Annotated in this window: 33 protein-coding genes (1 of these 33 running past the window's edge); 10 read left to right on the top strand and 23 right to left on the bottom strand. The window is 56.4% G+C overall.

Going from position 1 to position 40,947, the window contains the following annotated elements; all coding sequences use genetic code 11:
• From FHT77_RS20505 to FHT77_RS20485, 5 genes are all read right to left on the bottom strand, one after another.
• Positions 1-531 (bottom strand): ArdC family protein (locus FHT77_RS20505; protein ID WP_183756735.1); only part of this gene is annotated, 531 nt, incomplete at its 3' end.
• Positions 532-956: 425 nt separating this feature from the next.
• The gene (locus FHT77_RS20500) at positions 957-1,214 is read right to left on the bottom strand and encodes a DUF982 domain-containing protein (protein WP_183756734.1); all 258 of its coding nucleotides are present in this window, start codon (positions 1,212-1,214) and stop codon (positions 957-959) included.
• A gap of 448 nt (positions 1,215-1,662) precedes the next feature.
• Positions 1,663-2,898: a DUF763 domain-containing protein gene (locus FHT77_RS20495; protein ID WP_183756733.1), complete on the bottom strand. Its 1,236-nt coding sequence runs from the start codon at positions 2,896-2,898 to the stop codon at positions 1,663-1,665.
• Positions 2,899-3,162: 264 nt separating this feature from the next.
• The gene (locus FHT77_RS20490) at positions 3,163-4,131 is read right to left on the bottom strand and encodes a DUF72 domain-containing protein (protein WP_183756732.1); all 969 of its coding nucleotides are present in this window, start codon (positions 4,129-4,131) and stop codon (positions 3,163-3,165) included.
• A gap of 571 nt (positions 4,132-4,702) precedes the next feature.
• A complete protein-coding gene (locus FHT77_RS20485; RefSeq protein ID WP_183756760.1) occupies positions 4,703-5,416 on the bottom strand; it encodes a Crp/Fnr family transcriptional regulator in 714 nt (237 codons plus the stop codon).
• Positions 5,417-7,466: 2,050 nt separating this feature from the next.
• Between FHT77_RS20485 and FHT77_RS20480 the strand changes: the two genes are divergently transcribed.
• On the top strand, positions 7,467-9,299 hold the full coding sequence (locus FHT77_RS20480) for a potassium transporter Kup (protein ID WP_246719996.1): 1,833 nt from the start codon (positions 7,467-7,469) through the stop codon (positions 9,297-9,299).
• Between the two features lie 492 nt (positions 9,300-9,791).
• Here the strand turns inward: FHT77_RS20480 and FHT77_RS20475 are convergent, their stop codons facing one another.
• The 8 genes from FHT77_RS20475 to FHT77_RS20440 form a co-directional block, all read right to left on the bottom strand.
• Complete coding sequence (locus FHT77_RS20475) at positions 9,792-10,793, bottom strand: DUF3618 domain-containing protein (RefSeq protein ID WP_183756730.1); 1,002 nt, start codon at positions 10,791-10,793, stop codon at positions 9,792-9,794.
• Positions 10,793-11,209, bottom strand: coding sequence for a phage holin family protein (locus FHT77_RS20470; protein WP_183756729.1), 417 nt, complete (start codon positions 11,207-11,209; stop codon positions 10,793-10,795). Before FHT77_RS20470 ends, FHT77_RS20475 begins: the two co-directional genes overlap by 1 nt.
• Entirely contained in the window at positions 11,202-11,771 is a 570-nt protein-coding gene (locus tag FHT77_RS20465) for a nutrient deprivation-induced protein (RefSeq protein WP_405049303.1), read from the bottom strand. Before FHT77_RS20465 ends, FHT77_RS20470 begins: the two co-directional genes overlap by 8 nt.
• A 175-nt stretch (positions 11,772-11,946) precedes the next feature.
• Positions 11,947-12,990: an ATP-dependent DNA ligase gene (locus FHT77_RS20460; protein ID WP_183756728.1), complete on the bottom strand. Its 1,044-nt coding sequence runs from the start codon at positions 12,988-12,990 to the stop codon at positions 11,947-11,949.
• An 11-nt stretch (positions 12,991-13,001) separates the two neighbouring features.
• The gene (locus tag FHT77_RS20455) at positions 13,002-13,592 is read right to left on the bottom strand and encodes a cysteine hydrolase family protein (RefSeq protein ID WP_183756758.1); all 591 of its coding nucleotides are present in this window, start codon (positions 13,590-13,592) and stop codon (positions 13,002-13,004) included.
• Positions 13,593-13,869: 277 nt separating this feature from the next.
• Entirely contained in the window at positions 13,870-14,031 is a 162-nt protein-coding gene (locus FHT77_RS20450) for a DUF2934 domain-containing protein (RefSeq protein ID WP_183756727.1), read from the bottom strand.
• A gap of 88 nt (positions 14,032-14,119) precedes the next feature.
• Positions 14,120-14,980, bottom strand: coding sequence for an alpha/beta fold hydrolase (locus FHT77_RS20445; RefSeq protein ID WP_183756726.1), 861 nt, complete (start codon positions 14,978-14,980; stop codon positions 14,120-14,122).
• 116 nt (positions 14,981-15,096) lie between these two features.
• Positions 15,097-15,429, bottom strand: coding sequence for a hypothetical protein (locus FHT77_RS20440; RefSeq protein ID WP_183756725.1), 333 nt, complete (start codon positions 15,427-15,429; stop codon positions 15,097-15,099).
• 190 nt (positions 15,430-15,619) lie between these two features.
• Here FHT77_RS20440 and FHT77_RS20435 point away from each other — a divergent pair, with 190 nt between their 5' ends.
• Entirely contained in the window at positions 15,620-16,426 is an 807-nt protein-coding gene (locus tag FHT77_RS20435; protein WP_183756724.1) for a DUF1206 domain-containing protein, read from the top strand.
• 266 nt (positions 16,427-16,692) lie between these two features.
• Here the strand turns inward: FHT77_RS20435 and FHT77_RS20430 are convergent, their stop codons facing one another.
• From FHT77_RS20430 to FHT77_RS20410, 5 genes are all read right to left on the bottom strand, one after another.
• Entirely contained in the window at positions 16,693-17,775 is a 1,083-nt protein-coding gene (locus tag FHT77_RS20430) for an acyltransferase family protein (RefSeq protein WP_183756757.1), read from the bottom strand.
• A gap of 44 nt (positions 17,776-17,819) precedes the next feature.
• Positions 17,820-18,824, bottom strand: coding sequence for a glycosyltransferase (locus tag FHT77_RS20425; RefSeq protein ID WP_183756723.1), 1,005 nt, complete (start codon positions 18,822-18,824; stop codon positions 17,820-17,822).
• A gap of 190 nt (positions 18,825-19,014) precedes the next feature.
• Positions 19,015-20,043, bottom strand: coding sequence for a glycosyltransferase family 2 protein (locus FHT77_RS20420; RefSeq protein ID WP_183756722.1), 1,029 nt, complete (start codon positions 20,041-20,043; stop codon positions 19,015-19,017).
• Positions 20,044-20,175: 132 nt separating this feature from the next.
• Positions 20,176-21,276 carry a glycosyltransferase family 4 protein gene (locus tag FHT77_RS20415; protein WP_183756721.1) on the bottom strand — a complete coding sequence of 367 codons (1,101 nt, stop codon included), beginning with the start codon at positions 21,274-21,276 and terminating at the stop codon, positions 20,176-20,178.
• 63 nt (positions 21,277-21,339) lie between these two features.
• The gene (locus tag FHT77_RS20410) at positions 21,340-22,671 is read right to left on the bottom strand and encodes an FAD-dependent oxidoreductase (RefSeq protein WP_183756720.1); all 1,332 of its coding nucleotides are present in this window, start codon (positions 22,669-22,671) and stop codon (positions 21,340-21,342) included.
• A gap of 276 nt (positions 22,672-22,947) precedes the next feature.
• Here FHT77_RS20410 and FHT77_RS20405 point away from each other — a divergent pair, with 276 nt between their 5' ends.
• Both FHT77_RS20405 and FHT77_RS20400 read left to right on the top strand, forming a co-directional pair.
• The gene (locus FHT77_RS20405; protein ID WP_183756719.1) at positions 22,948-24,915 is read left to right on the top strand and encodes a hydrolase; all 1,968 of its coding nucleotides are present in this window, start codon (positions 22,948-22,950) and stop codon (positions 24,913-24,915) included.
• A gap of 112 nt (positions 24,916-25,027) precedes the next feature.
• Positions 25,028-26,467: a lipopolysaccharide biosynthesis protein gene (locus tag FHT77_RS20400; RefSeq protein WP_183756718.1), complete on the top strand. Its 1,440-nt coding sequence runs from the start codon at positions 25,028-25,030 to the stop codon at positions 26,465-26,467.
• A gap of 12 nt (positions 26,468-26,479) precedes the next feature.
• On the opposite strand, the gene FHT77_RS20395 is transcribed toward FHT77_RS20400, so the two are convergent.
• From FHT77_RS20395 to FHT77_RS20380, 4 genes are all read right to left on the bottom strand, one after another.
• Positions 26,480-27,514 carry a glycosyltransferase family 2 protein gene (locus FHT77_RS20395; protein WP_183756717.1) on the bottom strand — a complete coding sequence of 345 codons (1,035 nt, stop codon included), beginning with the start codon at positions 27,512-27,514 and terminating at the stop codon, positions 26,480-26,482.
• The gene (locus FHT77_RS20390; protein ID WP_183756756.1) at positions 27,511-29,166 is read right to left on the bottom strand and encodes a Wzz/FepE/Etk N-terminal domain-containing protein; all 1,656 of its coding nucleotides are present in this window, start codon (positions 29,164-29,166) and stop codon (positions 27,511-27,513) included. The genes FHT77_RS20395 and FHT77_RS20390 overlap by 4 nt, the downstream gene beginning before the upstream one ends.
• The gene (locus tag FHT77_RS20385; RefSeq protein ID WP_183756716.1) at positions 29,166-31,187 is read right to left on the bottom strand and encodes a glycosyltransferase; all 2,022 of its coding nucleotides are present in this window, start codon (positions 31,185-31,187) and stop codon (positions 29,166-29,168) included. The genes FHT77_RS20390 and FHT77_RS20385 overlap by 1 nt, the downstream gene beginning before the upstream one ends.
• Before the next feature lie 219 nt (positions 31,188-31,406).
• On the bottom strand, positions 31,407-32,129 hold the full coding sequence (locus tag FHT77_RS20380; RefSeq protein ID WP_183756715.1) for a sugar transferase: 723 nt from the start codon (positions 32,127-32,129) through the stop codon (positions 31,407-31,409).
• A 326-nt stretch (positions 32,130-32,455) separates the two neighbouring features.
• On the opposite strand from FHT77_RS20380, the gene FHT77_RS20375 reads away from it, so the two are divergent.
• The 5 genes from FHT77_RS20375 to FHT77_RS20355 all read left to right on the top strand — a co-directional run bounded on the left by FHT77_RS20375 (position 32,456) and on the right by FHT77_RS20355 (position 37,632).
• Complete coding sequence (locus FHT77_RS20375) at positions 32,456-33,526, top strand: glycosyltransferase (protein WP_183756755.1); 1,071 nt, start codon at positions 32,456-32,458, stop codon at positions 33,524-33,526.
• A 35-nt stretch (positions 33,527-33,561) separates the two neighbouring features.
• Entirely contained in the window at positions 33,562-34,881 is a 1,320-nt protein-coding gene (locus tag FHT77_RS20370; RefSeq protein WP_183756714.1) for a polysaccharide biosynthesis/export family protein, read from the top strand.
• Between the two features lie 184 nt (positions 34,882-35,065).
• Complete coding sequence (locus FHT77_RS20365) at positions 35,066-35,299, top strand: hypothetical protein (RefSeq protein WP_246712731.1); 234 nt, start codon at positions 35,066-35,068, stop codon at positions 35,297-35,299.
• A 242-nt stretch (positions 35,300-35,541) separates the two neighbouring features.
• Positions 35,542-36,681 carry a glycosyltransferase gene (locus tag FHT77_RS20360; RefSeq protein WP_183756713.1) on the top strand — a complete coding sequence of 380 codons (1,140 nt, stop codon included), beginning with the start codon at positions 35,542-35,544 and terminating at the stop codon, positions 36,679-36,681.
• 27 nt (positions 36,682-36,708) lie between these two features.
• Positions 36,709-37,632 (top strand): family 16 glycosylhydrolase, encoded by a 924-nt coding sequence (locus FHT77_RS20355; protein ID WP_246719962.1) that lies wholly within the window; start codon positions 36,709-36,711, stop codon positions 37,630-37,632.
• Here the strand turns inward: FHT77_RS20355 and FHT77_RS20350 are convergent.
• A complete protein-coding gene (locus FHT77_RS20350; protein WP_183756712.1) occupies positions 37,623-39,086 on the bottom strand; it encodes a hypothetical protein in 1,464 nt (487 codons plus the stop codon). The two genes, FHT77_RS20355 and FHT77_RS20350, sit on opposite strands and share 10 nt — an antisense overlap.
• Positions 39,087-39,788: 702 nt before the next feature.
• Here FHT77_RS20350 and FHT77_RS20345 point away from each other — a divergent pair.
• Positions 39,789-40,947, top strand: partial view of a phosphomannomutase gene (locus tag FHT77_RS20345; protein ID WP_183756711.1) — the 5' portion only. Its footprint extends 266 nt past the window's final position; the window shows 1,159 of its 1,425 coding nt (coding positions 1-1,159); it begins with the start codon at positions 39,789-39,791; its stop codon lies beyond the right edge, outside the window.

Here is a 40,947-nt window from a genome sequence, read left to right as displayed (position 1 = left end):
ATAGGCCGAGCACCCGCCATGGCGGATCAGGGCGCCAGTGTTGGCGAAGAACCGGTCGGCATGGGCAATGCGGGTGATCGGCTCGTCGGTCGTGGCGATCCGGTGGAAGCGTGGGTCCAGTCCGGTGATCTGGTCGGCGTTGAAGACGGTGTAGGCCTTGAGGAAGGGAATGTCGTGTTCGATCTCCTGGCCGGTGTCATTGGTTTCGGTGCGGATGAAGGAGCTGGCAAAGACGACGGTAGTGCCGGTCTCGCCCTTGCGGACGGCGGCACCAAATTCCAGCGCCTGGCGAAATGTCATCCAGGTCGGAGAGGCAAAGCCGCGAGCAATCGCCTCGGACCAGAGGAGCAGGACGTTGATGCCAGAATAGGGCTCGCCGTTGTGGCGCAGTGGCCGGGTGATCCGGTCGGCGGCATTGGTTGTGGTCCAGGGCTGGATCCAGGGTCGCACGCCCTGTTCGAGCTCGGCGATGATCTTGTCGGTGATGCGGCTGTATAGATCGGATCGTTGGTGAATGGGCTGCCTGCTCATGTTGGAACCTCCGTTTGAAGTCGCGACCATCGCGACCTGCTACGGCGGTCCGACAGCCGGGCTCGCAAGCGCTGATCCGCACCCGAAGGGCCGAAACGAAGGTGGAGGACGGCAAAGCTGTTGCGGGACTGCGCGGGCCTGGCAGGACCAACAGCCGGGGCAGGACGCGAGGCGCGACTGGCAGCCGAGACAATCATATGACCGCTGGGCCAGGAACAAAATCAGGCATCGTAGCGCGTGATCCGGCTCCGAAGAGGGGGCGATGACTATGCTGGTAAAGGCCCGGTGGTAGGATCGACACTGTCGTTCTGGATCTTCGTCAGGGCCATTGGCTCTTGACGGCATTTCTTCGGCATCGTTTACATTCGCGGAATGAGAATGCGTTCAGCTTTGGCTGGAAAGGCCCCGCTTGCCGGCCGGTCCTGTTATTTCTCCTTGACGAAGATGTGCGCCTCGACTGCAGCCGCAATAAAAGCCCTGCGGGCCTCAGCGGGAGGCCGCTTCCCGTCAATCACTTCGACGCAGATCTTCTTGGCTTCACGCAGCTGCTTGCCAGTCTGGACGGGCCAGCCTGCGCCGCGCAATACGGCAATGGCATCGCTTGCGCTCTCGATCGTTCGGTAGTTGCCTGTTTGCGGTGAAACGAAGGAAATAGGCTTCGCCCACTTTTTAATGTCTGGCATTCTGACCTCCCCGGCAATCGCAAGCGCTACCGGGGCTTCGAATTGCTTCCCGGGCGGCTAGAAATCAGAACCGTCTTCGGTGCGGTTTGTTCCGGTTCGGCGCGTCGAGGACAATTGCAAAGACGTAAATGCCAAATGGATGGCGAACGAGCAGACACTCGCTCGGTCTAAAGAGCAGCGAGCCTTCGTTTTAGTGGTGGGGCTTCCATCCAGTTAATCCCATTGCACGCGCGGGATTTCGACACCCGCGCATTTGTGGCACGGTTGAAACCGTGGCGTTGAAGGTAATTTTCAGACAGGGAATGGTACCGTGCCCGCGTGAGGTCGACGGAACCAGTTCGATCGCTAGCAACCTCGATTGTTGGCGAATAGTAAGGCGGAAATGTTCAAGCGCCTGTGAGCTGAACTACAACATTTTCCAGAATTTGGGCTTGGCCGTGAACGCTCTTTATTCTCGCTCCCATCCGAACACACTTCGTCCACCGAACTGGGCAGACATGCCCATTTCCTCCGCGATGATCTCGCTGAATTGGGGACCCGAGGCGTGATGTTCGAGTTTCCGGGCCTGAGCGTCGAGACGCCTCAAGGCCGCGAGTTCCTCATCTCGTCCAAGTCTTCCCTTGGAGACTGCCGATTTCAATACGCGTATGGTTTCGTCATACACCTTCACAGGCACCGGAAAGGGATGCCGGTCCTTGCCACCGTGGGCGAGTGAAAACCGTGCCGGATCGGAAAACCGGTAGGGTGCGCCGTGGACCACTTCGGCGACCATCGCAAGTGCTCTTACGGTCCGTGGCCCTACGCCCGGTGTCAGCAGCAACTCCTGATAGTCCGCCGGACCGCGATCAGCGGCGGCTGCCAGATTTGCATGGAGTCGCTTCATGTTCACATCGTTCTCGCGGACGTCGTGATGAGACGGCATGATAAGATGTGGCAGCTCTGGTTGTTCCACCTTGGAAGGAGAAGGAGCGACAACCACTGTCGCAGCGTGGACTTCCCGCGCAATCTGATCCGGCCCAAGCGTGGATAACAGATGGAGCTGGTCACGTCTTGATTTTTCCGCCTTACGGTCAGCGAGATTAATAATGTTTCCCTGGACGCGCCCCTCTATCGCGCAATGCGGAGAATTGAGGAAGCTTTCGAGCCCCTCTGACAGCCAATGATAACGCCTGGCTTGGCGCCGCTCCTGGTTCATCCCCTGCTGCACCACCACCCAATGACCGTCATCGGTCACTATGAACCCGTGCAGGTAAAGATCAAAGCCATCCTGAACGGCTGCGCTGTCGACCTTTGCAACAAGCCGACTGACGTTTGCCAGGGCTGCGCCGTCGAGCCCTGTACGACTGCCGATATCGATGAGCTCCTGGGGTGTCTTGCGCGACTGCGCACCCCGTCCACCACACACATGCAGACCTAACTCGCCCGAGATTGGCCTCAAGCCACGCTTCATTGCACCCAGCACGCTGGTTGTTATGCCGGACGAGTGCCAGTCCATTCCCATCACAGCACCAAACGATTGGAACCAGAACGGATGCGACATGCGGCGAAGAAACTCATCGCGGCCATAGTGATGGACAACTGCCTCGGCGATCAATGCGCCAAGCTTGGCCATGCGGTCACTCAGCCAGTGAGGAACGCGCCCGCCATGGAGTGGAAGGTCAGCACTGCCCGATCGCTTAGACATTTTTCTGTTGAGGCCTATTCCTGGTCGAGGAGGGTGGCGTCTTGCGCCGTGAATGAATGTCTCTACCTTTTTTCATAGTGATGCTGAGCTCAAGGTACAAGGCTGAAAAGACGATGGGGCCATGCGTCAGCCGGCGAAAAATTTCCGCTATTGAGGACGCCACGCAACAGCACTGACGCAACTGATGCTCAACCGGAGGCTTTAACGAGGCGCTATTGCGTGTCGGCAGATCGCCCCGGAATATGCGCGCAACCATCGTCGCATTCACTGCCGACGCCTAACCGGCGGCCAGTGCGGACGCGCTTGCTCGGCAATGTCTTTCCCAGCCTTTTCAAGCGCCTGATCGTCATCGGGACAAACCACGTCGAGCCTCGTAGCCAGCGATCGTGCGTCGGCGGGCGCACGAACCTTAACGTCATTGTCGAAGTAGACGTACACATCGCGGCCCGCCTTCGACCGCGGCAAGCGAGACGTCAGCCGCTCGACATTGTCGGGTTCCCCGCCATGCGCCCAAGCATGAATGCGACCGGCCCATGTTTCAAGGGCGTCGTCATCATATCCACTGACGTAAAGCTCGTCCGAACCATGAAGGCGGCAGTAAATGAAATCCGCGGTAACGTCCATCAACAGAGGCCATTCGCGCGAGTCTGCGCAAACGAGGGCAACTCCATGCTTTCTCAAGAGTTCGATAAATCGCTCGCTCCGAAAGCTGTCGTGACGGATCTCCACCGCATGGCGCAATGGCTGCCTGTCTTCGCATTCAAGCCAACATCGACTACGGAGCCTTTCGTCATGTCGCTTCGCGAGAGCGGCCGCATCTTCCGTATTCTTCGGCAGGATACGCAGAAAGTGATCGAAGAGGTTTTCATCGAATTTAAAGCTCGGCGGAAATTGCCACAGGATCGGTCCGAGCTTCGACCCAAGGCGCAACGGACCAGACGCTACAAAGTTGGCAAGGGGTGTTTCGATGTTCTTGAGCCGCAGCATGTGCGTGATGTAGCGGGAGCCCTTGATTGAGAAAACAAAATTCTCCGGCGTGGTATCTCTCCAATGCTGGAACGCCTCCGGCTTTTGCAATCCGTAGAAAGTCCCATTGACCTCGATTGTTTGAAATCGCCGCGATGCGTAGGCCAGCTCCTGACTTTGTGGCAGCTTATCTGGGTAAAATGTGCCCCGCCAAGGCTTGTAGGTCCAGCCCGAGATGCCGATACGAATTCTTCCAGTTCGTCCCATGTCGGACAAACCTGGAAGTCGTGCAACTTGTTCCGTGAGCCAGCATTTGAGAATAACGGCGCCTGATCCGCGCAGCCGAAACCTCGTCATCGACTACGAGCTTCATTTCGCCCGGTGATCGCGCCGAAGAGGCGAAAGGTGTTGTCGGTTAGCGTCGTCTCGGTTGAAAGGGCTTTCCCGACGAGCCTTGGGCCCATTACCTCGTTTTGTTAGCAAACGGGTCGACGCAACAGAATGGCGGAGGGCCGTCGGGGTGCGGTCATCGTGTATTCGAGCACGAGCACGCACAATCCCTCGTGGTTGACGGAGTAACCATCATGGTCGCGCGCGCGCCTCGATCTTGCTGGATTGTCCGAATATGTCCGACGATACCAGTAATCACGGGCCGCAGGACCGCTGCAGAGGATGAGCATCGAGGTGGCATACTTCGCCAAAAAGCACCGCATCAGCAAGGAGCAGGCAGAAACGATAATAGCTGAGTACGGGCCAGTCGGAAGGCGATGCGGCTCGCGACGAGGAGCTGGGAACCGGACCGCAATTCTCGGACGAAACACCTTCCGCGGGCGCGGCGCTAAAATTCGCCGATTAACCGCCGATATTCTTCTTCGGGCTTTCCATAGGAATCACCTGCGAACTCTTCCATGCCTCTTCGATCGCGAATGGTTATTCGCCCGCGTTCCGAACGGACAAGCTTCATTCCCTCCAGCACATGCAGCGCGGTCGTCACGCTTGGGCGCCGGACACCCAGCATTAGCGATATAAAGTCATGTGTGAGCCCGATCTCGTCCCCGTCCACCCGATCGTGTGACATGAGCAACCAACGTGCAAGTCGGGCATCAATCTGATAGTTCACGTTCGACAGGGCAGTGTAGGAGATCTGAGACGCGAAAGTTTGAATGAATCGTGCGAGAAGGTTGGCGAACGTCGGATTTTCGGAGATGGCCACAAGTGCCGAATCAAGGGGCATCCTGTACCCGTCCCCTTCGACCTGCATAAGAACTTCATGCACAGAAATTGTGCCTCCAACACCCGCCGATGTTGGTGAAAATCCTTCTCGACCTAACATTCCAGCCTCCGCCCGATGTTTGCCAGCCGAAACCGTGATGACCGAACCGATGCCGCTGGTCAGGAAATATACGTAGTCTATTGGCCTGTCGGCTTTCACAATGACAAAACCGTGCCTAAGCTGGATTTTCTCCATCCTGCTCACGATCTTTTGGTATTCTTCCCCAGGCAGGCGAGCCAGAAGACGATTTTGCATGGTCGATTGATCAGGAACAGACATGGAACTCTTCAAGCATCGGAAAATAGCCGCCCACGGTGAGCCGCCAGCGCGTGTCTGCTGTATAACATCTTGTTGTTGCCCATGTTTTTCGGTACGCTGGCGAACAGTTGCTCGGCTAAGACCGCCCTGAAAGCCGTCAGCCCTGGTGATCACCACCGGCCGTCTATCCAGCAGAGGAATGCCAGTCGAGCTCTGAGCTCCTAACACGCATCATTCAGGAGATGATCCTATCTGATCGGTTATGCCACCACAGGCGGCCACTCGTCAGGCGGACACAGCATCGGTGTGCTTTTCGCCCAGGAAGCGGAGCTGCTCACTTCCTGACACGGTTGAGAATCAACAGCGGACTCTGGAGGTTAGTTTCTGTACGGCGACGCGCGATTGCGTCATGCAAGGACCTCGCAATAGACTTGGCCGCAAACGGCAAGCGACTTCTTCATTGCAGCTACGCGCGCTTCCGCGTCTTGGTGGGAGTAAGCCCAGATATCCGCAGCCCAAAGAGTTCCGTCCAGCCGGTATTCGACAGCGAACTTGAACAAACACACCCCCTGCCCATCGCGCCGGACGAATGCTTCTTCTGGCTGTGGGTCAGCAAAGATGTCGGGGCGAATAACCGTCACGACGAGCTCCCGTTGATGATTTGGTCGGCATACCAACCGATAAGGCGGGTCAACTGTTCCAAGAAAAATACACGACGCGGCGTCCGGGCGCTTCGATGCAGCGCTTAGCAGATGCGGCCGAGCAGGCGACCGATGTCGGTCGGCCCCCTGGCCGAATGTGCGCCCGCTCGCGCAAAGCTTAAAAGAGGACATGGAAGTAACGCGGCGAGTAATAGATCACGGGCGCGATTTTTGGTCTTCGGAGCCGCATTTGACTGGTTGAGTAGTTCCCTCGTACGACGAGTGATACTTTTCATCCTTTGTCTTTCAGGATACCTTCATATTAGAATGCTATCAGGTGCTGCCGCCCTTTCCGTCGTGCACGGTTAAACGGCCATTCATCAAGGGCCTTTCTGTGAGAGCGTGTCCCGAGTTGCGAGCGTTAGAGATGGATCTGAAGGCCGTTGACCTGTTTAGACATGGCTATGCTACGTTCATGATGCGTAGACCAAGCTTCCGGCGACACTCTGCCAAAGCCCCTAGGTTGCGAGATCTGTTCGAGCTCTACGCCGAGGCTATCTTGGCGCGCGACCGGCTACTTCTCGACAATGCTGCTCCAGGCCTCGTTGAGGCGAAGAGTGAAGCCTGCGTCGGGTTGGAGCACGAGATCAGCTTTTTCCTGGAACATACGGCAGGATCCCACCTCAGTCGCGCCAATCAAGACGGTTGGTTGCCTTAAGCATGATTGTGGCTCCTTGAGATCATAGCGCGAAGCTGACGTGAACCCGAGGCTAAAGGTACCGACAGCAGCGACAACAGGTGTCGATACGGTCGCCGTAGGGCACGGCACAATGTGAGCGATGAGGCGGACGGCCCAATTGGCCGTATAATACTGGTTTTCCTATCTTTCTTGGACAAATGCCGCAATTTTCAGTTGGGCTGCCAGAGCATTTGATGCGGAACCTTCTCGGTGACAACTATATATAATTGGCTGAAGAATAAGGGGGAGGAGAGGGAACGCGAGGGATTTGAGGTCGACGGGGTCGTCTTTGACCAACAGGCGGAAATACTGCGTGCGCAGGCTCAGGCCGAAGGATACGACGTCGGTGATCACGAGGCTCTCTGCAATAGCGATATCGCGGCCATTTGCGAGACCGGCGGGAGGCAATCGCGTTTGCGTCGGCAGCCGGAAACATACTGCCCGATGATGTCTGACCTAGCAGGGTAGTCGCGAAGGTAGGCCCGAACCGTCGAACCGCATGCGGTGCCCGCCACGCGGAGGAACGATCATCTGGAATCATTGGCCGTCAACAGGGTCGTTGCAATAGCCCCGCTGTAATGGCAACGTCACGGTAAGGCACCAGTGCCTCAGGAACGACAACGTGACCTATCGCCAACTGCGGAATAACGATCCGGAACTGGAACACGAATCCAGGACCGGTCTCCCATTTATGGTGATAGCAGCGCTGGGTGTCGTCTATGGGGATATCGGCACAAGTCCGCTCTATGCCTTTCGAGAAGCGCTGCATGCGACGGGCAGAGTTGGTGAAAGCCGACCAGACGTTCTTGGGGTTCTATCGCTCATTGTCTGGGCGCTTACGGTCGTTGTCACCCTCAAATATGTCTGCTTTGTGCTTAGGGCAGACAACCGCGGTGAAGGCGGCACGTTGTCGCTAATGAGCTTGGCCCGTGAGAGCTTTGCAGACCGCCCCAAATGGGTTCTGGTCCTAGGCGTCGCGGGGGCTTCCCTTTTCCTCGGCGATGCCATTATCACGCCGGCGATATCCGTCCTTTCGGCGGTTGAAGGCATACAGGTTGTCGCCCCTGCCCTATCCGATTGGGTCGTACCTATCACTCTCACGATTATTGCCGCCCTGTTCTTTGTCCAGCGCTTTGGCACGGGCGGTGTCGCGTCGGTTTTCGGACCAATTACCGCGCTTTGGTTCGTCGTGCTTGGCATCAGCGGAGCAGTCCATATTTTGGACGATCCGACAGTGCTAAGCGCGGTCAACCCGGCTCACGCTGTCCGATACATAGAGCACAACCTTTCGTCGACAGTTGCTGTGCTCGGTGCTGTATTCCTTGCTGTGACCGGCGCAGAGGCTCTTTATGTGGATCTTGGTCACTTTGGACGGCGGCCCATCGTTGTCGCCTGGTTTGTGCTCGTGTTCCCAAGCTTGCTACTTAACTATTTCGGACAAGGCGCATTCGTTCTTGCTCATCCAGAAATGGCTTCTCATCCTTTCTTCTCCATGCATCCGGAGTGGGCAAGATTGCCGATCGTTTGCCTCGCAACGGCTGCTACCGTCATCGCTAGCCAAGCAGTAATTTCCGGGGCGTATTCGCTGGTCCGCCAGGCAATGCACCTTAACCTGCTTCCGCGCCTTGAGATCCGGCATACCTCCGAGACCCATTTAGGGCAGATCTTTATGCCACAGGTTAACAGCCTCCTGTTTGTCTTCGTAGCTGCTCTCGTAATCTTCTTTCAGAGCTCGAGCGGATTATCCGCGGCTTATGGCATAGCCGTCACTGGTGAGATGTTGATAACATCGTTGCTGCTCTTCGTGGTGATGCGACGCTCCTGGAACTGGACCATCGCAACGACGCTGGCTGTCATCGTCCCCCTGATGGTGATCGACACCGGATTTCTTTTCGCGAATGTGGTGAAGTTTGCTGACGGCGGATGGGTCCCGGTTGCTGTGGCATCGACAATGGCACTCCTCATGCAGACCTGGACCGCCGGTCGGCGGATCTTGGCAAACCGGACCAAAGCCGACGAAATCCCCCTTGCCTCCATCATTGACAGTCTTCACCGCAGGAAACCGCCGACGGTGCCCGGAACAGCAGTTTTCTTGACGAGTGACATCGAAGGCGCTCCGACCGCATTGCTGCATAGTCTGAAGCACTACAAGGTCATCCATGAGCACAACGTAATTTTGAGCGTGGTGACGGCTGCCAAGCCCTTTGTTGCTGATGATGACAAGATTTCCCTTGAAAGCTTCAATCCGCTCTTCAGCAGGCTGATCATCACATTTGGCTATATGGAGACACCAAATATACCGAGCGCCCTCGTTCTGGCACGCAAGCTCGGATTGACGTTCGATATAATGTCCACGTCATTTTTCCTTTCCCGCCGAACAATCCTCCCTTCGAAGAAAGGCGGCATGCCACTGTGGCAGGATAGGCTGTTTATCGCACTTTCCAGAAACGCGGGCAACGCAACGGATTACTTCAGCTTGCCGACGGGCCGTGTGGTCGAGCTTGGTCTTCAGACGGTCATCTGACTCCGCTTCTTAGAGCCTTCAATTGCAGGGTGGTTAAAGACGCTGGAACAGAGGCTGCGGAGGTGCCATTTCACGGATTTCGCGCACATGGCCTAAGGCGCAGGTGGACAGCTTCGCCCTGGTGGGAGCGCGAGTGTTTGTTGTCGCATGGCGCCGCACCAGCCCGGCCCTGTGCACTCGTCCTCGGCTCCCAGTGTAATTCAGAACCTGATCGAAACTCGTAAGACCGGTGTGCCATGACGGCGGCAACGCGTTTGCGGGCGATGCGCTTTTCAAGGCCTTGCGAGGGATATTCTCATCAACGGCGCCGACAGCTCGTGACAGCACACACGAACCCAGGTCACCGTTCCAATGACAGCCAACCGGTCGCGAACCGGTTGAAGTGATACCACACCGACCGTATCAGCGCCGCGCCGGTCACGGTCAGATGCTGTCAGGTTTTGCGCCAACCCTCAACTCGGCAAGGATTGGCTGGACCAGGTCAAAAGTATCCTAGCGCGGTTTGGGTTCGGTAGCGCCGTTCCCGGCTTTGAAGGCATCAACCTCCTCCAGAATCCGATCTTTGACCACATCGTGTGCCTCGGCGGCCACCGAAACAGCTTGCTCGTAGACACCCGACGCAATATCCATGCCTTGTTCGGCCATGTTCGCCGCCTCGTCGGCAATCTTGGTCTTGGCGAGGTCTGCGGTATCGCCTAGCATTTCATCCTCCATCTCGCTATGCGGAAGCGCCGCACCGATCGCGGCTCCGACGGCGAAAGCCAAGGCTCCACCAACGAGAGGTTGGTCTCTGAAATGGGTGAGAATAGCATCATTTAGCTTAGTGGTCTGTTCCTGGATGCTTGCCCCGGCCGAGGCCGATCGATCGGACAACGACGACATCGCTTGCGATGCTTTTGATCCTACGCTGCTCGTTGCATCCTTGACCTGGGCCCAGGTTTTTGCGGTCCAACCGGATGCTGCATCGAACATGGCGCCCGTTTCATCGGCAATCTGTTCGATCTGCTTTCCGCCTGCGTCGACAAATCCGCGATACGTCTTTCCCGCCTCGTCAATGAAATGACCGGCGCGTGCACCAGCCTCATCCGTCAACGCTTTCAAGCGCTTCCCGGTGTTGTCTGTGAAATAGCTATATCTGCTGCCGAATTCGATTTCAGGAGGCCCCAAACGGCGGATCGCACCATCGGCCGAGTAGAGTGGGTACTCAGGATCGGATGCTGTTGTCAATTGCGCATCGCCATTCTGTTTTGCCATCAGCCAAGCAAGACTGATCCCCATCAGAGCGACCGGCATCGGGTTCATTTTTAGCGCCCGACCAAGATTGCTTACATATTCGGCGCCACCGCTTTGTTTTGCATAGTTCAGAACTTCATCTATCAGTTCGCCGGGCGACATCTTTTCCTGGATAGCGTCGATCCGATTTTCGATCCGCTTCCGATCCACTTCGATTTCCCGTTGCAAATCCAGAGAGGTTTTTTCGGCTGAGTTGCTCATTAAAATTTCTCCTTTACAGCACCGACATCACGGCGAAGCGACGTTGCCGTCCGGTCAAGCCGAAGATTGCTTCCGCGCAAAGCCGAGAGACCCTTGGCGACCATGGCCCAGGCGATACCCGCTATAACCACTCCGATGATCAAAGCTGCCAAGGCATTCGCGCTCGCCGGGGAGATACCTTGTGTAACGAGAAACGCCGCAAGTCCTGCCACCGCGGCCGTCAACAGCACGCCCACCGCACCGATTGCCAGGACCAGTCCAAATATCAGAACTTCAACGCCTGTGAGTGCCTGCGAGAATTTTTCGGATGCTTCCGTTTTCGCGAGGTCGATTTCCTTGCGCAACAGACTCGTCACGTCAGTGACAAGACCACCCACCAGTTCCGACAGCGATAAGTTATCGGGTACTTTAGACATCTGTGTTACCCTCGCTCTTGTAATCCGTCTTTCGAGACTGGTTAGTCACAGAACCGGGCGAACGTTTTGCAGAAGCGGTGAGAAAACGGCTTGCGGCCAGACCAGCAAGGGCCGCCACGCTCAGGAATGCCACCGGTTGCCTGCGACCGAAATCTTCCGCGGCCGTTGCCAGTTCGCCAAGATCCCGGTTTTCTATCTGCCGGGCAACGGCCTGCACGCTCCGTCCAATTTGGCTGGCATAGCGTCCGGTTTCAGGCTGATCCGAATTTTCAAGTTCCGAACCCACTTTTTGGAGTGCAGTTGCGATGCCGCCGACTTGGCGGGCGAGAAAATTTTTCTGGCTGGCGGCTGCGTCCCTTGCTTTTTCAACTGCGGTATCAGCGCCCGCTTTCAGGCTGTCTTGGACCGAACTCAGATCGTCGGCCACCTTTTCTTTCAGGTCACTGGCTTTCGCCATCGCGTCGGGTGTCGTTGAGGTGCCGGACGTCGTTGACCTTTCCTCCTGCTGCGCCGTCAGGGCCGGCGCGAAGGGGGCATCCCCTCTCGGGAATTCGTTGGACATCTAAATCTCCCATGCTTGCGGTAGAGAACGTCCAACCCTGACAGCAAAGCTTTGTTCCACTTTGCGTGACAGGCTGTTCGATCGGGCGAAATTTGCACCGGATGAATAGAGCCATCGGCTCCCGACGCGATCTGTTGATTTGGTAGGCGCTGCAGCTTGGCGCCCACCCGGCCCGTCAGAAAGTGGGGTCCACCATGATCGCCTGGTCGATTTGCTCGTAGTCGCATTGACGTGGCTTCTTGTCAGGCCGCCACCTGACCAGCGTCGTCCCATGGCGAAAACGACGACCTGTTACGTGATCGAACCGGACCTCAACGACAAGGTCCGGCTTCAGCGGCTCCCACTCACCGGTTCGCTCAGTACTCCACCGGCTGGGACCTCCGGGCTTCTTGCCAGTGAACCCGGGAGGCTCGCGAAGTGCCTCCAACTTTTCAGTGAGCTCCGCTCGTTCGCGGTCTCTGATGCTCGACGTGAAGCCAACATGATCAAGCTTACCCTCCTTGTTGTATAGACCAAGCAGAAGCGAGCCGACTTTATCCGAGCGGCTCCCGTACCGAAATCCGCCAATCACGCAATCGGCAGTTCGCAATCGTTTCACCTTGATCATGGCGCGCTCGCCAGTTTCATAGGCTCCATCAAGACGTTTGCAAACGACCCCGTCGAAACCATCAGCTCCCGCTTTAGAGAGCCACTCTTCGGCAGTCTGTGCAGATTTGGTATAGGGCGAGAGCGCCAGCCGATTCTTTAATACGAAGGGTCCTAGTAAATCCTCGAGGAGCTCTCGTCGTCGTTCGAAAGGTTCCTTGAGCTGAGAACGCCCATTGTTATCTGCAAGAATATCGAAAAGAACAAGTTTGGCCGGGTGAGTGGTCGACAGCTTTCGTATCCGCCTTTCAGCAGGATGGAGGCGCATTTGCAGCGTTTCAAACGATAGATGTCCACCAGCTTCAATTACAAGCTCGCCGTCGACCACAAACCGTGTAACGGGCAGGTCCTTCAGCAGCGACAGCATTTCGGGGAAATATCGCCCCAGAGGTTTTCCGGACTTCGCCCGAAGGTCAACAACTGATCCTTCCTTGAAAGCGAGGCACCGAAATCCATCCCATTTCGGCTCGAACTGCCACCCCTTCTGGTCTGGGAGGCTGTTGACCAGCTTCGCTTCCATTGGTTCGATATCGAGGGGCAGCGCGTAGGAACGGTTCTTTGCGGCATTGGTCATGGCTTTTTGCCCTAATCCAGGTGCAAACCTGATGGCAGACTGCTTAGGAATTGATCCGCTGTGATAAGACGAAGCTGCACGGAAAAGCGGTCGCCGAGGAGTTCCAGAGACGCGTCGTGCGTATCATCGGCGCCACTACAAACAGCATCCTTCAATAGGACGACGCGGTAACCGAGATCGATTGCGCCGAGAGCCGCGGCAAGCACGCAAACATCAGTTTCTCCACCGGTCAGAACGACGGTATCGACACCCTCTTTCAGAATGGAATGCAGCTCGCCGCTGACCCATGGTGAGTAGGTCATCTTGTCAAAGATGCGCGCCGGTGGCGTCAGGGCGCGCAAGGCCGGAACGAGATCAATAAGAGCCGTGTCAAGATTGTCTCGGGTCATCATCCCCCATTTTTCGTAATAGGCACGCCACATCCCAGTCATGTCTTCAGCCTTCCGCGGCGGAACAAAACGGGTGAATATCGTAGCCTCCGGATGGCGCTCCGCGAGTGCGACAACCTGTGGCGAAACCTCTTTCATCCACGCCACGTGCCAGGGCGTGTCCTCCGCAAACAGCCTCTGCATGTCGATACAAAGATGCACCCAGTTTGACATTTTTCGCCTTTCAAATTCGATTGGCCGGCACGGTTCTTTTCTGCAAAACATGATGGCCAGGTGCAACCAACCCCTCTCCAGTTATGTGCTCCATCCCTGGCTTCGGTAGAGCTCAGTCCCATGGCGGACGGGTACGGTCAAACGTTCCGGCCGCCGTCGATGATGCCGAGCGTTACTCACTTATTCTCGGACGCCAGTTCGCCCGGGCTGAACGGCGTCGTTGCCTTCTGCGAGGGAACTGCATCCGAGCCGGTATCCTCTGGATCGTCAGATGGGACTATGTGCCACCTGCTTGGTCAGACGACCTTGCTTTCGGTAAGCCCTCGGTCTTGGTAATCTCCTTTTCAGCGACGAGCCAGTGTCGTTCGGCCTGTCCATCGGGACGGCCCTCGGCCTCCCATTTTCTGTCGGCCTCGGCCCGAATCCTGTCCTCGGTCATAGCAAGCGCTCCTAGGCTCTGGGTAACGTTTACTAACCTCGTGCTTTCAACAGAGTTCCAGCGGGAAGTTTGATTATCGCGGAGACTGTCACTCCAGAAGGAAGTCTGTGATTGCTGAGGCCAAAGCCTCCGGGTTTTCTTCAGCGACGTGATGCCCACTGTCGATACCGAAACCTTCGACATCGCGGGCCCAGCAGTTCCAAATTGCAGCCGGATTTCCGTAGATCTTCTGGAGATCATCTCGGAGAGACCAAAGACACAACATCTTGCATTGAACCTGTCGCCCAGCGTCACGATCTTCCCGATCATGCAGATGGTCAATTCGTGTGCTGGCTCGATAATCCTCGATCATCCCATGAACTACGGCAGGGTCGTGAATGGCCCTCAACACGTCATCGTAAGCTTCCTGCCCCATCAGCTCTGCCGACAGATTGTTGTACCAGGCGTCGGGATCAGAGGAAATTGCCCGTTCGGGTTTTTCGGGTTGGGCAAAGAAGAACCAGTGGTACCAATCTCTGGCGAATTTCCAGTCGGCGCGCTCCAGATGCTCGATCACAGGCAATCCATCGATGGTGATTAGCCGCCGGACCGATTGGGGATAGTCCATCGCCAACCGAAATGCCGTGAGGCTTCCACGATCATGACCCACAACGTTGAAACTAAAAAAACCGAGGTTCTCCATAAGTTCCTTGAGAACGGCAGCCTTTGCTCGTTTCGAAGATTTTTCGCTGTTGCAACTGTCGGCTGGAATGAAGGACCCGCCAAACCCCGGAAGATCCGGGCAAATAACCGTAAAGTGGTCTGCCAGCGCGTCAGCAACCTTCCCCCAGGTCATATGAGTTCGCGGGTGTCCATGAAGGAGCATCGTCGCTGGCCCTTTACCGCCAATCCGAAGACGAATTTGGCCTTCGGTCGTCGCAGCAATCTTCAATTCAAAATTGTCAAACATGAACGTCTCCGGCGGTGAGTGTGACGCGAGGCGTGTTGCGCAGGGGAACCGCAAACTCGATGATAGCCAGCCGGCTTGATAGAAGCAGCGGCCACCTCATGACTTGCTGCAGACGATCATCGTAGGTGTGCGTGGCCACCCCGCGCCCGGTAATGGCGCCGACTGAATATCGTTCCGAGCGCAAGAGCCGTCGCGGCGGCTGCCGTGACCTTCAGCCAGGATCGCGATGCTTCCTTGGTGACTTCCTCCGTTGATCCTCTCATGATGGCCAGTTGAGTCCGCAAATCCCCCACCTCTTTGCGAAGCCAAGCAACTTCCCTGAGAGCGTCTTCAAGTTCCAGCAAGTTTTCGTCGTCATCGGGCGGTTCACGCTGGCCTTCTTCGATCTCTTCGAAATACTGCTCGAGCGCGGCCTTTGCGCCTGATCCCTTGGTACGAGTATCAACCATAATCGCTCCTCCTCGCAGGGACTTGGGATAGCGTTTCCCTCATCCTCTCTCTTACCGATGTAACGCAAAGACATGCCAGTCCGTTCGGTCGCCGCAGACACATTCCATCTGCGTGGGACAAGGACAACAGCGCAATGGAACTCAACGCCTTTCGTCTCGTTCCTGATTTTCTCGGAGGTTCGAAGTTGCCATGGTTTCCAAATTTGAATTGCTCGCACGCGCAGGATACGTAGCTCGGGGTATCGTTTTTGTTCTCGTTGCAGGTCTTGCGCTCTTTTCGAGTTTTGGTAGCCGGCCAGAGACCAGATCCGCGCTCGATACTCTTCTCTCGCAGCCCCTCGGACGAGTATGGCTCACATTGATTGGTATGGGGCTGCTGGGTTTTGTGGCCTGGCGGCTGGCCCAGTCTGTAGCGAATGCAGACAATCACGAAAACGACGCGAAAGGTCTTGCAATCCGAGCGACCCTTTTCGCGAGCGCGGTGATTTATATAGGACTTGCGGCCTATGCTTTCTCGCGGACCTTGAATCTTGACTACGGCGGCCACGGCAGTGGAGAGAAGGGACTGGCGGCCTGGGCTCTGGCGCAACCTTTCGGGATCTATCTGGCCGGCGCGATCGGGCTCGCTTTCCTGCTCGGCGGCGGGATTACAGTCCACAAGGGGTTGTCCCGTCACTTCGAACGCTATCTTTCCGTATCAGGTCGCAGGCCGCTGCTTTTGTTATGTATTTATGGGCTGGTATCTCGCGGAATCATCTTTCTGATCATCGGGGTACTGTTTTGCTACGCAGCTCTTACGGTTGATCCCGATAAGGCAGGGAGCATGGCAGATGCGCTGAACTGGATCCGTCGTCTACCTTTTGGCGCGATCATCTATTTGGCCGTCGCTCTCGGCTTGGCATCCTTCGGCCTCTACAACTTCGTAGAGGCGCGCTACCGCATTATTCGCTCCCCTGATGTGGGTGCTATACGATCAAAGATGCCAGCAGGACTATGAAAAGCATAACTGAGGCGGCTCGACAATCCGGGGCTTCTTTTAAAAAGGGAAGATTCGTGAGTGATGCATGTTCGAAGCATCATATGCGGATGAGGTAGAATGTTCCGAGACGACAGCTCTTTCCCCGGTCCTGGAGCGGGCCTGCCAAAGACATCAAGGCCGGTCGATGCAAGCGAGAAGGTTTGGTTTCTTTGCTCGTCGCCATGTTCGCAACATCACTGCTCGGCTATATTCTCATCGTGGTACTCGCAATCGCGCGTATGTGATTAACCCGGGGTGGCCGCGTGAACGCCTGATCTTGCAAAAATATGCCGCGATAGAAAAAGACGTACCGGTCTGTCGAAAAGCCGCAAGGCCACATCGCTGGCAATGATCACCGTCACCACGACGAGCGGCACCTCAACAATCGGCTCCTTAACGCCTGTGGCGGCTTGCAGAGTGCCGTTGACCCAACAAAAGAGCGGATAGTGCAAGGCGTAGATGGGATAGGATAAATCGCCAAGGTACCTTGCGACCCCTTCCTGCGTTTTATTCAACGTTACATACGCCCCGGCCCACACCAACGCAGGTGCGAGAACGAATTTCCAGAACAGCTTCAATGTAAACGTGGCTTCCACGGGCACGTAGAACACCAGCAGCATGAGTGCGGTCAGGCACCAGAATAGACTTCCGACCAGCCGCGTCCGCCTGCGTGTGATCATCCGGTCGAGATGAAAGATCAGCACCCCAAGCGCGAATGACGAACCAACATGCGCAAACCCGAGCCAAAACGTCTCTGTGGTATCGCCTCCGATACCGAAGACGATCACGCAGATGGCCGATACGACGAAGGTAAGGACTGCGATGGCGATCTGTGGACCGAAGCGGACAGCCCACCACGCGACATTGGCCACGACCTCCAGGAATAGAGAAAATTGTGGGCCGTTGAGCGGAAACAACTGGGGGCCGCCGATGTTGAAAGGGGCATGGAAGTAGGGAATGTTGAGGGCACCGGTGAAGAGGGCGATGGCCACCGTCGAAAGGACAATATCGTTGGCTTGCCAGACGGCCCTTAGCAGAACGTACGAACAGCTTATGATGGTTGCGAGCATGATCAAAGGCATGAGCCTGACCGCACGCATGACGAAGAAGTCCCAGAGGTTCATCTTATGAACCCTCTCGGAATAGGCAACTGCAAGAACAAACCCGCTCAAGGTGAAAAACATGTCGACCGCGAGATTTCCGTTCGCGGCAAGCCCCGGGACATTGAGCCACCGTTCGAGGTGAAAGAGCAGCACTGATATTGCCGCGATACCTCGCACGCCATCGAGTGCTACGTAGTGGGAAGTCGATCTCTGACTACTCGCCATGCGCAAAGCCCCTCCTCTACCGCCATTACTACTGGCCGGATACGTCAGCAACGTTCGTTCCACATCCCAAAGCAAAACGCCAGATCGCGCGCGAGCGAACGCCACCTCAATCTGCCGTCCTGTGCACCTCGATAACAGCCCGACGAGACGAGGCGCATGAATTCGGCAAAAGCCAGGTGGCCGGCCAGCTCGTAGATATTTCCGCGGGCCTCGACCTGCCTTAATGCGGACGCGTAAACCTTCAGCGCAGCCTGCCGCCGGAAGCCGGGAAAGCGAGTTTCTGCAGTAGCGGGCATTCCCTCGACGCAGGCCAACATCCCTCGTGTCGCATCGATGTAACCCTTGTTCTTCAATCGAATATCGCCGTCGACCTGCTTGCGACCGCTCTTGCCAAACAGATTGGAGGAATGCTGCCTGTAATAAACCAGCGGCTCGGCAATCTCCGCTGTTTTTCCAAGAGTCTGTGCGAGAAAGAATCCCCATCGATCATGGGCAATGAGATGGTTTGGTTCGATATAGTCAACAAATCGTCTGCTTGACGGAAGGATATCCAGCACGTCGCGCCGGACGATCATCGAGAAACCCAGAAAGGTGTCCCACACGTCGTAAGAGAGCGGTGGCCTGATGCGGGTTGTCTCTATGCCCTGACTGAAGAGGCCAATCTTCGTCCCAGCATTGTCGATGAGTTCAGCCTGGTGGACAACCTGGGTGACACCATCTTCGAAAAGTCTCTGACACACCTCAAGTTTGTCCCGTCGCCAAATGTCATCCTGGTCGCAAAAGGCAATCCAGTCACCCGTCGCCTTCGATGCTGCACGAAGGAAGTTCTCCCTAAACCCCAGGCCGGGTGTGTTTTTCCAGCGTAGGATGGGAAATGGCGCCGATTTTTCGAATGCTGCAAGCAGTTCGGGTGTCGTATCAGTGGAATCGTCGTCACTTATGATGATTTCGAACGGCCTCACCGTCTGTGCCGTCAGGCTCTCCAGTTGCTGCGAAAGATAGCGTTCCCCGTTGTACGTTGCCAAAACGACGGATATTCTGTGGTTCACAACAGGCTTCCTTTGCACGCACCTGAATTGAATTTCAACCTTTCAGCCTCGTTCGCGCGGGAGATCGGCTGAATGCAATGACTACTGTCCTATGCCACGGCGTTTAGATTTGAGCTGTTCCTTCCTGCATGGGAGATCCCATCGGCAATCCCCCTGCACATCAATCGGCCAAAGTATCGATGTGTCATCGTCAAGTTCCTACGGAGACTGCGTTCTTGAGCCGCGACCTTAATCGCCATAACCGCGACGGATCCAATCGAAACGAGGCGAGCTGCCGTCTTCCGACGTCTGGAAGTACAAACAGGCCGAGTGCGAAAACAAGAGATATGCATGTTCTCAAGATTGAACCATGCTCTCGACGGACGGCCGATACATAGGACGTCAGAAGAGGAAAAGACGGCCTCTTGCCGGAAGCAACGGTGCTGAGGATCATCATCTCCCTGACATAGGCATAGTCTTGGCGGAGGCGTATCTTCCCCTTGAGGCCGCGCTCGTCGATGAGTTGCGATAGATGGCGGAGCCGAGCCAGAAATCGGTCCATATAGCCATTCAGTCGTTCGCTGGTCAGCGTCGAAAAAGATGACAGATTGGCGTTGTGAATTCGGTATTTTCCGAGCGGTAGATCCAGAGATACCACCTTTCCGACGAAAGGCGCCAACAAGTAGGGTACGCCGTCGATCGCTCTTTCGTAGCTCAGATCGCCCAGATTTTCATAGATATCACGGCGATAAATATTCCCCGAGGTTGGCGGAGTATTGTAATAGCCTCGCTGGTTTATCGAATGAATGAGCGGTCCAGATTCCTTGGAATGTGCGAGTTTTGGGAATGGATCTCCAATAACCTTCCCCTCCTTGTCGATTGGGCGTAGCATGAATTGCACCTTCGATACGTCAGGCTGAAGGTAAGGTGCGACCTGCTGGAGGGCTCCGAATTCGAGGAGATCGTCGGCATCGAGAAAATGGACAAAATCGCCGTTGGAAAGGCTAAATCCGGTTAGCGAACTGCGTAGCGCACCACGGTTTTTCTGACGCACGCACGTTACATGGTCGCGGTACTCCTGGATGATGTCCCAGGAGCGGTCGCTCGAGCCGTCATCAACGACAATGATCTCAAGATTTGGATAATCCTGCTGCATTGCACTCTCGATGCATTCCCTTATGTACAATTCATAATTAAAACAAGTAATTATTATGCTGATGAGAGGAATGTTCGGTGGCATCAGATCGCTCCGTATGCAACGCATCTTGTTGCGTCGCAATATACACTCTCAATTGAAATGTTCCACCGTTAAATTGTACAATTCGATACGCGCAATGCGAGAGCTGAGGATCGGTCGCGGAACATTTTGCTTCTATGCCAGATTGGAATGCTTCACTTTTCCTGCGTCAGCCGTCGATCGCGATGCCAGGGCGCTGACATATACTTGCATCGTTTCTCGTGCGACCCGATCAATGGTGAGGTGGTCAATGCGCAATTGACTGCGAGCTTTCCATTCTTCAATCTTGCCTGGGGTCTCAACGATTTGAATGAGGGCTTCTGCCAGCGCCGACGGATCGTGCGGCGGTACCAGGATCCCTGCATCGCCATGTTCGAGCAATTGAGGTATTCCATCGACCTGCGTTCCGATGACCGCGCAGCGTGCCTCTCGCGCTTCGGACAGGACAAGCGGTGCGGGGTCTGCGTGCGATGGCAAGACGAAGATATCGGCGCCCAGCATGTATGGGTAGGGATCGGTGGTCGGGCCGACAAACGTAATGGCTTTGGCGCATGCAAGCTGCGAGGCCATGTTCTTATAGGCATCGCGATGCGGGCCGTCTCCCACAATGTACAGATGTACGTTTGGATTGGAGCGATGGACAATCTCAAGGGCTTCCATAAGATCTGGCAACCCTTTCCGGGGATGGAGGCCACCAACGAATAGGATGCTGGGTGAGACGAGCGGAGCCGGTTCTTCGGAGCGACCGTCGGAGCGGGCGGAGCCGATCGTGCCATTCAGTACGACGCAAAGCCGCGACGGCGGAACACCCCGTCTCTGCATTGACGCGCCGACGACGTCGCTGACGGCAATGACCCGCGTTCCAAGACCCATCAAAGTTGCGCTTTTTTCAAATTCGTTGTGAACGGTGGTAATGAGAGGGATACCGCTCATCCTGCAGACCGGAAATGCAAGGACCGCGCTCGTCATCATGTGGGCATGAACGACGTCGGCACGGAAGCTGCGCACATGACTGCGAAGGTGGACAAGTGCCTTGGCGAGGTTCGGAAAACTGCGCTTGTGATCGACAAGAACTGTATGGACGCCTTTACGTTTCAGCAATCCGTCGAAGTCACCTCCCCCACTCGCAACGCAAACGTCGTGGCCCTGCCCTACCTGTGCGCATGCGAGGTCGACGGCGGCATGGACGTGTCCGTTCAGGCGCTGGGTGTGGTTGAGAACATGCAGGATACGCATAATAAACCTTTCGTCTTCTCACTTGCCCCGCGTGACGAGCGGTGTTCCGTTCCAAGCGTGCAGTTAACCGCTGCCGAGCGCAGCCTCCACTTCGATTGTCGATACCCGCGCCGTCGGTTGATAGTTGAAGGCACCCTGACGACCGATCGATTCGATGCCAAATTGTCGCAGCTTGGCGATTGCCTGCGTTGCATGCTGTGCGGCGCCTTGGCTGTAGATAGGATAGGCGTTTTCGAGGATCTGACTTCCCTCGAGTTTGAGCTCTCCAGTAAACAGAGCGTTGGCACGCGTGTGATTGCGAAAATCGGCCTCGGCCTGGTCAACGGTCAGGACTTGGCTGGCGATTACTTCGACCGCAAAATATTCCCGGTCATTTTGAGACCCGTAGAAATCGGAATAAACTGTGAGCCGCTTCCAGAAACCCTCATGCGAGAAATTGTAAATAATCGACTGTGGAAACCCACGTGTACCGCGAAAGCTGAAGTAGAGGGTTATGAGTGTAATCGTATTCAAGGCTGAATGTGACGGAAGGTCGCAAAGGCGTTCGGCAGCGGGAATTGGAATCGTTGAAATCACCCGCTTGGTAAATACTGGGCCATCCGCGAGTGACACTTCGAAACCATCGTTGAGCTTTGACAATTTCCTGATCCCAGCAGACAGTCGGAACGACACGCCGGCGACCTTCAGACGTTGAACGGCTACGTCATAAAGGCTTGCGAACCCTTCCCGAGGACGTGCCATTTGACGATTTACCGGTCCGGCCGCTGCTTGCCGCCGGATGAGCGTAAATTTCCTCAGCAAGCCCTTGATTGATGCGTGTTCACTGATCCATCCCATTCTTTTGCGGGCGAGATCGAGATCAATCTTTTCAGGCTCAATCCCGTAGAAGCGCTTCATATAGGTTTCAAGGCCGGACCGCTGAAGCAGATAGGCCCCGATCCAGTAGCGCGCAAAGTCTCGTGCATTGCGCATGTTTCTGCGGAAAAGCCTCGCATAGATCAGAGAAAAGGCGATACGCGACAGCCCTAAGGGTCCAGCAGCGAGAATGTCGTCCCGGACAGAAATAGGATAGACCGTGATCCGACCTTGCGGGTTCAATCGCCCCCAGGTCGGATTGATCGGAACATAACGGGGCAGAAGCTCCGGAAAGTGCCGCAGCAATGGCGAATCGTCCTGAAAGATCAGGCTGCCGACGTCGAACGTGTAGCCTTCCGGCGACGTCCAATCCATATGGTTGCCGCCCACATGGCTGTAATCGTCTACGACAAGGGTGCGCTGACCTTGTTCCGACAAGATGGAAGCAGCAACAAGGCCCGATATGCCGGCGCCCAGCACCACTGCGTCGAAATGCGGGAATTTGGAAAGAGGCACGACCTGCAGGCTTGTGTCATCCATTCTCCACCCCGTCGCCGCATGAGTGCTGCAATGCAACAATTCTTGTTCTATAGAACACAGTCAACAGAAACAATCAAATACATTAAAACATTTCATAGTGGAACCTGTCTTCTTCAACGACACTTATCATTGCAAGAACTGGCGATTTTTTTTGACTTGATAATAGGCGAACGATGTTATTACATGCTAGCAAGCATCTTCTCGCAGGTGCAGCAATACCACCCGCAACCTCGTCTGAGATGTGGGATCTCTTTCATGTATCGGCAGGGGTAATCAGTGTTGCGGCGTAACCTCGACGTTCTACAGAGCCCGCTCGATGCTGTCGGGGTGATCTCGACCGACGTGTTCGATACGTTGCTGCTACGCCAGCCCAGATCCCAAAAATCCCGGATGATGGAAGGGGAGCAGCGTTTTGCGCGCCTTCTGCGGGAACAGGGGCTGCGCGGTAATGTCGAGGAGTTGTTGCGGGCCCGCTTGATGGCGGAAAAGCTTGCTTATCGGGCACTCAATGTCGGCGGTGGCGTTGGGGAAGTCAGGTTGACCGATATCGTGGAGCGGCAACTGGCAATGCTTGGTCTACCAGCAAGGCTCCGCGACAAGCGTATCGATATCGAAATCGCGATTGAAAAGAATTCGCTATATGCCAATGGGCCGCTTGCCATGGCTCTTCGCCAGCATCGGCAGGCTGGCATTCGCATCGTGGCTGTTTCAGATACGGCACTCGGAGCCGACCGGTTGTCGGAGTTGATCAATTATTTTCATGGGCCGGGCCTGGTCGACGCGATCTATTCAAGTGCCGAACTACTCGCAAGCAAACGCTCCGGCTCACTGTTTTCAGCTGTCCTTGCCTCGGAAAAGGTTTCGTCATCGCACCTGCTTCACATTGGTGACGATGAACTGGCCGACCATACAGTGCCCCACAGAATGGGCATACAGACGGTTCATGTTCCGAAGGGCCGGCTGAGGCGCTTGGCGACAAGGGCCGACGGGGCGCGTTCGGAAGTGATGAGGAGCGTTCAACGCCGGTTGCGAAGAAGCGGTCGATCCCGCATTTCCATTCTGGAGGATCAAACGGCCTTTGGCCGGGAAGTTTTTGGCCCAATTGTTGCTCAGTTCTGTTTAAACATCTGGATGTATGCACGACAGGCAGAAGCACAAAGCGGAACACTTGCATTTTGCGCGCGTGGCGGCGTCGGGATACGCCAGGCCTTCGAGCACCTGGTCACGCGCCTTGGCCTGCCGCTTTCACTCCGACGCGACAATATTCTGGTTTCGAGATTGGTCGCAGCACGGATAGCGCTGGAATCTCGCAGTCCAGCGGTCCTGGATGAGCTTGCCAGGGAGTTCGCGGGCAACAGTTTTGCTGAAGTCGCAACCTTTCTGGGGGGCGGGAAATATACGTTTCCTCCTGCCTGGGATGCGCCTTTTTCCTCATCTAGGTTCTTCGATACGCTTGACAGTCCCGCAGGGCGCCCGGTTCTCGCTGACGTCATCGAACAGAATTCCTTCTTCAGGCGTCACCTCGACACGATGTCAGACGTGAGGGACAGGGTTATCCTGTGTGATACCGGACTCTACGGTAGTACGCAGAGATTGTTGGCTGCCGGAATGCCGGAAAGACGGTTCGAGACGATCCAGTTTGCCCGCTGCAATTACAAGGGACTGAGCGAAGAACATTTTTCAAAGCTTTCAGGTCTCATCGTTGAGGACAACCTCTACAACCCATTCAAGGTGGAAACGGTCATCCTTCGATACTGGCATATCATCGAGCGATTGTTCGAGCCATCTGTGCCGTCGGTCCGGATGCTCAGCCTTGGAAGTGATGGCATTGTAGAGGGAAACTGCGGGAATATTGCCTACGGCAAAATCGATGCGTCGGCCGGCAATCCCCTTCTTGGAGGCGTCCTGGATTACATCGATGACCTGGACGACGGAGCGCAGGTGATGCGGGACATACCGGCTGCGTGGGTGCGATTGAAACAAGCGATAACCAACCCTTCAGAACTCGATGTTCTCGCACTCGGAGTGGGGCTGCGGTCGGTAGATTTTGGCCGCCCGGATACGATCAACATTCTCAACCGGACCGACAAGGCAAGTATCGCCCAGCAATTGAGATCGGTGAAGTCTCATCTTTGGCGCGAAGCTGCGATTGCGCGAGATTTTCCTCGCCTCAAGTCTGCACTTCTTCCGGTGATCGAGTTGGCTCACATCCTGCGCGGCGTATCGGCGCGCTTCCAGCGATGAGAGGATTGCCTGTGGCGTCGATCGTCTCTGACGAAATAGAACGCACAGGATTGGCGAGCCTTGGTCACCAAGCAATTGCTGTAGTTGCAGCTTCGACAGGTTGGAGTTTCTGATGCTTGCGTTCAAAGCTGTTCAAGGGGCAAGCTGGCTGGTCTTTTCCCGCTTCGTTGGACGCATCATCGACTTCTTCACACTTCTGGTTCTCGCGAGAATTCTGTCGCCATCGGATTTCGGTTTGGCGGCGCTCGCGACGTCGCTTGTCATGATCGTGGATACGGTGCTCGAGGTCCCCGTAACTCAAGCGCTCGTGCGGCTGCCGTCAATTGACAAGAGCCATCTCGACACCGGCTTTACGCTTGGGATCATCAGAAGCAGCGTTATTGCCCTGATCATTTTCGCGGCCGCCTATCCATTTGCACTGTTCAATCATGAGACCCAGCTTTTGCCTGTTGTGGCGGTCATGGCGCTTGGACCGGTCGCAAGAGGCTTTGCTAGCCCGGCCATGGTAAAGTTTGCGCGCCAGCTCGGTTTCAGACAGACCTTCATTCTGGAACTGTCCGGTAAACTGACTGCCAGCATCGCGGCAACAGTTGTTGTTCTCTCGGGTGGAGGCTACTGGGCGATCGCGGTCAATTCCGTGATAGCCTCTATCGTGTCGTCCATCGCTTCCTATGTCCTTGCCCCCTATCGCCCAGCGCTATCGCTGTCGCGACTGCGTGATTTTGCAAGCTTTATCGGTTGGTTCAGTTCGGCGCAGCTTGTGTCGGCGTTGAACTGGCAATTCGATCGCTTCCTGGTCGGCGGACTTGCAGACCGTGCAACACTCGGTCGCTACGCGGTTGCCAACGATGTCGCGGTCATTCCGACGCAAAGCATCATTGGCCCAGCTCTTCAGCCGGTCATGGCCGCCTTCTCGCAGATCAGCTCGGATCGTAACCGAGTAAGGATCGCGTTTCTGAAGGCGGCACGCTTTGCGATGCTGATCTCGATACCTGCCTGCATCGGGATTTCGCTCACGTCCGATCTCGCGACCGATCTGCTACTTGGGCAGAAGTGGAAGGAAGCTGCGCCACTACTGAGCATTCTTGCGCTTTCCGTCGCACCAATTCCATATTTCCAGACCCTCTATTCCGTGAGCCTGGCCCTTGATCGCCCCAATATCATTTTTCGCTTGAACACGACCGATCTCCTGTTGCGCCTGGTGCTGCTTTCGCTCGGTTTCTATCTGGGCTCGGTCACGGGCGTCAGTTTTGCCCGTGTCGCGCTTTCTTTCCTGATGTTTGGCTTCTACCTTAACGAGGTCCGGAAGCTGCTTGGCCTCGGCATTGGAGAGCAACTGTACAATCTTTGGAAAGTGGGCTTCGCTGCCGCCGTCATGGCGACAGCGGTCTGGCTGTTGCGAGACGAAGTGGCTGGGCAGCAGTTGAATCACGTTGTCGAGCTGGCTCTCGTCATCGCAACGGGAGCTGCAGCCTATGGTGTCACATTGCTTTTGCTTGGTATGCGTCTGATTGCCGGACGTGGGCGTCTGGAGCTTATCGATCGCGCCTGACGGGACAGATGTTCAAAACAGCGCCCGCAACAACCCGGTCATCGACCGGTCACCGGCATCGAGCCGATAGGACAGCCCACGACGTGCGTTGCGGTTCGGAAGAATGGCCGTGAAAAGAAGAAACGCGACCATCGCGGATCTGGTTTTGAACGAATTGCCGGTCGCCCAAATTTTGCCGATCAGGTGCCACAACAGCGTCGCTGGAACGCGGTGACCCACAGCGATCGCGAGATAAATCGAGCGTTCGAGAAAGTACTGGGTCTCGCCAACTTGAACGAGTTCTTCTGCTCTGCCAATCCGGTCAAGGATGCGTCGCAGATGCCCCATTCTATCGGCAAAGCGGGCGATCTCCCGCCGCAGGATTTGCGCATCAAGCGGACGCCCGAGACCGGAATCGTTTCGGTCGTGAACCCGGTAGCGACCAAGCGGCGTGGACAGACTGACGATGTCCCCGAAGAAGGGCGCGGCAAACAGCAGGATGCCATCAACCGCCCGATCATAGGTCGCCTCCTTGAGGAACTCACAGAGATCACGGCGAAAGACATTCCCTGATGTCGGGGGGCTGGCGTAGGTCCCGTTCTTGAGCACGAGCCTCGCGAGTTCCCCGTTATCGCGGAACGAGGCCAGGTTCGGAACAGGATCACCAATTACAAGGCCGTTTCGGTCGGTGCGAACGAGCGGAAATTGAAGCTTTGCAACATTGTCATCCAGTTCTCTCAGGATGGTTTCAAGCGAGCCAGGGGCCAAGGTGTCATCAGCATCGAGGAAGAGCACAAACTGTGCGCTCGTCTTGCTCACCCCGAAGGAGCAGGCGGCGCGCTGACCACAATTGTCGATCTTGTAAGCCCTTACCGGGTGGCGCTGAATGACATCCCACGATCCATCCGTCGAACCGTCGTCGACGACAATCAGTTCGCAATCACAATGCGTCTGATCAAGGACGCTCCTGATCGCCTCATCCACATACTCTGCATAGTTCCAGCACGCGATGATCACGGCGAGACGAAGCTTGGTCGGCCCAGGCGATATGCCGGCTTCTTCGGTCATCGCCGTCCCTTGTTCAGGACGGTCCCGACGACATTGGCGCCGGACCGACGCAGGAGTTGAATTGCCTCGACGACCTCTTCGATCGTTGTCTCTCCACACTTTGCGACGATAATGACAGCATCGGCATAGGCGGCGAGCGCCATCGCATCCATCGAGCCCTGAAGCGGCGGGAGGTCGAGGATGACGTCCCCTTTTTGCCGTGTCGCCTCAAGGATCCGCTGAACCCGTGGATTGCGGAAGTCGGTAAACAGGTTCGCGTTGGTATCGCGCGAGTGGATCGGCAGAACGGCCACACCGTCGACCTGGTGAAACGAAATATGTTCGAGGGGAAGCCCTGCGAACGCAGCATCCGCAAGGGAAGCGGTCGCGGAGGTATACACCTCTGTCTGGGCCGTTATATTGGTATCGGATGGATTCTGAAACAGCGTTACATAGCGGCCGCTTCTGCTCATCAGCTGTGCGAGACTTGACGAAATCATTGTAACGCCGGCACCCGGTGCCCAGGAAACGACCGCGATCGCGATACTGTTGTCATTGCGCAGACTGGTACAGGCAATCTCCACCGAAGTCCGCAAGTCATGAATGGCGCTGACGAAGCCCACGTCGCGCGTGCCAACGTTCCAGGGAACCCCGTTGGAATCCGGGGCAACCGGGATGGAGCCAAGGCAGGCAAGTCCACTATCGCGGGCAAGTTCGCGCGCATCGCGAACACGTCTGTCGAGTGCCATCCGGACAGCGACAAGGCCAAATCCTCCAAGCAGGCCAAGGACGCCGCCGAGCGCAGTGATCAGGGTTTTACGAGGCGCAGATGGCGCCAGAGGCGGAAGCGCGGCGCCGATGACGCGGGCATCGGCGTCAGGTGTGGGGATCGAAGGGAGAGATCCCTCGTGCATCGCGGAACGGGCGGCCTCCATTTGCGCGGAAAGACTATCCAGGCGGCTCTGCAGCGCCTCGGTGCCGGCGCGGGCCATCTGCTCCTTGAACGCGATCGCCTGGAAGATATAACCGGAAACCACCCCGTTTGCGACCCGTGACGGCAGAGCGGGGTCGGAGGACGCATACTCCACTTCGATAACGAATGATTGTCCCACACGACGGGCATTGAGACGTTTTGCAAAATTCAGGAAGGCTGCTCTTTCGGCCTCGTCTACGAGAGTGGGGTCGCCGCTGACCGCTTCGCGCGCCCCCTTCCCCAGGCCCGTTTGCGATGAGGCGTCGCTTGGACCCAAGATCGTAATGAGGCGTTCGACAGGACCAGGCTGATTTGCCCCGAGTTCCGGGCTGTCTTTCAGACCCAGACTTTCAAACACGGAGGAAAGCAACCGTTCGGAGCGGATCGTCTGCAACTCGCTGTCGGCGCGGTTGAGGTCGAACCCCTGCTGGATCGATTCCTGTCCGGAAACCGTGGATTGGCGCGGTTCCAGGAGCAGGGTTGCCGTCGAGGTGTATGTTGGCGGGAGCGAGCGCGCGTATATGGCCGCCAAGGCAAGACCCAGGAGGGTGCAGGCGATCAGGCTGACCTTATGGCGGTAGGCGAGTGCGATAACCGACCTGATGAGAACAAGGGGGCCATCAGCCGAGCTGTCAGACTGGGGCTCATCCAGGCGCCACAATCGGGAGCTGGCATCAAGGGGCCTTGGTCTGTTGAACATCATCGTGTCTCCTGCCTCCAACCGGGCTTGGGGGTTATATTTGGCCTTCCGATTTCCGCTGCTCTTTCGGGTTCCAACCGCCCGCGCAGAACGTCCGCAAGTGCAAGTAGGTTTCCCTTCGCGCGGCCCTTGCGGTCGATGAACGGCTCGGGAAAGAGCGCGCGACCAAAGTTGCTTGCCGTATTGCGGAAGACATGATCAGCGACCTTGATCAGGCTCATCGTCCCCTTCGCTCGCATGTAAAGAGGGTTGATAACCTGCGAGTATCCGAGGCGCTCGCCACTGACCCGCCCGCTCTTGACACCCATATGGACACCATATGCGCCGGACCATTTGATCAGCCGTCCACCGCGTCGCGCAAGCTCGGCTGCAAAATCGCGGTCTTCCAGCCAACCATAAAGCACCAGACGTTCATCAAACCGCACATTTCCGATTGCTGCCACACGGAATGCCATGTTGCAGCCATAGGGGCTATAAGGCTCGGTCCATTCACCGGTTGGAACGGTTGCAGTTTCAACGAGACGAACAGCGTCGTCGAACGGGATTCCAGGTCCCTTGATGCCGTCGGCGACGACATGACCGGTAAAGCTCACGACCTGGCTCTCATCTCGAAAGACACGGGCCGCAGCGGCAAGCCAATCTCGATCTACAACGAAATCGTCATCGAAGAACGCGACGATTTCCGTGTCTTGATCAAGGTGTGCGAGGGCTGTGTTTCGCTGGGCCGAAAGACCAGGTGGACCTGTTACGATCGTGACATCAGGCAGGAAGGCAAGGCTGCCTGCATCTGCCACATCGACGCATGAAATGATGAGGGAGCTTGGCTGCAGGGTTTGCGTAGCAAGGAGGTGTCTGACTGTTGCGGACACAACCTCGGGTCTGCCGCGGGTTGCAAAAACAGCAGCGATACGCGGTGTCGGGCTCGTCTGCGGCTGATGGGTTGCAAGGCTTGCGGAGGGTTTTTCAAGGAGATCCAGATATCCCTCGGCGCTCCGCTTCCAGGAAAAGCGTCGGACATTGTCCAAGCCACGCCCTTTGAGTTCGTCGCGGAGATCCTTCGACTGCAGAAGCGATCGGACATGCTCAATCCATTGGATTGGATCGAAAGGCGATGCAAGAAGTGCTGCGTCACCGCAGACCTCCGGCATGCTGGCGCAATTTGACGAGATCACCGGGCAGCCCCGGGCCATCGCCTCGACGATCGGCAGGCCAAACCCCTCGGTCAAAGACGGGAAGGCAAGGCAAAGCGCGCGATCAAGGAGATAGGCGAGGTCGTCGTCCGATACCCGGCCGCACAGCTGGACGATGTCCCTTCCCTGCAGCGCTTCCTGCGTGAAGATACCATCGCCGCCACCGGCAATGATGATATCGACGCCCATTTGATCGAGGGCTGAGGCAATGTCCATCAGCAGGGAGACATTCTTGTGACGGGCTCTCGATCCAAGCACCAGGACATAAGGCCGGTGGTTGCGCGACGTGAGTAAATCCGGTGCTAAGGTCGCGCGCCCGGGATCCCAACTCAGCGCATGCTCGTGGCCGTTTGGCAGGACAGCTATCGAATTGAGAGAAACAGGCAGATGCCTGGCGATCTGCCTGGCGGCTGCATGGGATACTGTTGCAATTCGCGCAGAACGGCGCGCAAGGATGGGCTGAAGGTTGTGATAGACCGCACGAAATCCCCGACTATAGCTTGCAGGCGCAGCAAAGATATTGGCGTCGTGAATGCAGACGATCTGATCACTCTTGATTGCTGGCGCCGTGTTGCAGAGATTGAGAAGCCGACGGCCTCCAAGCTGAATGGGCAGGTCGACCTGCTCCCATCCATGCCCCATCAATGCTCCTTTTGCGATGAATCCGAGGTTAGAATACCCTGGGTTTTTGGTCGCCGCCGGCGCCAGGACGATGGATTGACGAGCGCGATCGAAACCATCCATCGCACTCACAACATTGCGCGCATAGCGTTGTACACCGGTCACGTTGTGGGTGAGGAAGCGGCCATTGACGACGAAGGAGGCGCTCATGTCAGGTTCCTCGCAGGCCCAAGGCCGTGAGACGAGGCATCGTATTGATCACATGTACCAAGAATATGTCTTCCCTCCGTAATACATGGATCGAGCGCAGCCCCGTTGAAGCACTGTCACGGAGCAATCACATGGATAACATCTCCCCTTGTCTGCCGGCCAACCTGACGACGACTGAAAAGGGGAAATGGCGCGGGGTATCAGCCGCGCCGCTGTCGTTCAGTAGCTGCCGCGAGAACGAAGGACTGCCGGTACGGTTTTCAGCAGAATGGCAATGTCGCCGAGGATGCTTTGCTCTCGTACGTAGCGCACGTCGAGCTGCACTCGTTCGCCATAGCTCGTGTCGCTACGACCGCTCACCTGCCACAGTCCGGTCAGTCCAGGGCGGACCTGGATGTAGTCGCTGTAGTGCACGCCGTAAAGTTCGGCCTCGCTTGCCACGATCGGCCGCGGACCGACGAGACTCATCTTCCCCTGGATCACGTTCAGGAGTTGAGGAATTTCATCGATGCTGGTCTTGCGTAGAAGTGCGCCGAATGGCGTTACGCGGGGATCATCCCGGAGCTTGCGGGTGGCGTTCCATTCCGCCCGGTGGTGCGGATTGGCAGCCAGGTGTCGTTTCAGCACCTCGTCGGCGTTAGCCACCATGGTGCGGAATTTCAGGCAGGGAAACATCACGCCATGTTTGCCAATGCGGCGATGCGCGATGAAGATTGGCCTTCCCTGCAGCACGAGAAGTGTACCCATCAAGATTGCGATCATCGGCATAAGGACAATCAGTCCCATTGCCGCAAGGACCGCATCGAGGGCATATTTTGCAATTCCGGCAACGGCTGACGAGGTGCCTCGTCTTTTCCTTTCGAAACGCCGCATTCGCTCGCTTCGAGAGTGCCGCCCCTTGTCGAAGCCGTCGAACTCTCGTCCGAGATCAAATTCCCTCATCCGCGTACTCCCACGTAATAAAAACTGTCCAGGGCACGTGCAGAAATTGCCCAAGCGGGCAAGCACAAGAACGTTAACAAGTATTAAACGATTTGACAATACATTTATTGCGCTGCACTATTCAAGGGTGCAATGCGGAAAATAAGACGTATTTCTTGGAACTTGTTGTCTTATTTCCACAATAGAACTAATCTGGCGTCTCGCAATACACATATCGAAAGCTAGATAGATTCCCTTCCCGTTTTGCGCGCCGTAATACGTGTTACCCATTCGAGTTAGTGGAGCTTTGCGTGCGAGTAGCAATCATACATTACTGGCTGGTAGGCATGCGTGGCGGCGAGAAGGTACTCGAGGCGCTTTGCGACATATTCCCCAATGCGGATATTTATACGCATGTGTTTGATCCGCGGGTGATTTCCGACAAGCTCAAGTCGCATCGAATCCAGACGACGTTCATCGGCTCGTTGCCTTATGCGCGGAAGATGTACAAGCGCTATCTACCGCTTATGCCGATGGCGCTCGAACAGATTGACCTTGGTGCCTACGACCTTGTGATTAGCAGCGAGTCGGGGCCAGCCAAAGGTATTATTCCGACCTCGCCGGCGATGCACGTATGCTATTGCCATTCGCCGATGCGCTACATCTGGAACATGTACAACAAGTACTACGAGAGTTCTGGACTGATGACCCGCCTGATGATGCCGCCCATGGCGCATTACTTGCGGACGTGGGACGTTGCGACCGCCAATCGGGTCGATGATTTCGTCGCCAATTCGACGACGGTCGCTCACCGCATCAGGAGCTATTACCGGCGCGAAGCGTCGGTCATTCATCCCCCTGTCGATACCGGTGCATTCCGGCCAGTGCCAGCATCGGAACTGGGCGATTACCACCTCATGGTCGGGGAGCTCGTCAGCTACAAGAGACCTGATCTTGCTGTCGAAGCGTTTAACCGCCTCAAGGCCAAGCTCGTCGTCATCGGCGGCGGAGAGATGCTCGATCATCTCAGGAAGATCGCCGGCCCAACTGTCACGATACTCGGTTCGCAACCCTTCGATGCTCTCAGACACCACTATGCTCGCTGCAAGGCGCTGATATTTCCGGGCGAGGAAGACTTTGGAATCGTACCGGTCGAGGCGATGGCCAGCGGAAGACCCGTCATCGCTTATGGACGAGGTGGAGCCACCGAGACTGTTATTAGCAACAAGACCGGTGTCTTCTTCCAGAACCAGGCTGTCGAGGAACTGATCGATGCCGTCGAGCGGATGGAGAGACTTGACTTCAATCCGGGCGATGCCGTTTCACGCGCTGCTGATTTCCGCCGCGAAGTTTTCATAAACCGATTTCGCACCTTTATCGAACGCGCAACAGGAACCGAGCTTGCCGTTTCGGCCTGAAGGTAACCTGGCACACGGTTGTCATGGAGCAACGCATGTCATTCAACATCGAACACCACGTCCGCGCCATAAGAAGTCTTCTCGGCCGCCGTTCAAAAGCCTGTCTCCTCGCGGCGGTATCCGTCGTGGCTTCTCTGTGCGGCCACATGGCGGCAGCGCAGGACTATCTGCTCGGACCGCAGGACGTGCTCAGGATCCGTGTTTTCGAGTGGCGCCCAAGTACCGGCGCTCCATTCGAATGGGTGCCGTTGACCGGCGAATTCGTTATTTCAGCTGCAGGCAATCTTTCCTTGCCGATCATCGGCACGGTTCCGGCGGCCGGCAAAACGCTCGAACAGGTTTCTGAATCGATCGGTGAGCGCCTGCAAAATCAGGTTGGATTGCAAAAGAGGCCGAACGCCTCGGTCGAAATCGCTTCATATCGGCCGTTCTTCGTCACCGGGCTGGTCGCGACGCCCGGCAAGTACAGCTTCAGCCCCGGTCTCACGGTCGTACAGGCCGTCAGCATGGCCGGCGGGATCGGGCCCGTTGACTCCAACCTGATTACCCTTCAGCGGGACGCGTTGTCGGGTCGCGGCGAAATACGCGCGCTTGAGGCCGAAAGGCTCGAACTGGTGGCGCGCCAGGCGCGCATCGACGCTATCCTCAACAATGATCCCGAGATCAAGTTTCCGGCCGAGTTGACCTCGCGAAAAGCGGAGCCCGGGGTTGCGCGGATGCTGACCGAGGAACAAGCGCTCTTCGAGACCCGCCTGCGCTCCATGGAGACTGAGATCGGCTCCCTCAACCAGGCAAAAGTTCTGGCAGCCAATCAGATTTCCGCACTGAAAGAAAAGGCCGTATCGCTCGCAAAGCAGATCGATATGGCCAACAAGGATCTCGGCTCCGTCAACAAACTCGTTCAGCAGGGATTGACGGTATCGGCGCGCCAGCTCGGCGCCAATCAAAATCTCGCCGACCTCGAAAGCCGCAACCTTGACGTCTCGCTCGCCATTCTGAAGACGCAACAGGACCTTGCCAAGGTCGACCAGGATATTGGTGATGTTCGCAACCGGTATCGCATAAATGCGCTGACTGAAGCCGCTGAGCTTCGTGACCGTTTCGCCTCCAACGCCAAGAAAACCGAGACCGCCAGCGATCTTCTCAGAAATCTGGAAGTGCGCGCTCCTGCCGCCGTAGCGGCACTGGAGGAAGACAAGGATACCTATTCCTTCACGACAAGCATCAACCGCGTTGTCGACGGCAGCAATGAAAGCTTGATCGTCAGCGATAATGACCCTGTTCTGCCAGGTGACGTCATTCGCGTCGAGCGGCGGCAGCGGGGCGCCCAGGCCTCCGTTGCCGACAGCAACTAACGCTCTTAGCGCAAGGCTTTGCTCGGCGAAAGTGTGAATAGTTCTCGTGTAAGAGAATATTAGCTTGCCTATATTAGCTATTTGCCCGATGATTGTGTACGGTTACGTACGGGCGGTCGGGGTAGCGTTTATGGGTTTGACGTTGGCAATTTGTTTCGTTCTAGGCGCAGTTTCTGCGCTTCGTATGCCTATTTTGGTCTTCACCCTGGTCGTTATGGTTGTTATGGCGGCCTATGCGATCTTTAGCGTTGTGGCAGGCATGCCATTCCTCCTGGCACTCGGATTGAGCATGGCGCTCGCATCCGTGCTGGAAGCGGGCTATATTTTCACGCATGGCGTGCTGTATCTCCTCTACGTCCGGCGCGCCAACGAGATCCGCGCGCACCGGAAGATTGAATCGAAGTATACGACGGATTGAACACTATCCGGTTCCGCATCAAAAATCGCCTGCTAAATTAGCGAGTCGGCTAATCTAAAAGGCGTAGCGATATTGTTCCGGTCTTCGGCTTCCTCCCCAAAATTACTATTGCTTTTTACACTGCACCGCACAATTATACTGTGACACGGGCGGCGCTTATTGTGCAACGCGCAAGAGTCCCATTATTCATGCCGCCCACAGCGAACACTTGTGATCAAAGCGGCGCCAAAAAGGACCCTCTTATGGAGATGAGTGCCGCCAAGCTCGGACAAAGGCATCCCTTCCCTCGCGGGTCCGCTCTTAAAATTCTTTACATCCAGCCGGGAACCCAATCGTTTGCGGGCATTGAGCGGGTAGTCGACACGATTTGCAGCAATCTGACTGAACGCTACACCGATGACTTCAATATCGACGTTCTCTACACGTCAGAACATCATAATCGGCCCTCCGAGCGCAGCTATCACACGATTGATCGACGACCGCGGGGCAGGCTCCAGCTGATGACAACCTTCAGGGATGTCATCAAGAGCAAGAAGTACGATCTCATCGTTGTTCCCCAGATCGAACCTACTGTGATCGCGATGGCGTCCTGCCTCGGCATAAAGAGAAACTTTGTCGTCCACTTGCATGGCAACCCAAAGCGCGAACGCAGCCATCTCAAGGCACGTATCCTGTTTTTCTTGATGAAGACGTTTTTCCTTCGCCGCACCGCTTACGTGTTTGGAACCTCGCCCCGCCAACTTTCATCCTTTCGCGAGATGTTTGGCAGCAAGGTACCGCAGTGCTGGGTACCCAATCCGGTTCGCAAATTTGACAGACCAGAGGCTTTAGGTGGCGAGCCGGGATGCGTGACTTTTGTCAATGTTGGCCGATTTTCTCATCAGAAAGGCCAGGACATCCTGGTTCGCGCATTTGCCGAAGTCTACAAGCAGCGCAAGAACACACGGCTGAAGATCGTTGGGCACGGGGCGGGTGAAGAGGATCTGCGCCGCGACATTGAGCGACTCCAATTGCAAGACGTCGTCTCAATAGAACACCACCCCAATGATCCGTATCCCGCGCTGTCGACAAGCGACATTTATGTGTCGACGTCGCGCTGGGAGGGTTGGTCGCTGGCAATATGCGAAGCGCTGCGTTTCGGTCTCCCGGTCATCGCCACCGATTGCGAGTTCGGCCCGAGCGACATCCTTGTGGACGGCAGGCTCGGCCGCCTGGTTGATCCGGACGGCGGGCCCTCGCTTGTCGCCGCGATGATCGATTACTGCGATGACATCATCTTGGCCAAAGGTGATTCAGACTTCAGGAAATCGTTCATCGACCAATACAGCGAAGAGAAGGTGGTTGAGGTGCATGCCACGGCTCTGCGCGCTGCTGCAGGCTAATCGCGTTGGGCATTTCAGGAGGCCTTGATGACGAGACATGAGATGTCCCGAAGGCGGCTGCTCGCGGCCACTGGCTCGCTTGCCATTGCGGGTGTCACGCACAGACAGACTCTTGCCGGCACGGATGATCCGACCGACAATCGGCGCCTCGACTTCGAGGACAGTTTTTTGCAACTGGATTGGTCTGTCTGGCACGCAGGGCCAAAGGCCGGCACCTGGGACACCGGTTTCTACGGTCGCTCGGCCTTTTCCAGGCGGACAGGTGAAGAAGGCTTTATCCCCTACGAGATAGTGGATGATTCCCGTGCAGAAGACGGCAAGGCACTTCAGATATCGGCCAAGTATATCGGTGCTGCGATGTCTGTCCCGGCCTATTATGGAAACACCAACCCGGAATATCAGTGGATTTCGGGAAATATTCAGACTGCCAGGAAAGACGGGATCGTCACCAAGGGGTGGCGGCGGGGTTATTTCGAAGCGCGGATGCTGTTTCCAAGCCATCCTCTGACCTGGCCGGCTTTCTGGCTGATGAATGGTCGCAGTATTCTTGCTCCAAAGACCAGCGTCGAGCTCGATGTCGTGGAACATAAAGGATGGGAACCGACATTGTACGGCACCTATCTGCACGAATGGGGCCAGCCCGGGGAGCATCACGAGGGTACGGGCGTGCCGACAATTGTCGACGTTACGCGAGACTACAGACGGTACGGTATTCTCGTCGATGACACCAAGTGTGTGCCTTATTTCGAACGAAAGCCAATCGTCGATACACGCACCGGCAAAACAGCAAATTGGCCGATCCACCGTTCTCCTGACCTCGACGTCGATGGGGATGTTTTCTGGCCGCTGCTCACCCTTGCGCTCAGCGCCGACATTCCCTACCCCCAGGGTCTCGGGCCCGAGCAGCTTCTAACCCATATGCGCGTTGATTATTTTCGCGTCTACGTTTGATGCTTGCGGCTATGCAAGCTCAATTGCGGATGTGAATGGCGTGCCTCGGCCGCTCTGTCGAGGACACCACTACCCCGCAGTGGCAACAGTGGGATCTCTTTCAGTCTGGCAAGAGGACGGCTGGCCGTCAGGCCAGCGAGCACAAAGAAGAGCAGACCGAGATCGACGGTCGGCCCAGCCACCAATGATCCGGCAAGCAATCCGAGACAGCCGTTGCAGGCTGCAAGACGAACGTCGGATTCGAAGGTGCGAGCCGACATGCCAGGCCGTAGCGCAGACAGCAGGAACACCAGGAAAAATACCGTACCGGGGACGCCGACGTTGGAAAGCAGCGCCATCGGGAAGCTAGAGGTGCGCGCGGTGCCCAGACCCACTCCGAGACCCAAGGAGTCTGTAAAGTTCTGCCAGGCGGCAAGATTCCAGGATCCGCGCTCGACCGCCGAGCCGGATGTCGATTTGCTCAAGACCAGCAAATCGACGTAGTCATAGATGGTACGGAAGAGATTGTCCTGGAGCACGATGATCAATGTCAACCCAAGGGCAATCGGCGGGGCGAGCAGAACGACGCCCGTGCTGCGTCGACTCTCGGGCGAGATCCCGCATCGCAAAACCGCGGTCAGATAGAGCAGGAATAGGCATATCGGTGCGGCAATCAGACCGGTCGAGGATGTTGACAATATGATCAGCACGAACGAGCAGAGGGCGAGCAAACCGGTTGTGCCGGGATAGCGACCACAAATCCACAGCGTGCCGGTAAATCCGAGGGCACCGAGCGTCATCCCGGCGAAGGCCGAGGCTTCCGGCCATGATCCAACGATCCGCTTCATGCCATTGATCGTATCACTGTCATGGAACGTGTACTGGGCATTGCGCATGAACTGAAGAAGCTCTTCCGTGCCGGTTGCGCTGGTAGCCAGATCAAGCAGTGCAAACATCACATTGACCGCGGCCCAGGCGAGAAGCCCGTTGAACGTCGCGCGAAAACCGGTCTTTGTCGAACAGACGGACGCGATGATGACAAAGCACAGAAGATCCGCGGTGAGGTAAATCGTCTGCGTGAGATTGCTGGAGACGGGGCCAAGGGGAACGGTACCGCCCGTCGAGGGATACTCGGATGCTCCCAGCGGAATGATATGGCTCATCCCCGCAAACAGTCTGGGAGAGAAATAGGCGGAGATCGCACCGTAGAGCAGAAGTCCGGCCAACCAGAAGGCAGGCTTGCCGAGACGAAAGGCATTGATTGCCATACCCGGCAGGGAAGGAGTTCGCAGCGCAGCAATCAGAACAAACAGCAGAAAGAGATGTGCCGGGGGCACACTGGAGCCGCCGAGCGTCAACGCCGCGGCGGATCCAAGGAGCGTCAGGACGATGAAGGTGGTGACTGTCGCCCCATATCCACGCGTCAGGCAATAGAGGCCGAGAGCGACGGTGAATATTCCGATGGGCTCTATCATCCCATACGTCCCTTGAACTCAACCATAGTCGATAACCTCGTATTTCCTGGCGCTGAGGAAGGCCCGATCGTTTGCCTGGTATGCGGTGGCATTTCCTTGACGTCTAGACGCCTCTGATAGAGGTATACATTAATAAGCTGGCGCTGCAATGCAGCATATATGTGGGGACAGTGCTTGAAAAGAATATACCGAGAAAGGAATAGACCAAGTCGAAATGTCGCCGCTGACCCCGTCATATTTCAGTAGTCCAACATGTCTTTCCTTGCCGGCATCAACTCTAGCTGTCTGCAGCTTATCACACCCGCTTTTGTGCATTGCAGTAGAACATGTTCGCGCTTGCAAAACTTTTCTCCTTATGTGAACCTGCATTTGAAGGGGTAACTAATTATGAAGCGTTTTACCAAATTGATGCGTGCCCCGGGCATTTATTTACGCATGCTCTGCGCTTCATGCGTATTTTTTCTCCTGTGTTGGTACCATTACGGGAGTATTGCGCTTGCGCTTTACTATAGCGTACTTTGCATAATCCTGATGCAGGTCGGTTATGTCGGAGGTGTGCTCTTCCTGATCTGGCGCGAGGCGGGTGCTCGCAAGGGGCCGTGACCTAACGGCGCCGAAGGTTGCATCAAGACGTATTGGTGCCGGCAGCGGCCTTGAAATTGTCAGTTGAGTCCAGCGTCGAATGCGTGAAGGAAGATCGGAATGAAATTCGGAACGAGCGGGCTTCGCGGCCTGTCTGTCGACCTCAAGGGCCGGGCTTCGGCGCTTCATGCTTCTGCCTTCGGTCGCTACCTGCTCGACATCGGAATGGCCCGCTCCGGTGACGTCATTCTGATCGGCCAGGACTTCAGGGACTCCAGCCCCGAGATTGCCGGGAACTGTGCTGCGGCACTTGCCAGCCTTGGCTTTGATGTCCGCGACTGCGGTACGGTGCCAACGCCGGCGCTCGCTCTTTACGGATTGAAGAAAAAGGCGGCCAGCCTGATGGTCACGGGCTCGCACATCCCGGCCGATCGCAATGGCATCAAGTTCTACCGGCCGGACGGTGAGATCGACAAGACGGACGAGGCAGCGATCACGGCTCTTGCGGCAGAATTCGATCGCGCCGGTTTCACCTTTTCCCCCAGAGGTGCGAGGATGAAAGACAGATCCGAGGAATGCCTCTCTGTTTTTCGCCAACGCAACGCCACTGTTCTTCCCGCGGGCGCTCTTGCTGGCCTCAAGGTCGGCGTCTACCAGCATAGCACGGTCGCCCGTGACCTGATGGTGGAACTCCTGGAGCATTTCGGTGCGACGGTCGTACCGTTTGACCGCTCGGATGAATTCATTCCCGTCGACACGGAAGCGGTTTCTGAAGAGACGATAGGCAAGTTGAAGGAAGCGGCGAGACATCATCGACTTGACGCCATAATTTCTGCGGACGGTGATGGTGATCGCCCATTGGTGGCCGACGAAACCGGCATGCCGTTGCGTGGCGACCTGCTTGGGCTGATCGCCTCGAACTTTCTCTGCGCAGCGACTGTCGTGACACCCGTGACGTCGAATTCCGGCCTGGAGACCGCCGGTGCCTTCAGCGTCATTCGCACGCGCGTCGGTTCTCCATTCGTCATATCAGGGATGCAGGACGCACTTGCGGCCGGCCAGGACCATGTGGCGGGTTTCGAAGCCAATGGCGGCGTACTGACCGCAAGCGAATTTGACGTCAACGGCCACGTGCTGGACGCCCTGCCAACGCGCGATTGTTTCGTGCCGATCCTTTCGACCCTCTTTCTTGCCGCCACGAAGCGTCAACCGCTTTCGCTGATTGCGGCGTCCTTCCACCTTCCTTTTGCCGCAGCCGGCCGGCTTGAGAATTTCCCGG

Origin of the sequence: Rhizobium sp. BK181 (assembly GCF_014193305.1) — a bacterium.
Lineage (GTDB): Bacteria > Pseudomonadota > Alphaproteobacteria > Rhizobiales > Rhizobiaceae > Rhizobium.
This window is presented reverse-complemented; position numbering and strand designations above follow the sequence as displayed.

Excerpts from the sequence above, each read along its gene's own strand:
- FHT77_RS20385 (WP_183756716.1), bottom strand. The coding sequence starts at position 31,187 with ATGAGCGCCTCCTTCGTCGTCAATGGCCGCTTCCTCACCCACAACGTG.
- FHT77_RS20490 (WP_183756732.1), bottom strand. The coding sequence starts at position 4,131 with ATGGGACGAACTGGAAGAATTCGTATCGGCATCTCGGGCTGGACCTAC.
- FHT77_RS20475 (WP_183756730.1), bottom strand. The coding sequence starts at position 10,793 with ATGAGCAACTCAGCCGAAAAAACCTCTCTGGATTTGCAACGGGAAATC.
- FHT77_RS20410 (WP_183756720.1), bottom strand. The coding sequence starts at position 22,671 with ATGGATGACACAAGCCTGCAGGTCGTGCCTCTTTCCAAATTCCCGCAT.
- FHT77_RS20375 (WP_183756755.1), top strand. The coding sequence starts at position 32,456 with ATGCGTGGCGGCGAGAAGGTACTCGAGGCGCTTTGCGACATATTCCCC.
- FHT77_RS20415 (WP_183756721.1), bottom strand. The coding sequence starts at position 21,276 with ATGCGTATCCTGCATGTTCTCAACCACACCCAGCGCCTGAACGGACAC.
- FHT77_RS20430 (WP_183756757.1), bottom strand. The coding sequence starts at position 17,775 with ATGGCGAGTAGTCAGAGATCGACTTCCCACTACGTAGCACTCGATGGC.
- FHT77_RS20485 (WP_183756760.1), bottom strand. The coding sequence starts at position 5,416 with ATGTCTGTTCCTGATCAATCGACCATGCAAAATCGTCTTCTGGCTCGC.
- FHT77_RS20390 (WP_183756756.1), bottom strand. The coding sequence starts at position 29,166 with ATGTTCAACAGACCAAGGCCCCTTGATGCCAGCTCCCGATTGTGGCGC.
- FHT77_RS20460 (WP_183756728.1), bottom strand. The coding sequence starts at position 12,990 with ATGACCAATGCCGCAAAGAACCGTTCCTACGCGCTGCCCCTCGATATC.
- FHT77_RS20350 (WP_183756712.1), bottom strand. The coding sequence starts at position 39,086 with ATGATAGAGCCCATCGGAATATTCACCGTCGCTCTCGGCCTCTATTGC.
- FHT77_RS20450 (WP_183756727.1), bottom strand. The coding sequence starts at position 14,031 with ATGACCGAGGACAGGATTCGGGCCGAGGCCGACAGAAAATGGGAGGCC.
- FHT77_RS20400 (WP_183756718.1), top strand. The coding sequence starts at position 25,028 with ATGCTTGCGTTCAAAGCTGTTCAAGGGGCAAGCTGGCTGGTCTTTTCC.
- FHT77_RS20465 (WP_405049303.1), bottom strand. The coding sequence starts at position 11,771 with ATGTCCAACGAATTCCCGAGAGGGGATGCCCCCTTCGCGCCGGCCCTG.
- FHT77_RS20370 (WP_183756714.1), top strand. The coding sequence starts at position 33,562 with ATGTCATTCAACATCGAACACCACGTCCGCGCCATAAGAAGTCTTCTC.
- FHT77_RS20380 (WP_183756715.1), bottom strand. The coding sequence starts at position 32,129 with ATGAGGGAATTTGATCTCGGACGAGAGTTCGACGGCTTCGACAAGGGG.
- FHT77_RS20495 (WP_183756733.1), bottom strand. The coding sequence starts at position 2,898 with ATGTCTAAGCGATCGGGCAGTGCTGACCTTCCACTCCATGGCGGGCGC.
- FHT77_RS20500 (WP_183756734.1), bottom strand. The coding sequence starts at position 1,214 with ATGCCAGACATTAAAAAGTGGGCGAAGCCTATTTCCTTCGTTTCACCG.
- FHT77_RS20360 (WP_183756713.1), top strand. The coding sequence starts at position 35,542 with ATGGAGATGAGTGCCGCCAAGCTCGGACAAAGGCATCCCTTCCCTCGC.
- FHT77_RS20470 (WP_183756729.1), bottom strand. The coding sequence starts at position 11,209 with ATGTCTAAAGTACCCGATAACTTATCGCTGTCGGAACTGGTGGGTGGT.
- FHT77_RS20365 (WP_246712731.1), top strand. The coding sequence starts at position 35,066 with ATGCCTATTTTGGTCTTCACCCTGGTCGTTATGGTTGTTATGGCGGCC.
- FHT77_RS20455 (WP_183756758.1), bottom strand. The coding sequence starts at position 13,592 with ATGTCAAACTGGGTGCATCTTTGTATCGACATGCAGAGGCTGTTTGCG.
- FHT77_RS20395 (WP_183756717.1), bottom strand. The coding sequence starts at position 27,514 with ATGACCGAAGAAGCCGGCATATCGCCTGGGCCGACCAAGCTTCGTCTC.
- FHT77_RS20445 (WP_183756726.1), bottom strand. The coding sequence starts at position 14,980 with ATGTTTGACAATTTTGAATTGAAGATTGCTGCGACGACCGAAGGCCAA.
- FHT77_RS20435 (WP_183756724.1), top strand. The coding sequence starts at position 15,620 with ATGGTTTCCAAATTTGAATTGCTCGCACGCGCAGGATACGTAGCTCGG.
- FHT77_RS20355 (WP_246719962.1), top strand. The coding sequence starts at position 36,709 with ATGACGAGACATGAGATGTCCCGAAGGCGGCTGCTCGCGGCCACTGGC.
- FHT77_RS20420 (WP_183756722.1), bottom strand. The coding sequence starts at position 20,043 with ATGCCACCGAACATTCCTCTCATCAGCATAATAATTACTTGTTTTAAT.
- FHT77_RS20440 (WP_183756725.1), bottom strand. The coding sequence starts at position 15,429 with ATGGTTGATACTCGTACCAAGGGATCAGGCGCAAAGGCCGCGCTCGAG.
- FHT77_RS20480 (WP_246719996.1), top strand. The coding sequence starts at position 7,467 with ATGGTGATAGCAGCGCTGGGTGTCGTCTATGGGGATATCGGCACAAGT.